53 protein-coding genes (2 of these 53 cut by a window edge) are annotated in these 57671 nt (G+C 51.1%); 25 read left to right on the forward strand and 28 right to left on the reverse strand.

Features of this window, described 5'->3' with window-relative positions; all coding sequences use genetic code 11:
- The 7 genes from SH580_RS03955 to SH580_RS03985 form a co-directional block, all read left to right on the forward strand.
- Window positions 1-419, forward strand: partial view of a hypothetical protein gene (locus SH580_RS03955; protein WP_319833716.1) — the 3' portion only. The gene continues 175 nt to the left of window position 1, outside the view; 419 of the gene's 594 nt are visible here — the last part of the coding sequence; the start codon falls outside the window, past its left edge; the stop codon is at window positions 417-419.
- Between the two features lie 66 nt (window positions 420-485).
- A complete protein-coding gene (locus SH580_RS03960) occupies window positions 486-734 on the forward strand; it encodes a hypothetical protein (RefSeq protein ID WP_319833717.1) in 249 nt (82 codons plus the stop codon).
- A gap of 88 nt (window positions 735-822) precedes the next feature.
- A complete protein-coding gene (locus SH580_RS03965) occupies window positions 823-1101 on the forward strand; it encodes a hypothetical protein (RefSeq protein WP_319833718.1) in 279 nt (92 codons plus the stop codon).
- Between the two features lie 92 nt (window positions 1102-1193).
- Window positions 1194-2267, forward strand: coding sequence for an IS110 family RNA-guided transposase (locus SH580_RS03970; protein WP_319833719.1), 1074 nt, complete (start codon window positions 1194-1196; stop codon window positions 2265-2267).
- Window positions 2268-2868: 601 nt separating this feature from the next.
- Window positions 2869-3906, forward strand: a complete 1038-nt coding sequence (locus tag SH580_RS03975; RefSeq protein ID WP_319833720.1) for a DUF805 domain-containing protein — start codon at window positions 2869-2871, stop codon at window positions 3904-3906.
- Between the two features lie 68 nt (window positions 3907-3974).
- Window positions 3975-4385 (forward strand): hypothetical protein, encoded by a 411-nt coding sequence (locus SH580_RS03980; RefSeq protein WP_319833721.1) that lies wholly within the window; start codon window positions 3975-3977, stop codon window positions 4383-4385.
- Window positions 4386-4421: 36 nt separating this feature from the next.
- Entirely contained in the window at window positions 4422-4841 is a 420-nt protein-coding gene (locus SH580_RS03985) for a hypothetical protein (RefSeq protein ID WP_319833722.1), read from the forward strand.
- A gap of 70 nt (window positions 4842-4911) precedes the next feature.
- Here SH580_RS03985 and ltrA read toward each other — a convergent pair whose 3' ends face one another.
- Window positions 4912-6414 carry a group II intron reverse transcriptase/maturase gene (gene ltrA, locus SH580_RS03990; protein ID WP_319833723.1) on the reverse strand — a complete coding sequence of 501 codons (1503 nt, stop codon included), beginning with the start codon at window positions 6412-6414 and terminating at the stop codon, window positions 4912-4914.
- A 476-nt stretch (window positions 6415-6890) separates the two neighbouring features.
- On the opposite strand from ltrA, the gene SH580_RS21975 reads away from it, so the two are divergent.
- Both SH580_RS21975 and SH580_RS03995 read left to right on the forward strand, forming a co-directional pair.
- The gene (locus SH580_RS21975; RefSeq protein ID WP_345786214.1) at window positions 6891-7067 is read left to right on the forward strand and encodes a DUF4160 domain-containing protein; all 177 of its coding nucleotides are present in this window, start codon (window positions 6891-6893) and stop codon (window positions 7065-7067) included.
- Window positions 7024-7302 carry a DUF2442 domain-containing protein gene (locus tag SH580_RS03995; protein ID WP_319833724.1) on the forward strand — a complete coding sequence of 93 codons (279 nt, stop codon included), beginning with the start codon at window positions 7024-7026 and terminating at the stop codon, window positions 7300-7302. The genes SH580_RS21975 and SH580_RS03995 overlap by 44 nt, the downstream gene beginning before the upstream one ends.
- Before the next feature lie 185 nt (window positions 7303-7487).
- Here SH580_RS03995 and SH580_RS22125 read toward each other — a convergent pair whose 3' ends face one another.
- Complete coding sequence (locus SH580_RS22125; RefSeq protein ID WP_425607123.1) at window positions 7488-7658, reverse strand: group II intron maturase-specific domain-containing protein; 171 nt, start codon at window positions 7656-7658, stop codon at window positions 7488-7490.
- Between the two features lie 509 nt (window positions 7659-8167).
- Between SH580_RS22125 and SH580_RS04000 the strand changes: the two genes are divergently transcribed.
- Complete coding sequence (locus tag SH580_RS04000) at window positions 8168-8878, forward strand: hypothetical protein (protein ID WP_319833725.1); 711 nt, start codon at window positions 8168-8170, stop codon at window positions 8876-8878.
- Between the two features lie 297 nt (window positions 8879-9175).
- Here the strand turns inward: SH580_RS04000 and SH580_RS04005 are convergent, their stop codons facing one another.
- Entirely contained in the window at window positions 9176-9361 is a 186-nt protein-coding gene (locus SH580_RS04005; RefSeq protein ID WP_319833726.1) for a hypothetical protein, read from the reverse strand.
- Between the two features lie 138 nt (window positions 9362-9499).
- Between SH580_RS04005 and SH580_RS04010 the strand changes: the two genes are divergently transcribed.
- The 10 genes from SH580_RS04010 to SH580_RS04055 all read left to right on the forward strand — a co-directional run bounded on the left by SH580_RS04010 (window position 9500) and on the right by SH580_RS04055 (window position 19421).
- On the forward strand, window positions 9500-9823 hold the full coding sequence (locus SH580_RS04010) for a hypothetical protein (protein ID WP_319833727.1): 324 nt from the start codon (window positions 9500-9502) through the stop codon (window positions 9821-9823).
- Window positions 9824-9931: 108 nt separating this feature from the next.
- Window positions 9932-10504, forward strand: coding sequence for a hypothetical protein (locus SH580_RS04015; RefSeq protein ID WP_319833728.1), 573 nt, complete (start codon window positions 9932-9934; stop codon window positions 10502-10504).
- A gap of 63 nt (window positions 10505-10567) precedes the next feature.
- Window positions 10568-11065, forward strand: coding sequence for a hypothetical protein (locus tag SH580_RS04020; protein ID WP_319833729.1), 498 nt, complete (start codon window positions 10568-10570; stop codon window positions 11063-11065).
- Window positions 11066-11106: 41 nt separating this feature from the next.
- The gene (locus SH580_RS04025) at window positions 11107-11604 is read left to right on the forward strand and encodes a hypothetical protein (protein ID WP_319833730.1); all 498 of its coding nucleotides are present in this window, start codon (window positions 11107-11109) and stop codon (window positions 11602-11604) included.
- A 330-nt stretch (window positions 11605-11934) separates the two neighbouring features.
- Window positions 11935-13038, forward strand: a complete 1104-nt coding sequence (locus SH580_RS04030) for a S1C family serine protease (RefSeq protein WP_319833731.1) — start codon at window positions 11935-11937, stop codon at window positions 13036-13038.
- Window positions 12989-13396 carry a PDZ domain-containing protein gene (locus tag SH580_RS04035; protein ID WP_319835036.1) on the forward strand — a complete coding sequence of 136 codons (408 nt, stop codon included), beginning with the start codon at window positions 12989-12991 and terminating at the stop codon, window positions 13394-13396. Before SH580_RS04030 ends, SH580_RS04035 begins: the two co-directional genes overlap by 50 nt.
- A complete protein-coding gene (locus SH580_RS04040; RefSeq protein WP_319833732.1) occupies window positions 13389-14849 on the forward strand; it encodes a PDZ domain-containing protein in 1461 nt (486 codons plus the stop codon). The genes SH580_RS04035 and SH580_RS04040 overlap by 8 nt, the downstream gene beginning before the upstream one ends.
- Before the next feature lie 125 nt (window positions 14850-14974).
- Window positions 14975-16426: an amidohydrolase gene (locus SH580_RS04045; protein WP_319833733.1), complete on the forward strand. Its 1452-nt coding sequence runs from the start codon at window positions 14975-14977 to the stop codon at window positions 16424-16426.
- Between the two features lie 202 nt (window positions 16427-16628).
- Window positions 16629-17375 (forward strand): hypothetical protein, encoded by a 747-nt coding sequence (locus SH580_RS04050; RefSeq protein WP_319833734.1) that lies wholly within the window; start codon window positions 16629-16631, stop codon window positions 17373-17375.
- Window positions 17376-17441: 66 nt separating this feature from the next.
- Complete coding sequence (locus SH580_RS04055; RefSeq protein ID WP_319833735.1) at window positions 17442-19421, forward strand: SGNH/GDSL hydrolase family protein; 1980 nt, start codon at window positions 17442-17444, stop codon at window positions 19419-19421.
- A 36-nt stretch (window positions 19422-19457) separates the two neighbouring features.
- Here the strand turns inward: SH580_RS04055 and SH580_RS04060 are convergent, their stop codons facing one another.
- The 15 genes from SH580_RS04060 to SH580_RS04130 form a co-directional block, all read right to left on the reverse strand.
- On the reverse strand, window positions 19458-20867 hold the full coding sequence (locus SH580_RS04060) for an acetylxylan esterase (RefSeq protein ID WP_319833736.1): 1410 nt from the start codon (window positions 20865-20867) through the stop codon (window positions 19458-19460).
- A gap of 42 nt (window positions 20868-20909) precedes the next feature.
- On the reverse strand, window positions 20910-21992 hold the full coding sequence (locus tag SH580_RS04065; protein WP_319833737.1) for a serine hydrolase domain-containing protein: 1083 nt from the start codon (window positions 21990-21992) through the stop codon (window positions 20910-20912).
- 19 nt (window positions 21993-22011) lie between these two features.
- Window positions 22012-23670, reverse strand: coding sequence for a heparinase II/III family protein (locus SH580_RS04070; RefSeq protein WP_319833738.1), 1659 nt, complete (start codon window positions 23668-23670; stop codon window positions 22012-22014).
- Window positions 23671-23696: 26 nt separating this feature from the next.
- Entirely contained in the window at window positions 23697-24104 is a 408-nt protein-coding gene (locus SH580_RS04075) for a hypothetical protein (protein ID WP_319833739.1), read from the reverse strand.
- A gap of 71 nt (window positions 24105-24175) precedes the next feature.
- Window positions 24176-28225: a sugar-binding protein gene (locus SH580_RS04080; protein WP_319833740.1), complete on the reverse strand. Its 4050-nt coding sequence runs from the start codon at window positions 28223-28225 to the stop codon at window positions 24176-24178.
- Window positions 28226-28869: 644 nt separating this feature from the next.
- Window positions 28870-30252, reverse strand: a complete 1383-nt coding sequence (locus SH580_RS04085; protein WP_319833741.1) for an IS4 family transposase — start codon at window positions 30250-30252, stop codon at window positions 28870-28872.
- Between the two features lie 236 nt (window positions 30253-30488).
- A complete protein-coding gene (locus tag SH580_RS04090) occupies window positions 30489-31424 on the reverse strand; it encodes a PEP-CTERM sorting domain-containing protein (protein WP_319833742.1) in 936 nt (311 codons plus the stop codon).
- A 134-nt stretch (window positions 31425-31558) separates the two neighbouring features.
- Complete coding sequence (locus SH580_RS04095) at window positions 31559-31810, reverse strand: hypothetical protein (RefSeq protein WP_319833743.1); 252 nt, start codon at window positions 31808-31810, stop codon at window positions 31559-31561.
- 32 nt (window positions 31811-31842) lie between these two features.
- Window positions 31843-32835 (reverse strand): L-glyceraldehyde 3-phosphate reductase, encoded by a 993-nt coding sequence (gene mgrA, locus SH580_RS04100; RefSeq protein ID WP_319833744.1) that lies wholly within the window; start codon window positions 32833-32835, stop codon window positions 31843-31845.
- Window positions 32836-32888: 53 nt separating this feature from the next.
- Window positions 32889-33812: a shikimate dehydrogenase family protein gene (locus SH580_RS04105; RefSeq protein WP_319833745.1), complete on the reverse strand. Its 924-nt coding sequence runs from the start codon at window positions 33810-33812 to the stop codon at window positions 32889-32891.
- A 15-nt stretch (window positions 33813-33827) separates the two neighbouring features.
- Window positions 33828-35888 (reverse strand): ATP-dependent zinc metalloprotease FtsH, encoded by a 2061-nt coding sequence (gene ftsH / locus SH580_RS04110; protein ID WP_319833746.1) that lies wholly within the window; start codon window positions 35886-35888, stop codon window positions 33828-33830.
- 7 nt (window positions 35889-35895) lie between these two features.
- Window positions 35896-37350 (reverse strand): tRNA lysidine(34) synthetase TilS, encoded by a 1455-nt coding sequence (gene tilS / locus SH580_RS04115; protein WP_319833747.1) that lies wholly within the window; start codon window positions 37348-37350, stop codon window positions 35896-35898.
- Between the two features lie 15 nt (window positions 37351-37365).
- Window positions 37366-39294: a biosynthetic arginine decarboxylase gene (gene speA, locus SH580_RS04120; protein WP_319833748.1), complete on the reverse strand. Its 1929-nt coding sequence runs from the start codon at window positions 39292-39294 to the stop codon at window positions 37366-37368.
- Between the two features lie 70 nt (window positions 39295-39364).
- A complete protein-coding gene (gene gcvH, locus SH580_RS04125; RefSeq protein WP_319833749.1) occupies window positions 39365-39745 on the reverse strand; it encodes a glycine cleavage system protein GcvH in 381 nt (126 codons plus the stop codon).
- A 72-nt stretch (window positions 39746-39817) separates the two neighbouring features.
- Window positions 39818-40330 (reverse strand): PEGA domain-containing protein, encoded by a 513-nt coding sequence (locus SH580_RS04130; RefSeq protein WP_319833750.1) that lies wholly within the window; start codon window positions 40328-40330, stop codon window positions 39818-39820.
- Window positions 40331-40546: 216 nt separating this feature from the next.
- Here SH580_RS04130 and SH580_RS04135 point away from each other — a divergent pair, with 216 nt between their 5' ends.
- Entirely contained in the window at window positions 40547-41344 is a 798-nt protein-coding gene (locus SH580_RS04135) for a CNNM domain-containing protein (protein WP_319833751.1), read from the forward strand.
- Window positions 41305-41598, forward strand: a complete 294-nt coding sequence (locus SH580_RS04140) for a CBS domain-containing protein (RefSeq protein ID WP_319833752.1) — start codon at window positions 41305-41307, stop codon at window positions 41596-41598. The genes SH580_RS04135 and SH580_RS04140 overlap by 40 nt, the downstream gene beginning before the upstream one ends.
- Window positions 41599-41605: 7 nt before the next feature.
- Here the strand turns inward: SH580_RS04140 and SH580_RS04145 are convergent, their stop codons facing one another.
- From SH580_RS04145 to SH580_RS04165, 5 genes are all read right to left on the reverse strand, one after another.
- The gene (locus SH580_RS04145) at window positions 41606-43939 is read right to left on the reverse strand and encodes an ATP-binding protein (protein ID WP_319833753.1); all 2334 of its coding nucleotides are present in this window, start codon (window positions 43937-43939) and stop codon (window positions 41606-41608) included.
- Window positions 43940-43943: 4 nt separating this feature from the next.
- A complete protein-coding gene (locus tag SH580_RS04150) occupies window positions 43944-45170 on the reverse strand; it encodes an ABC transporter substrate-binding protein (RefSeq protein ID WP_319833754.1) in 1227 nt (408 codons plus the stop codon).
- The gene (locus SH580_RS04155) at window positions 45167-47500 is read right to left on the reverse strand and encodes an FG-GAP repeat domain-containing protein (RefSeq protein WP_319833755.1); all 2334 of its coding nucleotides are present in this window, start codon (window positions 47498-47500) and stop codon (window positions 45167-45169) included. Before SH580_RS04155 ends, SH580_RS04150 begins: the two co-directional genes overlap by 4 nt.
- Entirely contained in the window at window positions 47500-49281 is a 1782-nt protein-coding gene (locus tag SH580_RS04160) for a hypothetical protein (RefSeq protein ID WP_319833756.1), read from the reverse strand. Before SH580_RS04160 ends, SH580_RS04155 begins: the two co-directional genes overlap by 1 nt.
- 70 nt (window positions 49282-49351) lie before the next feature.
- On the reverse strand, window positions 49352-50284 hold the full coding sequence (locus tag SH580_RS04165; RefSeq protein WP_319833757.1) for a S1C family serine protease: 933 nt from the start codon (window positions 50282-50284) through the stop codon (window positions 49352-49354).
- Window positions 50285-50404: 120 nt separating this feature from the next.
- Between SH580_RS04165 and SH580_RS04170 the strand changes: the two genes are divergently transcribed.
- The 3 genes from SH580_RS04170 to cdd all read left to right on the forward strand — a co-directional run bounded on the left by SH580_RS04170 (window position 50405) and on the right by cdd (window position 52379).
- Window positions 50405-51016, forward strand: a complete 612-nt coding sequence (locus SH580_RS04170; RefSeq protein ID WP_319833758.1) for a GyrI-like domain-containing protein — start codon at window positions 50405-50407, stop codon at window positions 51014-51016.
- A gap of 103 nt (window positions 51017-51119) precedes the next feature.
- Window positions 51120-51491 carry a DUF4870 domain-containing protein gene (locus tag SH580_RS04175; RefSeq protein WP_345786245.1) on the forward strand — a complete coding sequence of 124 codons (372 nt, stop codon included), beginning with the start codon at window positions 51120-51122 and terminating at the stop codon, window positions 51489-51491.
- A 27-nt stretch (window positions 51492-51518) separates the two neighbouring features.
- Window positions 51519-52379, forward strand: coding sequence for a cytidine deaminase (gene cdd / locus SH580_RS04180; RefSeq protein WP_319833760.1), 861 nt, complete (start codon window positions 51519-51521; stop codon window positions 52377-52379).
- 26 nt (window positions 52380-52405) lie between these two features.
- Here cdd and SH580_RS04185 read toward each other — a convergent pair whose 3' ends face one another.
- The 5 genes in view from SH580_RS04185 to SH580_RS04205 are tightly spaced (at most 43 nt apart) and all read right to left on the reverse strand, a layout consistent with a single transcriptional unit that may run on beyond the window.
- Complete coding sequence (locus SH580_RS04185; protein ID WP_319833761.1) at window positions 52406-53497, reverse strand: glycosyltransferase family 4 protein; 1092 nt, start codon at window positions 53495-53497, stop codon at window positions 52406-52408.
- A 43-nt stretch (window positions 53498-53540) separates the two neighbouring features.
- A complete protein-coding gene (locus tag SH580_RS04190; RefSeq protein ID WP_319833762.1) occupies window positions 53541-54797 on the reverse strand; it encodes an ABC transporter permease in 1257 nt (418 codons plus the stop codon).
- Window positions 54794-55486: an ABC transporter ATP-binding protein gene (locus SH580_RS04195; protein ID WP_319833763.1), complete on the reverse strand. Its 693-nt coding sequence runs from the start codon at window positions 55484-55486 to the stop codon at window positions 54794-54796. Before SH580_RS04195 ends, SH580_RS04190 begins: the two co-directional genes overlap by 4 nt.
- Window positions 55479-56567 carry an efflux RND transporter periplasmic adaptor subunit gene (locus SH580_RS04200; protein WP_319833764.1) on the reverse strand — a complete coding sequence of 363 codons (1089 nt, stop codon included), beginning with the start codon at window positions 56565-56567 and terminating at the stop codon, window positions 55479-55481. Before SH580_RS04200 ends, SH580_RS04195 begins: the two co-directional genes overlap by 8 nt.
- On the reverse strand, window positions 56564-57671 hold the 3' portion of the coding sequence (locus SH580_RS04205) for a TolC family protein (protein ID WP_319833765.1). It continues 413 nt past the right edge of the window; only the last 1108 of its 1521 coding nucleotides appear in the window; its start codon lies off the right edge, out of view; it ends in the stop codon at window positions 56564-56566. Before SH580_RS04205 ends, SH580_RS04200 begins: the two co-directional genes overlap by 4 nt.

Below are 57671 nucleotides of genomic sequence, written 5' to 3' on the forward strand. Positions count from 1 at the left end.
TGCACGAAACCTCTGAAGGGCGCGATTCCTGGGGGACAGCCTTTAGGTCTCCACAGCCTGGAGGCACTGTAAAGCTTCTTGGAGACCCATACTCCAAATTGTTGACTATCCTTTTAAATGACGGCAGTTCGAGAAAACTTGGTCTCATGGAAAACAAAATGTATGAATGTAATGATGGATGGCCAGTGGGACACATTCAGGTTGGACATTATGTTGTCATATATGCTGATTCGCAGGAAGGGTTATTGGCGGCGCAGCCAAATTTTGCATCATTCTATGATGAAGAGCAGCAAAGAAAAGCTGAAGCTTCCAAATGGTATCGTATTTCTTTTGTTGCTGCATCCGACGTTCCTGAGGATGCCCCAGATTACGTCCATCAAGTAATCCAGCAATTAATCCAGCACTCAAACCAGAACTAGGCAGGATAGGACAATTCCGTTCGTGCCTCACTCCATGCCTACCTTTGACGTTGGGGAAATGAATTAATGAAAGAAATAACTAAAAAAGATAAGCTTATTGCAGCTGAATACGAAAAGGCAGCCCCGAACCAATTCGGAAACCTCCACGAGAGAATGAAATACTTGCTCTCATTGATTGAAAACATTGAAGAGGAAAGTCCTAATGCAGATGTAAAGTGGGCGGCTTACGATTTGGAAACAGAAATAAAGTATCACTCTCCTGCGAATCCACCATTCGGAACACGTGTTGGATACAAAAGCCCAGATATACGCTAAAACCCCAACCAGGCGAGAGTGGACAACTCCGTTACGCGCTTCGCGCTTCACTCCGTGCCACCTCTTCACGTTCCCAGAAAAAATAAAAATGAAAAGAGCATTCAAATTAGCAGGAATCAGCCTATTCGTCTGGGGCGTCACTTTAGTTCCCGTTTACATTGTAGCCACCTTTATAGTGAATTCGATGAACCCTGAGGCAGTCGAATTTCGACAGGGAAAAACCACCAGTATCAGTTCGCCCAGAATGTTGATCTACAGCACGCAGAAAAGTGAATTTATGAAGCTTGCGATGATTACATCTCTAGTAATTTCTCAGACAGCAGTAGTTGCCAGCGTCTTCAGTAAACAAGATGAGAGCAAGTGGTAGCACCTCAATATTCGGTTGGGAACCAGTAGGCATGAGAAGGCGTAGCGCGTAAGCTTCAAAAGTGGAGCTCAATCGCATAGAACTACGCCACTATGAATACAGCAAAAAACACCCATACCATCGGCATCGACCTCGGCGACAAGAGCCACGAAACTTGCACTCTAAACGCAGAGGGCGAGATTATCGAACGAACAACACTGCTCAACAACCAGCCCGAGCTAATCCGTTTCAGCAAAGCCAACCGAGGCGCCACTCTCATCATGGAGGCCGGTTGCCATTCACCATGGATTAGCCGTCTGTTTAACCAGCGCGGCCACGAGGTAGTCGTCGCCAATCCACGCAAGGTCCGGGCGATCTACCAGACCGACAACAAAAACGATGAGCGTGACGCGCTGCTGCTGGCTCGCATTGGACGTTTTGACCGCAACCTACTCTACGGCATCGAACACAAGAGCGAGGCGCACCAAAGAGCGCTGAAGATCATTGAAGCACGCGATGCCCTGGTGACCGCACGCGTCAAACTGGTCAACCATGTGCGCGGCTCTCTCAAAAGCCTAGGCATCTTCCTACCATCCGGTTGCAGCACGGAGGCCTTTGCCCGTAAGGCCACGGAGCATCTTGAAGCCGCGGATTACGCACTCGTTGCACCGGTCATCGAAAGCATCGGCCATCTGAGTGAACTCATTAAAGCCGAAGACAAGCACATCGATACCATGATCGCCGAGGACTACCCTGTGGCCCAGAAGCTATTGACGATCCCCGGAGTCGGCCCAATCACAGCGCTATCCTTTGTCTTAATTATCGGCTCGCCAGACCGCTTTGCGACAGCACGGGATGTCGGCCCGTTTCTTGGACTCGTCCCTGGGCGTGATCAATCCGGCGACGTCGATAAACCCATGCGCATCACCAAGGCAGGCAACCGCATGATGCGACGATTACTCGTTAGCTGTGCTCAATACACGCTCGGACACTTTGGGCCACCCAGCGCGCTCAAAGAAGCCGGAGAGCGCAAAGCGAATAGCGGAGCAAAGATCGCGAAGAAGAAAGCCGTCGTCATGACGGCCCGCAAATTAGCAGTGATGATGCTCGCACTCTGGAAAGATCCGAACTCCGAATACGAACCCTTCCCAACCAAGAGCAGCCAGCAACGAACAATCGCCGCTTAAGATGAATTTTGAGACCATTCCCATGTCCCGTCCGGATGACTGCGGAGCTCCGTCAGCTTCAAGCCAAACCATGGCGATTACAATGAAAGCGAGAACCAGTTAGCAGCTCCGAGACAGGACACCCACAAGCACCGAGCCTGGTAAGCTCACAAAAAAGAGTGCGTATGGAAGTCTGACATAGGGAATCCGTCTCGACATCCTCTCAAACATACATCATCAAAGAGTAACAAAATTGAAATTTTCACATTAAATATAAACCCCTTCTCATGGAAGTCGATACAGCGAATGCGAGTTCACGCGCCAGTGTTAATCTGAATCAGTCGGCTCGCATCCGCTGATCTCTACGATATCCAGAGAAGAAATAAATTTAAATTGAGGGTTTGAATGAAGGCCAATTTGAGGCATCTCAAACGATCCAAAAGAATTGAAAAAAAGAAGAATTGGCGATTGGCGAGTTCGACCCTATCGGTTGGACTGAAAGGGATATCCAGTCAGAGCTGGTCAATCCCATTTACGCCGCCGGGTATTCGACAACCACTTAAACTACTAAATTCACAGGCTGGGATCGCCAGTCTTCTACGTTCTATAAATTAATTAACACATGATCGAATTCTTCATAACTGATTATCGAGCATCCAGATGGGAATTCTGGAGGTTTCATTACAAATTTGCACTATTCGCAGTAATCGGTGAATTCATCGCACTATCCGTGAGAAATAATTACTTATCGTATGCATTTTTCATAATAGTGGGAATATTGTCAATTCGTTCAATAGTTATGCAAGCACAGCGATGGCACGATTTAAACAAATCAGCCTGGTGGGTTTTCATCAATTTAATACCCCTATTGGGAAACATTTGGTCCCTATATCATCTAGGATTCATTTGCGGAACCAAAGGAGAAAACGAATATGGCGATGATCCACGCTATGCCCCGCCCAGATTGTTAAATCCTGACAGCAGAGCTACGCCGCAAGATTTTTGGTTTTACGCAGTCATCCCTATGGTGATTCTCATCGCAATCTCCAGCTTTCCTTTCTATCTCTATCATGTATCTATTGTAGACCACGAATTCATACTAAAGATCTCCTATCTATTACTATTCCCAATTGCGATTGTCACGCAAATCAGAAGATTACATGATCGAGATAAGAGCGGATGGTGGATACTCCTAAATTTAATTCCTCTAGTAGGCCCGATATGGCTAGTTGTAGAATTAGGTTTTTTGAAAGGCACTGAGAATGAGAATCCATATGGAGAAGCTGAGCTCGACTCCAAAGGTATTGGAATCCCTCTAGCAGTTTTAATCGTAATAGGCGTGAGCCTTCCAATTCTTTACATGTTTGGCCATTCTTCTGTGAAGATGAAAAGAATTAAATCTGCAAGAGCGTATGTTGAAAGGGTAATGGCCGATCTTGATGGCATAGCTGAATTTGAACTTATACACGTCGCTACATCTATACGATTGAATGGATCTATCTTTATACGAGGGTCAATTGAAGAACGCTACATGGATAAGCTTAAATCAACAGTCTACACTGATAAAACAACGCCTGAAATATTGTGGGGAGTGGAAGCCATGGACTTAAACGGCTGGAAGAGGCGTAAACAAACAAGAGAACTAATGAAGCAGAACTAGGCGATGGTGGACAATTCCGCTCGTGCCTCACTCCATGCCACATCTTAACGTTCTCAAAAATAAAATCCATGGCATTCTACTTCGTAATAGTTCTGACAGTTGTTGTTGCATGGCTAGCGATCAACAAAATCGAGAATTACACCCAGAGAGCAATAGCCGGGCTGTTTCTGTTCGGCCTAGCATTCTTCGTCTACGATCTAGGCAAGACTGTCTCCCATGGATACGAGATCGGATTCTATCAAAATGGGATCATCAATATAAAAGAAATAATTGAAGAAGAAGCTGCTTTTGCATTGATTAAACCATTGGAGGAGTTTGAAGAAAATACATATTCAGATCACGCTTATGCCTCATATACTTCAGCTTTAGAACTCAGCCAAACCACCTCTGAGATCATTAAAAAAATAAAATCAGACGGAGCTGGTCAACCCATTTTACGCGCCAGATATTCGACAACCCTCACTAATCCAAAACCCTAGGGCTGGGTGCCAGTCCTCACCGTTCAGCAAAAGGAAATGAAACGAACTAACAGAGTTTTTCTGAACGTGGCAGTGCCACCATTTCTAGGGCTGCTCATATTCAGTTTGTCTCTTACTGCGCTGACTCTCGTAAAAGAACCAAAGAATGTTCTCATCGCCTTTTTGGCCACAGCTGTCTACGGGGCATTTATAGCCTTAACGAAGGGAATTTTAGTCTCCATTGGCTATATGGCACTGATGGAGGTTTGGTATTCTTTCGAAGAGAAGAAAAGGAATAGTTTTCCACGGCTTATGACATATGCCTATTCAGGCTTGCTAGGGCTACTATCCGGATTAGCCCTAACTCATATCTCTCCATTCAGTAACATGGGAGATATTCTTGTATTATCTTTAGGGATCATCACTGGCCTTTTGATGCCATCCATCGTTAAACAAACGAAGGCTGAAATCGAGTAGGTGACGCCGCACGGGACGCCACCTCTCACACCACCTGCCGTGCGGGACCGCAGCCAGACTGATCGACGTGCTACGCAGTCTGTTTTAAGGCGGTTATACGCAGGAACTTTACGTTCCACCATTCTTGCTTGATTTCAATCAAGCCCTCGCTTGCTAACCATTTATCCGTCATCCCTGTTTTGCGCCCGAGATGTAAGGCGACACGCCAGTAGCCTTTGGAGGTTCTAGCGAAGCCTCCTGCATTCTTTGCACTCGTGCCAAGTTTTCGTAGGTTTAGATAACGACGACGGGCACGTTTCCACATACGCCAGTAGCACATGCGAAGACGACGGCGCAGCCATTTGTCTATTGGTGGCCAGATCGTATAGATTTCACTCAGTCCGAAGTAGCCCATCCAGCCTTTGATGTATTGGCGGGTTTTATACATGCGATAGTCCATGCTCACGCTCCAGTTGCGATTACTCAACTCTTTGAGTTTGTATTTGAAGTCGGACAATGAGGATTCACTAACCTTGATCTTGCCCGCGTGGAAGCGGAAGCTCAAGTAGTTCAGCTCCTTTACAGGACGCACCGCGCTTTTCTCGCGATTGATCTCTAGCCCCAGTTTGTTCTCGACGAACTCACAGAGGCTAGCGAAGACACGATGTGCGGCACGTTCGCTTTTGAGCAGAACGACGAAGTCGTCCGCATAACGGACGAAACGATGTCCCCTCGCCTCTAGCTCTTTGTCCAGTGCATCGAGCACCAGGTTAGAAAGTAGAGGTGAAAGCGGGCCACCTTGCGGCATCCCCTCAACTGTTGCGTGATAGCTTCCGAGCTCGATGTAGCCCGCTTTCAAGTAGCGCTTAATCAAGCGCACGACAGGGCCATCCCCATCGAGACGCTCACGTAGTGCTTCCAACGCACGCGCTTGCGGGACTTTATCGAAGAACGACTTTAGATCGATATCCACCGACCACTTGAAGCCTTCACGGTTGCATGCTAGGATGCGGCGAACCGCATCATGCCCACGACAGTCCGGGCGGAAGCCGTAGCTGTTAGGGCTAAAGCTACTGTCCAAGATAGGACAGAGCACTTGATGGATCGCTTGTTGCACGATCCGGTCGAAGACAGTCGGAATGCCCAAAGGGCGCTTCTTTCCGTTCTTCTTTTCGATGTGAGTGCGGCGAACCGGACTCGGGCAGTAGTTCCCCAGATGCAGACGGCGCAGCAGGTCTTTGCGCCGTAGTCGATACCACAGCGTAAAATCTTCCAGACTCACTCCATCCACACCAGCGGCTCCGCCGTTGGCTTTGACGCGGCGATACGCCGTTTCGAGGTTCGTGCTACTGAAGATTGCCTCCAGTAGCTCGGGCTGCAACCGGCTGTATTGCCCTGGCTCCCCTTGCCCGCGCGCCGATCGGCGTTTATGGGTGGGTTCCAGAGGCAAGTCCGGCTGCCATACGTATTTCGGGCCTTCACCGCTTCGTGAGTCCGTCCTGCCTTCAGCAAGCTCATCTCCGCGGCTAATATGCCTTCTGCTGACTCCTCCATCGGTGATCACTCCGCCACCACTGGCGGCGCTGCTCGCCATCTCATGAGCAGATTGAAGCTCTGACAAGCCACTGTTGGAGGCCTCCCCGGATAAGTTGATACCCCTTCCCGACACAACTGCGTCATTTACGCTTCTGGTCTGACCTGTTGGGCTTCGCAATCCTGGGCTCACTCGCCCGCCGTTCGCGCCTCCTATGACGTTTTTGTGCATCAGCTCGTCGGTTTGATCCACACTGCTTCCACACGTAACCTCGCGATTACGCACTTGTGCTTCTCTAGTGATTGATTTGTTATTCAGGTCTTTCACAATGGACTTTCACCATATTAGTTTATCAACATGCCAGGCATACCCAGACAGAGCCGGTCAACGGCTAAAGCCGTGCCAGTCTTTTACGATCGACAGAAAAATAGAAATTGCACCTCGGGCATATCTGACTAGCGTGAACGCAGATGAGTCCCACTGTCTTCTATTACAGAAATTACCGTTTTTTCTTCTTCTCTCGCGAGGAGAGCAGGATGCACATACATATCTATTCTCCGTCTGGAGAAGCTAAATTCTGGATCGAGCCACAAATTGAGCTAGCCGTCAGTAAAGGCCTTAATTCGCGGGAACTCAAAGAAGTCGAAACTCAAGTAAAGGAGCATGAAAATGAAATCAGAAGAGAATGGAATAAGCACTTTGGAAACACCTGAGAGTGTTCAAGTTCAGGGCATATCGAGTCACGGGTTTTGGATACTCATTCAGGAGCGTGAATACTTCTTGGACTTTGAGAACTACCCATGGTTCAAGGAAGCCAAGGTGGATCAAATCTTCAATGTGACACTTTTGCATGGACACCACCTTTTTTGGAATGAACTGGATGTCGACTTAGAGCTGACCTCACTCGATGAGCCAGAACGCTTCCCTCTCATATTCAAGGCATCGTAGACCGAAGGTCGAAATCGAGTTGCCTGGGGCACTAAGTCCCCCAGCTTTGCCGACTCACTTCGTGATCAGGGTTGTCGGCTTCGCCTCTAAACACATCCCCCCGACTCGCTACGCTCATTCCCCTTCGCGGGACTGACAGCGGCCGTGCGGGTCCGCAGCCAGACGGATCATCCCGCTAAGCGGGATCACGCAGTCTGTTTTAAGACGATTATACGTAGGATTTTCACATTCCACTCCCGCGGAGCGGGACTGATTGATTGCTTCGACTGACCATGGACTATTCTTGTCTCATGGAAGACGCTACTAACAACACTCAGCCCGAAGTAACCCATCCATCCGCGAATGTATTGTGGCATCTTTAAACATACAGTATTCCATGCTTACGCTCCAGTTACGATCACTCAGATCCTTCAGGCGACACTTGAAGTCTGAGAGTGAGTCGTCGCTCACTACAATTTTCTTTCGATGCAACTGAAGCCTAGATAGCTTAGCTCCTTCACCGCACGCACCCCGCTTTTCTCACGATTCACTTCCAGCCCAAGTCGCTTCTCAACGAAACAGCAGAGGCTTTCAAAAACGCGATCCTTGGCCCGCTCGCCCGCTGTCTGTGCCTCCTATGGCGTTCTTGTACATACGTGTCTTCGCTCTTCGAGCTACGCCGCACACGGTCAGCTCGTCGGTTGTTATTCTGCGCTGCGCTGGTTGAGGTGCCGTCGCGGACTCCTCGGTAGATCCACACTGCTTCCGCACGGAATCTCGCGATTACGCACTTGTGCTTCTCTAGTGATTGATTTGTTATTCAGGTCTTTCACCATGGACTTTAACCATTTTAGTTTATCAACATGCCGGGCATACCCAGGCGATTGTGGACAACGACAAAGCCGCTCTCACTCTTAACGATGAAAGAATGAGAAGAATTCCGATACATCACTTAGGATGGGCAATCACAATGCTCGGCTTTAGTCCTGACGCATTTGCCGATATTTCATTTCAGCTCGGCACGAACTACCTTGAGGCAATATATATAAACGAAGACATTGAATATATCTCAACGACTAATCGTGATGATGCAGGGCTTACGCTCGTCTTCAAAGATGCTTACCTTGCTGACACAAGAGTGAATAAAGCTTCCCCACTATTAGATCCGCAGTTTTCTCTAAACACCAGGGCAACAATAAACGGAAGCATCTCATCGGATCACAGCCACTTTAGAACTTTTACCACTGGGCCTGACACACCTGATCTACCTGCAAACTATGATGTGAACTCAACTGACCTACTCTTGTTCTTTAGTTTCAGTTCTTACGATGTTTTCAATTTACCATGGTCACTCTCCGTTGGCGATACCATCACGATAAAATCAGGTTCCATCTTCGCAATTTCGGAATACGACATTCCAAATCCAGATAACCTGACCTCACAAATCACAACGCAGATCTATTCATCGAATTTCCCAGTCGCATTCACGGAAGAGAAGATTCTAGCCGTAGTTCCAGAAGTAAGAATGATTCCCTTCATCTTCGGAGCAGTCGTGCTCATTTTCACCCTGCATAAAAGAAGGAATCGATCGGGATAGGACTCCCCATCGCTGAGGAGCCCTCCCACACCACCACTCATACAGGTCTGTAAGAGGGCGGTGTTGTCGTTGAGCTAGACTCCCTCGGAACGGCTGATTCAAGGCAGGTTCAAGTCCATGGGATCACCAGTCCGCGTGAGGTAAAGTAATCATTGGGCAAAGCGATCATGACCCATTTCACTTGGCTCCCCGATTCACTCTCGTTGATTACCCCCCTGGCGAGATTCAAAACATGCGCCAAGCTCCTTTTTCTCGCACACCCCGTTCTCAGGGCCGCAGATTCATTAATCCCCGACTTCAGAGGGTGGCCGACGCGGGTACGACGGAACTGTTTCGGTTCGCTACGCGCCCAGTATTGTCGGCGAACGTGCTCAGGCCTTCTTTACCATACGCGTTACCGTGCACAGCTTGCCCTGCGCTATAGCCTTCGCCTCCATCAGGCTGGCTTTGGGACTTGATTACTATGTTTATGTCGTTATTCATGGTATTTCACCCTTTAATCAATGAGCCGATTACCCAGCACACCAATAGGCACAAACACCCCATTAAACCCGCTCTGAGAACTCTAAAAATCAACTGGACGACTAAGCCCACAGGCTGGGTGTCTGGTCTCTACGATCTATGAAAAATATAAGCCTAATCTTATTAATCTTCGCCACATCCATTTCAGTTTATGCGAAAGAATTTGAACCCCTAACTGTCGATCTCCAAAAAGAGACTGTAGCAAAATCGATACTTAACGTTGCAACACTTTTTAATATTGACGTAGTTATTCCTGATTCGTCTATGGACAAATACGTTTCTGTGCTCGTAAAAAAAAAGGATCCTATTGATATACTCAGGGCGATTGCTACAGCTTCCGGCTATGAATTACTCGAAGCGAATGGCATATATATCTTCCAAGACAAACCACTGAATTGCGGCTGTCGAGTAACCGAAAAATAGGATCGATCCAGACACAGCTATCAACTCCTCTCGCGCTCCAGGCTTCGCTCTTCGCGCTACGCCCGGCAAGCCGCGCTTCAGCGATAGTGCTCCACGTTCGATAAGAAAATGAAAGCGCCCCTCTTAATCACCCTAGGCTTGTGCATCGCTGGAGCCCTGTTGAAGGCGACCCCACTCGAGCAATTCGAGAAAATCATTCAGGAGCGTAAGGATAGTTTCGACAACTTGCCTTTATTCCTGGAAACGGTGAAGCAAAGCAATGCGATTGATCTTGTGGAAGGACTACCTCGGCTAGCAAAAAATGTAGAAGAAAAAGAGACGTTCGAAATTCATGGACATGGCTTCTATAAGCGTATTGTTAAGGTCAGCGCGAACGACAAAAACAGAATAAAGGAAATCCTATCAGGTGAAACCAGCTTTAGACCCTACGGAGGACCTAAGCTATGCGGGGGATTTAACCCCGATTTTTGCGTCGGTCTGAAAGGTAAGGAAGGGACCAGTCAGTATTTAATCTCTTTTTGGTGCACTGAAGTGAAAGCCTACAATGGGCAGCTAATGCTCTACGTTGAATTATCCGAGAAGGGGCATATCGCTCTACATGAGATCCTCAGTTCCTATTCAGAAAGACTGCCACCTCTACCACTTTCAATGAAGCTTGAAACTGACAGATCGAACCAGTAGGCATGAGAAGGCGTAGCGAGTAAGCTTCAAAAATGGAGCTCAATCGCATAGAACTACGCCACTATGAATACAGCAAAAAACACCCATACCATCGGCATCGACCTAGGCGACAAAAGTCACCAAAAAGAGTTCGTATGGAAGTCTGACATAGGGAATCCGTCTCGACATCCTCTCAAACATACATCATCAAAGAGCAACAAAATTGAGATTTTCACATTAAACATTAACCCCTTCTCATGGAAGTCTCTGATCGAGAAAAATATAATGAAAAATGAAGCAATCGCAGTAGGAACCTGTATTATAATGTGGATAGCTACGTTAATCCCCGTTCATCTCATTTTGTCAGGTATAGTTCAATCCGAGCATGCCGAAGCTATCGCATTCAAAAAAGCAGTTAAGCAAGGACATACGAACCACAGCATCAACACACAAAAACTGACCGCCTACGAAGAAGATAAAAGCAATTATGTTAAACTAGCGATTTTAACTTCACTGGTCATTTCACAGACAGCGATACTCTCATCAGCTTTAAAAAGAAGAAATTCGAACCAGTCGCACTGAGCAAGGTCGCCCACTCTCCACTGCTAATGCACGTTCGAAAAATGAAAATCCACATTTATATGTTGCTACTTTCTATGGCTTTCATCGGAGCATGCTCGAAAGGCCCATCTAAAGCAGACAATCACCTCTATTCGGATAGCTTCGGAAGCAATTATGACTACCAATATTTCAATGAACCGAAGACCATCGTCTCTGGTTCAGGGGCGGTATTTCAAGTGATTGGATGGGTTGTGTATGAACGAAGCAGTGACCATCAGGAGTCTATGGCTCTTAGATTACTCTGTAATTGGCCGAAAGAAACCATCGAAGAAGAACAGGTCTACACGCCAGCTAAAATCCTAGTTGATGGACACAACTTGCAAGCTAGTGCCTTTAGCTTTCAGCATTCCAATATAAAACCAAATTATGAAGGTCAAGAGGCTGGATTACAGCCATTTGTCTTAACACAAATTAATATGCCCAAAGAATGGAAGTTTGTTGAAATTCATTTTGAAGGCATGACACCAGGAACTCTTGAAATCAAAAATATCGACCCCTGAAGTTATCAATCGCGCGCAGCCGCGTTGATAACTGATTGTTGAACAAGCCCGCTGATCGAAGCAGGTCAGGCCTGATAACGCGTCACTTTGAGAGCTTTCTTTAAAAAGTTCAACGGTCATGATTGAACTTAGAGTAAAGCGAAGCTGAGCGGAGGGCCCCGCGTGCGGGGAGGATTTTGCGCAAGCGCTGCATCGGCTGTTCGCACTGTAGACAACACACCGCCAGACGTCACAGAACCTGTGGCCACAACGCCAATGAAATAAAAAGTGAATTTCAAAACCACGGGACACTCTTGACCACGCTCGTCGGACTGATAACACTGGGCCGACATGATTTTACGCTGCTTCTGCCTGTTACTGATCTTCAGCCCCTTCGCGCTACATGCCGCCGCCCCAGAGCAAGCGGTGGTGCAGATTATCAACTTCGCACAACAACCCAATTGGGTGGAACCTTGGCGTTCCTCACGCGTGGCTCAATACACGGGAAGTGGATTTGTAATCGAAGGTGAGCGCATCATGACCAACGCGCACGTGGTCAGCTGGTCGAAGCAGATCTTAGTGCGACGCTACCAAGACCCGAAACTCTACCCCGCGGAAATCGAATATATTGGCCATGATTGCGATTTGGCGGTGCTCAAAGTGCCCGACCCTGCATTCTATCAAGGTCTGGAGCCACTAACGATCGGCACCCTACCGAAAGTACGCACATCCGTAACGACCTATGGCTACCCTGCCGGCGGACAGCAAATCTCTTACACTCAAGGGGTCATCTCGCGGATCGAAGTACAGCGCTACGCCCACATATATAATCGCTCGCTACTTACGGTGCAGACCGATGCCGCAATCAACCCGGGCAATAGCGGGGGCCCGGCACTACAAGGGGACTTAGTGGTGGGTGTCTCTTTTCAGGGCAATCCGAACCTAGAAAATGCAGGTTTTTTCATTCCGCCCAACATTATTCGCCACTTTCTAAAGGACATCGAAGACGGTAGCTATGATGGTTTTCCTGACGCAGGCATTAGCACCGCGAGCTTACATAACCCCGCCTTCCGCAAAGCCCTGCAATTACCCGACAACAACATCGGCGCGCGGATCGACATGCTCTTACAGCCCTTTCCCCAAACACACGAACGACTGCGTGAGAACGACGTGATACTCGAAGTCGAAGGCTACCAAGTCGGCAGCGATAGCATGATTCAATACGAAGGCAATCGTATGCATGTCTCCATTCTGTTCGATGCTGTGCAAGACGGCGAGTCTCTGGACTTGGTAATCTGGCGCGATGGTCAGCGCCTCGAGATCGACCTGCCCGTTTATAAGAACAAGGCCGACCGCATCTCGGGCAGTCAATACGACACCTCCCCCCTACCTCATTGTCGGTGGGATTGTTTTCACCGAGCTCAGCAACAACTACTGCAATGCACTCGGGAATAATTGGTTAAAAAACTTCAGCACCGCTGCCCTCTACCAACTACTCTATCGCGCTTTTCAGGATGAAGCGGGGGCACGCGCCACACCGATTGTGCTCTCCAAGGTGCTCAAACACCCCAGCAATATCGATTTTGGGGTCCACACAAAATCCATTCTCACCAAAGTAAATGGCCAGGAAATACATTCAATGCAGGACTTACTTAAGGCCGTAAACGCCCCGCTGGATGACTACCACCGCTTCGAATTTTTATCCGGCCGGGTCGAAGCACTCCGCCGCGACGCTGCCGAACGAGCCAACGCCGAGCTGCTGCAAACCTACCAGATCCCACAAGCCTATAGAATCGAGGCACACAATGATTAAGCATTTCGCCCTGACACTCCTTTGCTGCCTGTTCACACTTCAGATCGCTCAGGCTGACAAACGAACCCGCAGCCAGCAATCCGCAGCATTTGATAGCGACGCCGCATTGGTAGAGATTGAAATCACCAAGACCGGCTACAACTACCAGATACCATGGAACACCAGCACCCAGCAGAGTCGTAAAAACGGCATTGTGATCGCCGACCATCAGATCCTCACAACTGCCGACGGATTCTCCGGGCACACTCTCTGCCGCGTTCGCAAAGGTGGCATCCCCCATCAGTATACTGCCACGCTCAAGTGGATCGATTATTACGCCAACATCGCGATACTCGACATCGAAGATCCAATCTTCTGGGAAGGGATGCGCCCGACTCGTCTCTGCCAGCAGATCCCCCAATCCGGCGAACTGCAAATCATCCGCTGGCGCAATGGGCGCATCGAAGAACGCGCAGCCGAAATCGTGCGCCTGTTCGTAGGCAAAAGTAAAATGAGCTACGTACATCACTTAACACTCTCTGCCTCCACGGAGATGGATAGCACGGGCTGGGCCGAGGTCGTCCTGTCCGGCAACCAAATCGTCGGGCTCACCACATCCTATGCCGACGACAAGCTCAGCATACTGCCCGCCCCCTTCATCACCTCCGTGCTGGAGCAAAAAGCCAAAGGTCAGGATGTCGGCATCGGCCATTTCGACTTCAGCATCATGAGTGGCAAAAACCCCGCCCTGCTCGCCTCAAAAGGAATGCCCCACACCGACATCGGAGTGGTGGTGACTCAAGTAGGCTCCCGCAGGCTCGCAGCCAACACCTTGCAAGTGGGCGACGTCCTACTCGCCATCAACGGATTCGAAATCGACAACGATGGCAAATACATCGACCCCACTTACGGCCGTCTTTCACTCTACGGACTGGCCACGCGTGACAATCATGCCGGCGACGCGCTTCCCATGCGCATCTGGCGCGAGCAACAAGAGCTCACCGTGGACTACATTCTACCACGTGCGGATTTCACAAAAGACCTCGTGCCTGAGCGCCTCTACGACCAAGCGCCCGAATACTTGATCGCAGGCGGTCTGCTCTTCCAGCCCATCACAGGCCCCTACCTGAACACCTACGGCAAAAACAGGCCACTGCTGTTGGAATATTACAGCCACCATGCAGAGCTCCCCGAGCGCAATGGCCTGGTAATAGTATCCTCCGTCATACCTGATCCCTACAACCGTGGCTACGAAAGTGTGCGGCAACTTATCGTGGATCGCATCAATGGGCAGATCATCCACTCGATCGCTGATATCAGCGAGGCACTTGCTCATCCCCAGGGCGAATTTCACCGCCTCGAATTTATGCCCGACCAAGGGCTGAAGCACATCGTCCTCGACGCTGCCAGCATGGAGGCCGCCACACAGCGCATCTTGAAACATTATAACATTCCCAGCGCCCGCTCGGAGTAAAAGAACAACTGAGCCCGTAAGCCCAGTCCATGTAGATTGAGTTGCAGGAAAACGCGTCTAAAAGCTGATCGGCATGGCGCATGCTAGCTCCGTGCACTTTCGTTCAAGCTACATCTCTATTAAAAATGACACATATTCCGGGTTCCTCCCTCAAATTTCATGCTTTAATCGCTGCACTAAGCGTGGGCGCACTCAGTGCAATTCAGGCAGACACAATCAAAGACCAGCTACAAGCAGCCATCGATCGCGATGCCGATGACACAATAGAGATCGCGCAAGAGATCTGGAACTTGGCCGAATTAGGCTACCAAGAGTTTGAAAGTTCCAAGCTATTACAAGCGAAAGCACGAGAGGCTGGCTTTACAGTCGAATCAGAGGTCGCCGACATTCCCACTGCATTTGTTGCCAGCTATGGCTCAGGTAAGCCAATCATCGGCATCATGGGCGAGTTTGATGCCCTACCAGGGCTCTCCCAGACAGTTTCACACCAGCGCGAAGCGCTCGTCGAAGGAGCCGCGGGCCATGCCTGTGGCCATAACCTCTTTGCTGCGGGCTCTTGGGCTGCAGCCAAAGCCATACAGGAACAAATGAAACAGGGCACACTACCGGGCACGATTCGCTTCTACGGCACGCCCGCAGAAGAAGGTGGTGCGGGTAAGGTATACATGGCACGCGCCGGAGCATTCGATGACGTGGATGTAATGCTGCACTGGCACCCGGCTGGATTTAATGATGCATCTCCCCGCTCAACCAATGCCAACAAAGGAGCCAAGTTTCGCTTCTACGGTATGCCCGCGCACGCAGCCCTATCGCCGGAGAAAGGTCGCTCCGCTTTAGACGCAGTAGAAGCCATGAACTTCATGGCCAACTTGATGCGAGAGCACGTGCCGGAAGCGACGCGTATCCACTACGTAATTACCGAGGGAGGCGAAGCTCCGAACGTCGTACCCGAATTTGCAGAAGTATTTTACTACATCCGCCACCCAGACTTCAAAACGGTCCGCGATCTATTTGACCGACTCGTATTAACCGCCGAAGCCGCGGCAATGGGCACAGAGACCCAGATGAAATATGAAGTCATCAATGGCTCCTACAATATACTACCGAATACAGCTCTAGCGCGCATCACCTACAACAACTTAGTCGAAGTCGGCGGCGTTTCCTACGATGCCGAAGAGCAAAAATTTGCTGAAGAATTGTATGCCACGCTCTTTAAGCCCAGTAAAACATTAGGCTCTCAAGAGAACATCGAGCCCTTCGTTCCATCCGCTGGACGCGCATCCAGTGATGTAGGTGATGTCTCTTGGTTGGTGCCGACCGCGGGACTCACCACCGCCTGCCTGGTGCCGGGATCTTATCTCCACACCTGGCAAGCCGTCGCAGCCGGAGGCTCCAGTATCGCCCATAAAGGCATGCTGAATGCGGCCAAAGTGCTCGCAATGACAGCTTCAGAGCTGCTGCAAGACCCGGAGCTCATAGCCGATGCACGCAAAGAGTGGGAAAGTTCCAGAGGGGAAGACTTTGAGTATTATCCTCTGCTTGGAGAGCGGGAGCCGCCACTAGACTACCGAAAATAAAGATTCTATAACGCTCGCGGCAATCGGGCAATCGGGCAATTGCCCGATTGGAGGGCATAATTTTTTCAACACAATCACCCGCAAGGAAGAAAACGAATTTGACAAATAATTCAACGTCGTATTACCGTATCATGGTTTCCTGGTTAGGAGACTCACACCACACGTTTTCACGAACCTACTCTTACTTAAACATATTGATATCATGAAAAAATGCTCTAACTTCAGCGAATCTCAATTAGCCTCCAAAAAACAATCAGCTCCTAGCAGTACTCGGATTCTTTGCGCTGCCGCATTATTAGGTGGGCTCCTCTCAGCCAGCACAGCGTCTGCCGCAACTGCATACATCGGAGACGCACATGCCATGGGGCAAAGCATCACCTCTGTAGACCCATCACATGTCTATGGGATCTCCGAACTAACGATCATCATGCCTGGCAATGTCAGCGGCATCCACTACACGGCCGCCGAGGACCAGCAAATCAAATTGACTGAAGTCAATTTTCTTTCGGTACAGGCAGGTAACCTCACGCCCTTTGTCGCGCTATGGGATGGCGTGAGCACTTCCGCAGCCGACAGTTACACCTTTCTAGCAATCGGTGACACCATCGCCAGTCCTGCCTCCACACTTGTCAACGCAAGTTTTGAGGTCGCTGGCGAAAACCCCACCCTCGATTTGAGCGCAGGGCAAACCATCGTGGCTGGTTTTCATCAAGTCGGCGGCAAAGTCGTCAATGTGATCGAATCCGGCCACGCCAATACGGACTATATTTATAACGGCAACTCCATAAGTGCTGTCGACGGAGAGCCGACAGCAGATTCCGTATATAACTACGACTCGTTCGTCAGCTTCAATATTGGGTATACTGTCATTCCCGAACCCAATGCATATGCATTACTCGCTGGTATCACGGGCTTAGCAGTGGTCATTGTTCGTCGACGCAAAGCCTAGAAAGCCTTGTCGAAAATTGCCTGAGTCTGAGACATCTTTGCGAGGTTGATGGCAGGAATATAGCAAATGAAAATACAGTTCTTTAAAAGCTTGGCGACCTCGATCGCCAGGCTTGCTTTCTTATTGGCGCTTGCTTCAAGGCTTCAAGCGGCGCCTGAAACCAATCTCTACATCGGAGACGCACATGCCATGGGGCAGAGCATCACCTCTGTTGACTCATCACATGTCTATGGGATCTCCGAACTAACGATCATCATGCCTGGCGATGCGAGCGGCATCCACTACACGGCTGAAAGCGACCAGCAAATCACGCTGACTGAAGTCAACTTTCTTTCAGTGCAATCAGGTAATCTCACGCCCTTTGTCGCGCTATGGGATGGCGTGAGCACTTCCGCAGCCGACAGTTACACCTTTCTAGCCATCGGAGACACCATCGCCAGCCCGGCTTCCACAGTCGTCAACGCAAGTTTTGAGGTCGATGGAGAAAACCCCACCCTTGATTTGAGCGCGGGCCAAACCATCGTGGCTGGCTTTTATCAAGTCGGCGGCAAAGTCGTCAATGTGATCGAATCCGGCCACGCCAATACGGACTATGTCTATGGCGGCAACTCCATAGCTGCTGTCAATGGGGAGCCGTCCGCAAATTCCGTATATAACTACGATTCGTTCGTCAGCTTTAATATTGGCATCAACATCCCTCCCACTCCCGAGCCTACAGTCACAATTAGCAGCCCGACGCCTGGATCCATCTTCGAAGTCTGCGACTCCATTCAATTTGCGGCGACTGTCAGCGATGACGAAGACGATGATAGCGCATTAGAGGCATCACTGGTATGGACCTCGGATCTTGAAGATGAGCCGCTAGGCACCGGTGCCAGTTTTTCAACCAATCGACTGCGGGTGGGTACACATACTATCAGCGCGAGCTCTACCGACAGCGACCTAGACGTTGGGACCGACACAATTAGCCTAACCATCGCCCAATGGAACCTCGGCGCCATATGGTTCATAGGAGATTCCATCACACAGAGTAACGCCGACGGTGATGCCAACGGTTCGCCGCGCAAATCACTCTACGATCTGCTCATCGCCAACAATGTCGCCTTCAGCTTTACCGGACACAGTACAGCAAATATCGATGGCCTCCCCAGCACTGGCACCACAATCGCAAGCAATCTGTACCAATACCACTCCGGCATCTCAGGCTCAGTCATTGGCGACAACTTGCCAGGCCGCGCAGGTATGACTGAACGCACACCGGGCTTCTGGACCACAGGACGCTTGGCCACCGTGAAGCCCAATGTCGTGCTCATAATGCTCGGCACGAATGACATCGACAATCTCGTCGACATAGAAAACGCCCCCAATCGTATCAAGATACTCGTCGATACAATCCTGGCCCAAGTCGAAGAGGGAGATCCCAGCCCAGCCATCTTCGTCGCACAAATCCCCCCAAACAGAAACTCGAGCAAACAGCAACTCGTCATCGATTTTAACACTGCCCTAACCGACATCGTCGCCACACTTCAAACAGAAGGCAAAGACGTCACACTGGTCGATCAGTTCTCGCGGATTCAAGAAAATGCCTCGGAGCTCATGCGTGACAACTTACACACGAATGCGGCTGGAAACGATGTTTTGGCCGAGCAATGGTATGAGGCACTGGTGTCCCGCTTCGGCCCAGCGACGACGGGACTTCGCAGCTGGCAAATCAAACACTTTGGAACCCCTTGTGGCCTCACTGCCGATCCAAGCCAAGACCCGGATCATGACGGACAGAGCAATTTACTAGAGTACGCACTGGGCAATAACCCTCACACGCCAGACCTGGCATCACATGATCTCACGGGCGGCGTAATCTCCTTCCCCAAAGGTGCCGATGTCCATACAGATATTCGCTATGCCATCGAAGAATCGACAGATCTTGGAATAAAGGACCCGTGGGATGAAGTCACTCCCAGTGTAAACAATGACGAGGAAATCTCCTATACGATGACGAGCGAAACAACTGATTTCTTTCGGCTCAAAGTGACTCAAGCTCAGTGATTCATACAATTGCTGAAACACTAACAGCATCAGCTGCTATTCCAAAGTCTGCGAATCAGAGCTGACTTTTTCACTGCCCAGGAACAGCGCAGTGTGTGCCACTTCGCCTTCCTCGTAACGTCGACGGCCATGCCCTGCGATGGGATCAAAGAGAATCGATTTGTTCTCGTGCGGGATAGAGTTATAGGCGGCAAACACGCTACTAGGGGGACAGGTGCCATCCACCCCACCGGTGTAGAGCACTGCTTGAGCGCGCATACGATGGGCAAAATTCGCAGCGTCAAAATAGCCGAGATGTTGAACCTCCTCTTCGCTGACTAATTTATTCTCTTTATAATCGCGACTGGTTTTCAACCAGATCTTTCCATCATTCTTTAGTTCATAGAGTTTCGGCCAACCAGAAGCCCTTCCCACGAAGGTGCCTCCATAATCACACATCGCAGGTACATCCGCATGCACAAACGTTACGTCAGGATCGATTCCTCCAGCAATGAGTGCCTGCGCCCCTCCCTGACTGGTACCACCAACAACGATGTCGCGCCCGTTCCATTCTGGCTGGGCTTTCAAATATTCTAAAGCGCGGATCAGGCGTAGAATCATCCCTTTCATATAGTATTTTTCAGGATCGTCGCTGTGCTGGTATTGATAGCCGTCCAACTCGCCCGCAGCGAGTGCTTGGTAATATTCCTTGGGCTGATCGGTAGGAATGCCATGAGCATTCAAATTCATAAATAACACGGGGCGCTTTAACCCCGCCTCCTGCGGCAACCAAGGTGCCCAAGCCGGATTGAGTGGCCCATGGACGCCAGCTCCGTGCACAAAAAGATGGATCGGCAACGACTTGGCCGCGGCATCGACGGGCTTGCGAACGATACCATTTACAGGACGATAGCCACTACCAACAGGCACTTCCACATACTCTACTTTAAAATGTTCCGGGATATCCTCAGTCACCGGTGTGCGCTTCACTTCCATCGGAATTGCTTGTAGCTTCTCCTTTTCTTTCGCCCAGAATGCATCGAAGTCGGCTGGTTCAGGTGCACCAGCTTGAACTGCCAATGGATCAACCAACGCGCCCATATAAGCACGAGCCGCCTTAACCGTCCCACGAACTTCGTGCTCGAGTCTATTGCCTTCCGCATCGACCCCTTCGACTGCAAATTGGCACCAACCAGGAGCGTCCAAGCTCGTCTCCATGCTCACAAACTCGCCGAGAGCAAATAACTTTCGACTCACTTCGCGACCATTGTGATAAAGCATCGCACGCATTGCTTTATCGCGGGCCACTTCGCCTTGTTCCAATATACGAGCGGTAAATCTAATAGACTCACCGACTTGATACACACCGTCAGCATGACTTTGTTGAACATCGAAGGTATACGTCTGCGCCAATGCCTTAACCGCAAATAGCCAGAAAAAGAAAGTAAGCTGTATTCTAAGTGTCATAGTAGGAAGCGTCTTTGTTGTGTACACAAAAAAATGGACGAATTAAATGCCCTTCGGGATCTCGGCAGTATCTGGCCAATCACGATTCTTGAATCCGATCGCAGCGTAAAAGTCTCCCATCACGTTGGGATTCGCATATAGATTACGGGTAATTGCCATCGCATAGTGTTTGTCCGTATCCAAGAGCCCTTCGGAGCCGCCCACTCCACCATGTCCGAACACACTGCCAATTTTCTCCAAGCGCCCGGAAAGCACATAGCCAAGCCCAAACAAAACCCAGCGACCGCCCGCGATACGATTGCGATAATCATCCTCGCACCAAGGCTTCAATGCATAATCCAACGTCTCTGGAGTCAGTAGCCTACCCGAGTCAATCGCGGCATAGTGCTTCGCAATAGAGAGCGCGTTAGACATGGTGCAATAGGCGGGATTACAAGACTTACGGAAGATCGGATTATTCATGCGGTCAATCACTCCCTGTCCATAATTACTACCATCGCGTGCACTCACCAGCTTGGCCGCATTTTCCAACGCCGCATCATCCGCACCATAATAAAAACGATCCATACCTGCGAGCTCGCCCACTTGCTCGCGAAAGATTTTAAAATAATCCATCTCATCCAGCAGATGACAGGCAATCCCCCCTGCTAACCAACCATAAGTGGCTGGATGATATTCTTGATGCGCACCTGCTGCATGCGCGGGCTTGGCCTGAGCCATTCGGCCTAGCATATACTCCCAATCGGCGGCTTGCTCCGGAAAGTCCAGCTCTGGCATCTCATACAATCCCGCACGATAAGAGAGCACATGCCAGACCTGTAAGGCCTCTTTACCATGGCAGCCAAACCCGGGCCAAATATCAGCAATATAGGTATCATAGTCCACTAAGCCCTGCTCCACCAAACGGTGCAACACAGTCGAGGAGGGAGCCTTTCCCGTGGAGTAAACAGGAAAAATCGTATTCGCGTCGATCTCGCGACTCTGCGTCCAATCGGTATGGCCGGCATAAGCGTTCACTGCCAGCTCCCCATTAATATAGAGCGCTGCTTGACAACCGCACTCCGTCCCACGCTCAACCGCGGCATCAAGCACGGATTGTACTTTCTCCTGTAAATTATGATTCATCTGTTAATTGATAATTAAATTAAGCTTTTAGCTCCCAATGGCCACTTTGCTCATCAATGGAAACAGTCTGCATTTGCCCATTGATTTGTAAGACCACTTCACAGGCATCCAAGGAGCGGTCTGCTATCGATACGACACGTATCTCATCTCCACTAGCCTCGACGCTCGTTGGAATAAATACAGTCGTCATCGCGACATCCTTACCACGCGCCGACAAATGCAGGCGGTTGAGCACTTGACTCACGAAGCGCTCCCCTGTCTCTGATGTGCTCACACAATCATAGCGAGATAGTGTTTGTGTATGTCCAATCGAACGGGGCAGATCTGCACCGAAGAGCGACCAAGCGATCTGCAGATTCGCTCGACCCCCCACACAATTCAAACTCGAGCCTGCTATATCGTAACGAGCCCCTTCGAAAGTCTGCTGCGATAAGCCTTCAGAATAAAAGCGTTTCTTCGGCATATAATGATAGAGCTTCCTCTGCGCGTCGCCAGAAAATTGCGGCTGATTAAAGGTATGCCACAACCATTCGTAATCATGCTCCGCATCATCCAACGAAAAGAGCGTATCACGAATAATGTACACACTATTTAGAACTTGCGCCACAGTGCGACGCATCCGCGCTTTTCCAGGGAAACACTCGTCGTGAGTTGGGCACCAATAATTAATCTCTGCCCGTGGGTCATCTAAAAACTTCCGATTGGGCCACTCTCCGAAACCACCCACTGCGGACACGCATTGCACCGCACTGTTATCCTCCAAATGCTCATAGAGCAATTTGCCGGAGCACTGTTCCTGGCACTCGCCGTCGACGATCACGACGTTCTTATCGTAACTCCGCTCACTAACGATTGGATCGACAATCAAAGTTTCATCTCCACGCGTGATTTCGACATTTAATTTGTCGAGGCCCCCTCCATGGGAACTGCCTTGAAAACCGTATCGGAAATGAAGCGACGTAGCCCCATTCTCCCAAGAGCCTCGAAGAAAGGCCATTCCGGTCGTTTTGAAAATATTGTTGCAACGCGCGGGCGGGTGAACGTCGACAGGTTCCTTGTAAGTATAGAACTCAAAGCCCTGTGGCCAGTGGAGAAACATCGGAACGGAGTTGCGCTCATGGAGTCGTGACAAGGCCCATCCCAGCTCTGGCACATCATACTCTAGATACCCTGCACCGAGTGACTCCCAGTGGCTGATGCGATCGCGGTAGCTATACAAGCGCAGGCTCGTTTCACCAGGCACCCAGCAGTATGGAATCGCGCGGTAGAATTCTTCAAAGCCCACGCCATCGACTTTTTCCTTAAAGTAATCAATCCCCTCTGCGCCACGAATGACACGGGCAAAAATTTGCATACAGGCCACGGTGCCAGGTCCATAGCCGCCAATTTCATAATGGAGACCGTCTTCATGAATCGTGTCGAGGAAGCGCGGCATCATGTCGCGCAATCGCTCACGGGTGGAATCAGCCATCCCGCGATTACGATCAAACATCGCGGATACATAACCACCTGCGCACAGCCAGACAGAGCGATTGTTGTCCATCTTATGCATCTCTTCATGCAAACAGGACAACTGATAGAACAGTGCCATCATCGCTTCAAAGTCGGCCTCATCTTCGGCAGACATAAAGCCTTTGCCATAAATCACATCATAGAGGTGTGCGGTACTGAGCCACATCTGCGGATCGACAATATGATTATTCGTTAATCCCCCCAGTGAGTGCCCGTTCCATAGCCCATGCCCGAAGTCGTCATGATCTGCCTCCAATCCGGACTGCGTCGATAGAGTGCGACGACCTCCGAAAGAAAACTACCGATCAAACGACCGTAATGTGCCTTATCATCCACCACATAACAGAGCGCTGCTTTCAGTGCACTCGTATTGTCTCCTTTGTGGAAATCGACACTATTCCCCGAGATGGTCAGGTGCTCACAAGCGTCCAACTCGGCACGCCATGCTTCAAACTTGGGCTTCCAGAAAGGCAAAGTCGCATTGTGTTTTAAACGCGGCAAATCCGCTTCCGTCACCCACATGAATGGGTGGCTAATTTCTTGCCAAAACGAAGTCGCGGCTTCACGTCGCACTGGTTTTAAATCAAGTACATTGATCATGGTAATTCTACGTTGGGTATTGTTAACTTTTTTCAGGGAAAATAAGGCAGTCTAAAATAACACCATCCCGCTTATTCGGCTAAGATCATAAACGGCCATAAGTGTGGATTCGTATCACAATGCGCACCGTCCTCACCCGCGAGGCTGAGCCCCTTATTACCTATGGTTCCATCGTCCATACGATCATGTAGGTAGAGAGCAAATCCAGCCACTTGACCAGCCTGCAACTTAAGCGGTGCGATGTATTTTTGCGCGAAGGTAATCGTATAAGCATAACGCGTATCAGAAAGTCGCGTATACTGCGCATCAATCCCAGCCGCGGCTTCCTCTTTGGTCGGAAACTCGACGCCGCCCGCATACTCTTGAAAGACTTCTCTCAGACGATAGACCAATGCCTCACCACTCTCCGCTTCAGGATTATTCGGTGCAAAATCATAACGATAATCATCTAAGTCATACCCTTCACTGCCAAAACGTCCATTCGCACCACAGTCGAAATAAACTTCCAAAGAGCCGTCGAGCAAGTAGAGCTGCGACACCTGCGCCAGCGGCGATGACCAGAATTTCTCGAGATCAGCCTGCAAGCGATCATCTTCAGCTTCCACTCGCAGGTAGAGGTTATCCTCATCCCAAGCGAGTTGATACTGCGCTGCGATATCCCCCTCATGACCGCCTGGCGTGCGCTTCATATTCACAACTGGCCGGAACATATTCGTGATGGGAATGGCTGGAATCTGCTCCCAATCAGGAGCCCCCTCCACTCTCGGCACATAAAAATAATCCATATTCCATTGTTGGATATGAGGCTCTCCTTCAGATTCCTGCAGCGAGTATTCTTGATTCCATCTGTAGAGAACACCCGTGTCCGTGCCCTCACCTTTTGAGACTTCAAGCACAACACTTTGACTCGGTGCGACTTGATAAGGCACCGTATTATCTTCAAAAACAAGCTCACCACTTTGCTCGCGACCAGTCAGGTTTTTAACCTCTGCATAAATCGCTCCCGTAGGGCTAGGCTCGTAGGCGACTTTAACCTGCGCGCCAGAGCCAGTGATCTCTGCATCCTGCAATGCTGCAACCAGTGCCTTGGTATTCTCGCCGGTCAAAAAGAGCGGCGCAGGCGTCAATTGTATTTCAACAGTACCATCCGCATTGCGCTGTAAATCATAGCGACGTCCCATCAGATCAACCAGTTCGGGCAACTCCTCCTCAAACTGCACACGCATGACCGGGCCACGGATAAAGCCGCGCTCGACATCATCAATCGTGCACCAAATCGCGGCGACACCGCCATTGACTTCATCTTCAAACGCATAGCCACGCACTCCCTCAGCGGGTCGAATATCTGAAACAAAGCTCGGATTGCCCAACATGTGACCCAGGGTATTGATACCAAGAAAGGCACTACTTGGACTCAAGTTGTAGTCAACAATCGTGATCCAACCGATCTGCCAAGTATTGAAATGCTGCAACTGTGGCCAATACTTCAAGGCGATCAGATACATACGAGCGAGCTTCGAAGCGTGCAGGAATTCAAACAACCCTTGGTCGTAAGAAGGTTGCCCCCCCTTATAAGACCAGGAGGGTCCGTCTCCCCAGAAATTAGGTGCGCCTCCCCCACCTTCATTCAAATAGATGGGCGTTTCATCACCGTATCCATATTCGGCCATGCTGTCTTTTAGCATCTGGATTCCCTCGTCCAAATCTTCAGCCCCCAAGGTGCCATCGATCGAACCATACGGGTGGACCGCAATCGCGTCCCATTTGACCTTACCCGCGGTCGCTTTTAAATAACCATCGATGTCATCCTTGCCCCGCAACCTACCATAGCCCGACGTGCCGCCCGATGGCAGAACCAGAGCATCGGGGTTGCCTTTCTTAATCCCGCGGTAGAAGGCTTCCTGCAACTTGGCAAACTCCTCGAAATTATGATCTTTGCTGAGTGAAGGAAAGGTGCCCTCCTCTTCGGTTGCAATGTGCCAAACGCGCACTTCTTCGCACAGACGAGCCGCTTTCTCACTAATACTCTCCACTCTGGCCAAAACTTCTGGCGAGTAAGTCCGCAGCGTTTCAATGTCCCGCTCATCCTCACGGCGCCAGATGCGAGAATTGAGAGTCATGCCAAACTTGTAATCGGGATGACGGTTAAACTTCTCCTCGGCCGTCAAGTAAGGAAACCCACCGAAAAGCCCATGTCCGTAACCAGTGATGTTAAACTTCTCACGCAATTCATAATGCATGGGGTCTGCCATTCTCCCAGGTCCATAACTCGTGGAACCGCCAAAACCGAGTCGCTGCATCAGCGCGATACGCTCTTCCGATCGATTGTCCGTCACATTAACCAAGGCACCATACATATCCTTCGTCGCATGTGTGCCATCCAAAGAATCAATCAGTGTGAAGCGATAGTAGTCATCATACAAAACCTCTCCGCCGAGACTATAGCGTGCTTGCAAGAAGTAACCGCCTGTCGCCAGATTCAGTGAATCGAAGGGTAAAGTCAGCACCTGCCCCCCTTTTGCCGCAACTGCCTCCGTCCACAGCACCTGCTCAAAGAAATCCCGCAGAGTGAAGGCCACCTCGACCGCTTGCTCCGATGAGCCATACAGCGGGAACTGCGCTTCAATCAGATCCCCATACTCCACATTGTTTTGATGGTGCGAGGTGATCAACTGACCCTCAATCGCTGGTGCGACAAACTCGGTCGCCTCTTCGCCGGCTTCAAATTGGATACCATCCACCCAAATACGCCCGTTAGCACTGGCGCCGTTTAATATAAATGCCAAGGGAGATCCATCGGCCGTCAATTGATAGCTATAACGCTTCCACTCAGACTGAAGCTTAAAGGTCTCTGCCCGATGTACAGATGCGCGATCAAACTTGCCCCCCGCTTTATTACTAAAGGGTGCGAAACGTAAAGTGGCCCCTTTGTCTGCTTCTGCCTTAGCGTAGAAACTGACGGTGTAGATCTGATCCCTACGATTGGGCAATGAGAAGCTCCGCAATGATTGACTGCGGGTTTGCACTGGATGAATCACGAGCGAACTATCACCAAAGAGGGCCGTCTCCCGATCTACCTGATAGCGCAAAATGTCGGATCGATCATAATAACCACCCCCAAACCACCAACGCCAATAGCGCATGCCCTGCTCTAGGCTCGGGTTAGGAAACAGATTCCGTGTCGGAGAATCAGGCAAATGGAGAGCATCCTGCGCCCACATATCCACACCTTCAACCGGTGCGGGAGCATCTTTTTTAGCCACGCTCACTGTACCGAAATCAATGATCAGCGAATCCTGCGGACGATCCAACTTAAACATGAATCCAAGATCAACGCGTCGCCACCAAAAGATTTCGCGTAACACGCCCTCCATTCCTGTTTCCGAATGAATCGACACTTGATACAAGGGATCCTGTGCCGACGCGTAGGTAAGGTCCTGCATCTCTCCCTGCCAGACAGTTTGATGCTTCTTCTCATTCGCCTTCAATAAATCCAAAGGCAAGGGCTCGACGGGCTCGCCATTCAAACTCAGCCCATCTTTGTGGTAATCACCTGCGATACCGAGATAGAGCAAGTAGTTGCCAATATCGCTGCCCTGCGCTTGAAACTGTGCAATCTGCTCGGCGGTGCAGCCAATATCCCAAGAAAGTTTCACTCGGCTCTCGCCCAAGGACCTTAAGGTATAACTGAAGGCCGTTTTCGTACCATCCGGTAAGGGGTAGTAACAGGTCCAATGCACCGCGTTGTGATCTGCACTGGTAATGAACTGCACCTGATCCGGGCTCCGCTTGTCCGCATAAGGAATGTGCTGTCCTGCCGAATCACGATACCCGCCACGAAGTGCCAGATTCATGACTGGTTCCTCATTAACAAACAGTGTCATCTGATTATCCCGACCAGTGACCATCTTCTTATTATCAAACTCACGGACAGCCACCCGCTTGTTACCAAAAATCAAACTAGCCGACTCCACAGGAACATCTCCATTCTCAGTATCGAGAAAAGATACCGTGCGCAATTCCCCCTCCACACGAGCCGCCTGACGCATATCAAAGGGCGGCGCATAATCGGGACCGTTGACAACTGCGTGCCCCTGCGAGATCGCAATGCATGGAAGCATAGAAAGAAGACATTGTTTAAGTAACCGCATCATAGAATTTAGGGTATTGAATAAAAACTCTTTGAACCATCGACCAAGTGCAGCCATCACATGAGCTCAGCCTTTGCGCGCTACAAATTGCATAAAGCAAACTGTATCCAAGCGAGGAGAAGCTAAACTAAGATTGAGGCCAAACAAGCCGCTGGTCTGCTGGGGGAAACACATGAATGGCTGTGAAGTATTGAACTCCACCGACTTTATTCAACGTTGTATTTAATTATTTTGAGTGATACCTATTCACAAAAACCTGGAACCGAATAGAAACGTTTCTCGTAGCCTCGGCTCTCGGAAGCTCGGAGATCCCCATCGCCCCCAAAACTAAGTTTCGAGGCTCCCCTCCAGACGAGCTAGTTGACCATGAATTCTTAAATTTGGCATGAGTCATGATGCCAGCCAAACATTCAACCTAAATAAATGAGCTGAAACGTTAATTACGTAAATTTTCGTTAATTACAAAGACACAAAACACTGCTAGTTATGCGCTTAAGAAACAAGAGGTATTTTAATTAATTCCAATTTTAATTCGCCATTTTGGCGACTGACCATATTGACGTAAATTAATGTAAATTAAAGGATTTAAGAATCCGAGCCTTAGCCCAATGTCTTTAAGGATTGGTGACTTCTATAGTTTTAACAACTCGTTTTGACTGGGCAACTTTAGTTTTTGGCCAGTCTTTTGTGGGTTGTCGTAGGGTTCTGGGGCAAGTTCTAGGTCTTCGTTTTTTAATAACGGCATCACAGATAAGATCATCTAAGAGTCGCTGGATCCACTGCGCCAGCGCTTGCGGGGTAATCAAGTCTGCACCGACTTGCAGTAGCTCGCACAGTGCGGCTGTCTTGTGCAAAACCTTGGCAAAGCTAATGCGCAAGGGCTCAACGCCTGCGGCAGAAGCGACGCTTTGGCGCTGCTTGGCGATCAGGGCGGCGGCTAGGAGCATAGCGAGCACTTCCTGTGCGGCGGTTTGCGGAGTGAGTGCGTCAAGAAGTTCTCCGCGGGCGTGCAGGTGGCTTTTCAGTTCTCGGAAGAACAACTCTTCCTCCCAGCGTGCGGCGTAAAGGGCGATCAGTTCTGTGGCTGGGCAGGTGGTGTCATCGAGCAGACTCGTCCACAAGCGTATTTGAAGACACGAACGGTGACCACTCTGGTCTTCATAGCAGACTCGACCATAGATCTCACGTAGTTCGAGTACACCCATCTTCTTGCGTGTGGTGGATGGATCAACCGCTTTGACTTCGACTAGCCATGAACCATCCGCGAGTTGCCGCGTGCGCTTGGCTTTGAGATTAGACTTTATCCGAACCAGAACGTAACTGTGTGTGCGCCGGAGCATTGACCAGAGTCCCCAGATCAGCGAAGGATAACCGAACAGTCGGTCGGCTAAAAGCAGACTGCGCTCGGGCAGATCCTGAGCCGCAAACAGTTGCCGCGCGAGTGTCAACTCGCCCTCGCCTTGCCAGCCTAAACGGGTGCCCAAAGGTTGGTGCATACCCAATTCCACGAGGACAACTGCCAGCAAATGCGCGAAAGCAGGTTCACCGCTACCGCGGTTGCAAGCCACTTTTGAAGCCTGTTCATTAATGGTTCCGGTATTACGTAAATTGAAACGAGTCCCGTCGATGGCCACCAACCGATATGCATTATAAAAGGCCTGCGCGTCTCGCTCACGCTCGGCTAACGGACGCAGCGCGATAGGCAGTATCTCTTCGATCATCTTCTCGCCAATTGACAAGGCCCGCTGGCTGAGCGCGCTGTCCGAGATGCGCACTCCGGATACCGCCTTGGTATTAGACGAGAAAGTACCCGAACGTGCCAACTCATGGTAGACCCTGGACATCAACCATTCCCAGCCATTTAACTTGGCTTGGCCACCACCGCGAGGACCGTGCTGCGCGAAAATCAGAGCGCAGCTCTCACGGCTAAATAGCTCCTCAAAGGCAGCTGGAAAATTAGAAAACAACGGTAAACACAAAGAGGTGGATGCGCTCATTCATACAAAAGAAGCAATCGTCCTAAAAGTACGAGTCTTAAATGATTACGCTAACTAAAATCCAATCCTTAAAGGCATTGAGCCTTAGCCGACTGCCGAAATTAGGTTCAAGTATTGAAGGCAGCATACCTGCCCATCGTTACACCAGCGACGGCGCGGAGAAAGACACTCCAGCAAGAAAAAGGCAGGCCAACCACAAGGTTCGACCTGCCCGCATAAAACTATCTATTGCCCGCCTATCCGCGGCGACGCACACAGAGCCCCGCGATCGCCACAAGCCCCATCAAGAGTGCCGCACTAGAAGGCTCAGGAATCGTTGTTAGCCCTAAATCAGCCAAGCTCGTGCCGACACGGATTTCGTCTTGCAAATATTCGGTATTTTCCCCGCCCGAACCATTAAACTCAAGACCTACGGTCACTTGTCCCCAATCACCATATATGATCGAATGTTCTTGGCTCTGCAATGTGCCTTGCGCACTCGATATCATGGTCTCTACAGTTGAGAAGTTGCTGGGGTTAATCCAGAAATCAAGGATCTCCTTACCATTTTCTGTCCCACTAGATGCAAGCTCGTCGACTACGGTCATACGCCCCACGACAAGAACTGTAGAACCTCCAACATACTGCGTTCCAACATAACCAGCCCCACTCATATTAGAGTTGAAATTGGATTTAGTTCCATAAACGAAGGAATAACCATCTGATGTCCCAACGCCACCAGCACCGGAAGACTCTAAACCAAACGCGATATTCGAGCTTGAGCCAGAGTCAAAATTTAGCGTAACAACATTTCTTTCAGCTGAATTTCCATTTCCAGTAAGACTAAGAAGCGCAGAAAACCAATATTGAGTCCCCGTGCCCAAGTTCGAATCAACTCCCACTGATGTATGGGTGAGAATTCCCTCATCACCATCCGTGAAAACTGGATCATTAATGCCTCGAATCGATCCGCCACTAGCATTACTCACAGCGGAGTGACTCAAACCAGTCGCATCAACGACGATATTGTTATCAATATAGCCGGATACTCCTGACCACCCCTGCTGTCCATCTAAATCATCACCAGCCGAATAAGGTGGAGTGTCAAAAGATTCACTATAAATCAGCGCTCCAGAAACATAAGCAGTGGTCAACAGGTAGGTGGCAGTCAGTGCAAGGGTAGTTGCTTTCATAATTATGATAGAAGTGGGAAAAGTAGCATGTTATTACATATTATTCACGTCCAGAAACCACCTTCAAGCTTAGACTTATCTATTTCGCATACAATTGCGTCAATCATAGCGAACAACCGTAACACTCTCTCCCCCTATTCTAACGTCTCTAATCCAGAGATCGCCTGAAATACAAATGCTGGCAATCTTTCTTTGTTATAAAGATTAGCGCCAACTGGATTTGCCGACCATACAGAGCGCAGCTCTATAGGGGCGGCAATCTCGCTATACCAGACTTCGATTGTATCCTGACTAATGATACGCGCCTGCGCCCATTTCCAGTCTGCATCCGCACCCACAATTTGAAAGTACTTCAGCGATTCTTCCACGGCAACAGTGGGATCCATCAAGTGCTGGTGTCCCACCTCACTTGCATTCTCTACAATTCGCAAGCTTTGTCGATCGCCTCGAGTTCAGCCTGCGAAAAGGGAGCGGCAGCGAGTGCAGCGACATTATCCAAAATCTGCTGCGGACGGCTGGCACCGATCAGAGCGGAAGTCACGACCTCATCACGCAGCACCCATGCCAGTGCCATTTGCGCCAAGCTCTGGCCGCGTGCTTGAGCAATCGTGTTTAGAGCTTGAATCTTGGATAAATTCTTTTGCACCCCCTCGGCGTTGAGAAATGGGGAATGCTCGTCGGCCGCACGGGAATCGGCAGGCACCGCATTTAGGTATTTATTTGTCAACTGGCCCTGAGCCAGCGGACAGAACACAATCGAGCCGATCCCCTCCTCACGCAGTGCATCGGTGAGCCCCTCCTCGATCCAGCGATCCAACAGGTTATAGCTGGGCTGATGAATGATGCACGGGGTGCCAAGTTGACGTAAAATTCGGGCGGCCTCTCGGGTTTGCTCCGCGGGATAGGAAGAAATACCCGCATACAAGGCCCGTCCAGAACGCACTGCAGTATCCAGTGCCCCCATCGTTTCTTCCAGCGGGGTGTCGGGATCGTAACGATGGCTATAGAAAATATCGACGTAATCCACGCCCATGCGCCCCAGGCTTTGGTCAAGACTGGCCAGCATGTATTTTCGCGAGCCCCATTCACCGTAGGGGCCTTGCCACATATGGTAGCCAGCCTTCGTCGAAATAATGAGTTCGTCGCGATAGGGCCGGAAATCCTGCGCCAGAATTTTGCCAAAGTTGGACTCCGCGGAGCCCGCTGAGGGGCCATAGTTATTGGCCAAATCAAAATGTGTAATGCCGTGATCGAAGGCCGTGTGCAACATGGCACGGGCATTCTCGAAATCATCTACATCACCAAAATTATGCCAGAGTCCGAGCGAAATTTTGGGAAGTTTGAGCCCGCTGCGACCGCTGCGGGCATATTGCATGGAATCGTATCGTGTAGGGGCGGCGGAGTAAGACATAGATCAGAAAGGAGAAGACTGGAAACTTTGAGTGAGAGCTAAAAATGAAGCGTTCAATCGCTGCGCGGTGGCAGGTCAAGGGCATGGCAAGCGGCCCGCATCATGGTGTGGGCATCCACCTCCGCATGCGACCAGATTTCGAGCGAACGGACGCCTTGGTGCACCAACATGGAGAGGCCGTTGGCAGCGCGTAGGCCACGTGCTCGCGCCTCTTGCAAGAGACGAGTGGCATCGGGATTATAGATCATATCGTAAACCACCCAATCAGCAGGCAGCTTGGCGACGTCAAAAGGAGCAGGATCGGTCCCTTTGAGGCCTAGTGAAGTGGCATTAATCAGGATACCTCGTTCGGGCAGTCCAGCTGGAGGCTCAGCCAAAGCAAAGGCCTCGGCACACTCCCCACCGGGCATCGCCCGCACAACTTGCATTAATTGGTCGAGACGCTCGACACTGCGATTTCCGATATACAACTTGGCGCAGCCATCGAGAATACATTGCACAGCCGCCGCACGGGCAGCTCCACCGGAACCGAGTAAAATCACCGTAGCGGCTTTAAGATCGACACCGAGGTCCGCTTTAACGGCGTTCTTAATACCGTATCCGTCCGTATTAAAACCGCTATAACCGTGCTCGCCCCAGACTAAGGTGTTGACCGCGCCCATACGCTCGCCGTCAGGCGAAACGCCGGAAATCAAATCCATCGCTTGCACCTTGTGCGGAATAGTCAGGTTGAGTCCAAGGAAGTTATGCTTAAAAAACAGCGGAATGGCTGCGGCAAAATCTTCTGGCGCAACATCGAAGCGGTAGTAGGCCCAATCATTAAAACGCGAGTGAGTCTGGCGCATTTTAGCAATCGCCGCATTATGCATGGCGGGACTGACCGAGTGAGCAATCGGATGCCCGATCACAGCAAGAGGTGTGCCCTCAAACTGAAGCTTACCGAGGTCTTCGATGGTGTAGGTGAATTCGGTATTCATGGCATCGACGATAGTCTATGCAGGTGCGGGTGCTTCATCGCCAGCGAGGCCGCTTTTACCGTCGTCCTCTTTATTGACTTTCTTTGGTTCGCCACCGTCAGCCTCTTCGTCGTCATCGGGCTCGTCCGCGCTAATAATCCGCTTCACGATGGGCGAACGCATTTCGCCAAACTCGATGATCTCTAAGACGTGCTTGCCGTCGATCGTCTCGTGTTCGAGCAAAGACTCTGCAATCACATCGAGCGCATGGCGATGATCGTTCAAAATCTTAAGCGCACGTTGGTATTGACCTTGAATGAGGTCACGCACGATTTCGTCGATTTTCTGAGCGGTCTCTTCGCTATAATTCTTAGTGCTCACGCCACTTTGACCGAGGTATCCGCCGCCTTGGCTTTCTCCCAGAGCGACCATACCGAGCTCCGACATGCCCCAATCACAGACCATGTGACGCGCGGTGCGACTGGCCATGCTGATATCGCCCGAGGCACCACTGGTGATATCCCCCAGCACGATCTCTTCCGCAGCACGTCCACCAAGGGTGCAACAAATATCATCGATCAATCGGCGCTTGGAATGGTTGAGCGTATCCTTCTTCGGCATGAACATGGTGGAGCCGAGGCTTTGGCCACGTGGAATGATCGTCACCTTGTGCACGGGCATGTGCCCATCGTCGAGCACACCTTTAATCAATGCGTGCCCAGCTTCGTGGAAGGCAATAATCTTACGATCTTCATCATCCATTAAACGGCGACGCTCACGACCGAAGGAGATCTTGTCGCGGGCTTCATCGATATCATTCATCTCGACCGCTTTCTTGTTATAGCGGGCCGCGATCAATGCGCCTTCATTTAAGAGATTGGCCAGATCGGCACCAGAAAAGCCGGGAGTATTACGCGCCACATGCTCGAGGTTGACCTCATCAGAAAGTGCGATCTTTTTGGCATGCACCAACAAGATTTCGTGACGACCATTGAGGTCGGGCAAGTCGATGGTGACTTGGCGGTCAAAACGCCCCGGGCGCAAGAGTGCATTATCCAAGACGTCCGGACGATTGGTCGCAGCGATGATGATCACACCTTCGTGGCCGTCAAAGCCGTCCATTTCGACCAGCAGAGAATTCAGCGTTTGCTCGCGCTCGTCATTGCCTCCACCGACACCGGAACCACGCTGGCGCCCGACGGCATCAATTTCGTCGATAAATACGATACAAGGCGCATTTTTGCGGCCTTGCTCGAACATATCCCGCACGCGGGCGGCACCGACACCGACAAACATTTCGACGAAGTCGGAACCACTGATCGAGAAAAAGGGCACTTCCGCCTCACCGGCGACGGCCTTGGCCAAAAGTGTTTTACCCGTGCCCGGAGGGCCGACCATCAGCACGCCTTTAGGGATGCGACCACCGATGCGTTGAAACTTCTTGGGGTCTTTGAGGAAATCGACGACTTCGGAGACTTCCTCCTTCGCTTCGTCACAACCAGCGACATCCTTGAAATTAATCGAACCTTTCTCGCGCGTGAGCATTTTGGCCTTACTTTTACCAAAGCTCATGGCCCCCTTCCCTGCACTTTTAAGCTGACGCACAAAGAGGAAGTAGAGCAGACCGATAATCAGCAGGAATGGCAGAAAACTAATCAAAACATCCTGCAAGCCAGTGGTCGCACGCTTCTCTGTGAGCACTTCACGCACCAGCAAAAAGTCATCCTCCGTCAAGCGACCACGAGCAGAGAACTGTAGCTTGGAAGGTAGGTCTGCGGCAGCTTCGCCCCCCTCGACCTGCTCCGCCAATGCAGGATTTGTCATCTCTCCGCTGATAACATAACCATCGCGGCCATAGGAGGGCTCTGGCTCCATGACGCCATCGCCTTCGGCGATGAGCCCCGCTTTGACAGCTTGCACGAGCTCGCTGATAGTGAGTTGTTTGACGTTGGTTCCTGCGCTGGGATTGGCGAACCAAATCGTTAAAATAGCAGCAACGATGACCAGATAGACGAGCAACACCTTAGGCTGGAAGCGCTGTGGTGAGCCGTTATTTCCGGGTTCGTTCTTTTTTGGCTTGTTGTTCTCTGATGGCATGAGTGGGTCAAAGTGGTTTTCTTGTTTGGTAAGTCAACCTAAGAGCCTTCTTCGTTGAAGGACAAATTTTGCAGCTTTCTGCGGGGGGAAATCCTGGCACCCAGATAATTTCCTGCAATGCGTTGAGGACAAGGGGTAGAGTTTTTCGTTCCGCCTGCGGGATACGACGGTCAATAAAGCAATCCTTAAGCTTTTTTCCACCAGGAGCACCCAGCGGATGAAAACGATCGCCCGGCTGCCATCCACGTATTCGATAAGACTGCTCACCACCATAATGAATTACGGCTTGAGTGCGAGGGTCCATAGCGCCGGACTCAACTTGCTGGCGCAAAGAATCGCTGAGCTCCACCACCTCTGCTTCGATGAGTGCACCTGTCGATAAAAACGCGGGCTCACCGAGCCCCAACAGCGTAGGCCGCAGCGGCTCTTGCAGCGCAGCGGCATCTTCATGTTCCCAGCTAAGCGACTGCGCATCGATTATCAGATAATGCGAACCGGCGCTCATACGATAGCGTTCGCGATCACTACGCAGAACTTCGATTAAAATATCCATCGCCGGTGCCCCCACCGAACTAATCAGCCCATGGCCATTCAACCACTCAGCAAGCGCACGGCGTAATAACGCAGTAGGCACCTCTCGCAGGGCAGCACGCGCCAAGCTGAGTGCATGCGCATAAGCCTGAGGTAAATACTGACGAGCGAGCAGATCCAGCGCCGCGGCATCTTCTTCCAATAAACGGCGAGTACGGGCCGCACCCACCGAGGGATCACGTCCCAGTGCCTCCGCCAGATCCGGAATAATCTGCTGTCGCAAGGCATTCCGCGCAATGCTAACGTCATCGTTCGAACTGTCTTCACGCCAAATAGCAGACGTCACGTGCAGCGCCATGCGCACATCACCGGCACGCAAATGCAACAAAGGGCGCAAGTGAGTGGGATGCCCCTCGAAACTAGAAACCGGCCTCGGTGCGGCCAAACCATCCGATGCACACCCACGCACAATCCGCTGCAATTGTGTTTCTAGAATATCGTCCAACTGATGCCCAAAGGCAATGTCCTGGCAATCCCGCTCTTTCGCGACCTTGCGCAGAAACTCCAAGCGTAAGGCACGTGCGGTCGTTTCAGTAAAGGCGGCCTCGTAGTCAGGACGAAAATCACTAAAAAATGGAAGTTCCAAGGCATCGGCCAGCGACTCGACAAACGCAGCATCGGCATCAGAATCTTCGTCGCGCCAGCGGTGATTATAATGCGCCACATTGACTTGAATCCCCAACTCCTTTGCACGTGCGACCAAAATACAAAGCATGAAGACCGAGTCCGCACCGCCCGAGCAAGCCACTAAAACGGGCCCGGCGTCCTGCAAGCGCACCCGCACCGCCGGCTCAATCGACGTGTGCCCCATTCGCTGCTGTAAAGCCTGAGCGAGCGATGGCCAATCAATCAGTTGCGGTGGGTATTGCATGTAGGAACCAAATATCTACGTCGCGAGATAGGTGTGCCCACGCAATAATTCGGCATACTCGTCGAGCATGCGTGTGCCCTCTCGTGGCTTAATTTCGTCGGCCTTGGTCGCGCGATCAATCTGTTTTTTCATCAAACGCGTGAGTATATGACCGTCGTATTGAGTAAAACCGATCACATCATTCACGGTGAAACCTTTAATGCTGTCCTCAATGTAAAAGCCATCCTCCTCATCGTCTTCGAGGAATACGTGCACTTCATTCACACGACCAAAGAGATTATGCAAATCTCCCATGATGTCTTGGTAGGCCCCCACCAAGAACACTCCGAGGTAGTATGGCTCCTTAGGCTTAAGCTCGTGCAAGCGCAAGGTGTGTCGTATATCTTCAACATCGGTAAAAGACGAAACCTTCCCCTCACTATCGCAAGTGATATCAACCAGAGTGGCATCGACATCCGGCGACTCATTGAGACGATGCAAGGGTGCGACCGGGAATAGCTGCTTACAAGCCCAGTGATCAATCAGTGATTGAAAGACCGAAAAATTACAAACATACTGCTCCGCCATCATTTGAGGCAGGCTCTCCAACTCCTCTGGCGTATAGCGGCTATGCTTGGCTTGTTCGCACAATTCCTGGCAAATCGCCCAATAGGTCGAATCGGCCTGTGCCCGCTCAGCCAGATCCAAATAACCGAGACTGAATAAATGATTGGCCTCTTCCTTCTTCTGCAGCGCATCGTGGTAACGCTCCAATGGGGTAGAACCGTGCTCATTATCCAGATTTGCCTGCAAATCTCGCAGCACAGGATTGATCTTTTTACGCTTAGAGGCCGGCCGTGGTGGCACTGCAGTTTTGGAAATTCGGTCGCAAACCTCGGTAATTAAAATCGAGTGCGGCGCCACAATAGCACGACCACTTTCAGTCACAATATCCGGCACATCGATGCCCGCATCCTGGCACACCGACTTAATATTATAAACCACATCGCGAGCGTACTCACGCATGGTATAGTTCATGGAACTTTCGTAGTTACTACGAGAGCCGTCATAGTCGATCCCCAGACCACCACCGACATCCATTAACTCCATGGGAAATCCCATTTTTTTCAGTTCACAATAAAAACGGGCCGCCTCAACAGTCGCCTTTTTAATCGTCTGAATATTCGGCACCTGTGAGCCGATATGGAAATGAATCAGCCGCAAGCTTTCAACCAAGCCAGCGCGCTTGAGACGTCGCGCACCGTCGATGATCTCTGGACTCGTCAGGCCAAACTTCGCATCCTCACCGGATGAGCTGGCCCACTTCCCTTCGCCAACCGTGGACAACTTGATGCGAAAGCCAATCCGCGGAGTGACGCCCAACTTTTTAGATATCTGAATGATGCGGGGCACCTCGCTGAGTTGCTCCACGACCAAATAAATCTCCTTGCCCAATCGTAAGCCCTGCAATGCCAAGCGAATGAATTCATCATCCTTATAACCGTTACAAATGATCAAAGACTTCGGATCCTTATGCATCGCGATGGCGATCATCAGCTCAGGCTTGCTACCACATTCCAGCCCATAGTTAAAGGGCTTCCCCGCATCTTGAATCTCCTCAACGACTTCACGCAGCTGGTTGACCTTAATAGGAAAGACGCCTCGGTAGCGGCCATCGTATTTCTCATCCTTGATCGCATCACGAAAGAGCTGATTCAGCTGAATCACACGTGTATGCAAAAGATCCTGAATGCGCACCGTCAGGGGTGGCTTCAGCCCCTTTTGCGCCGCCTCTTTGACGATATCGTGGATACGGATACTACGCTGGTCACACAGGGGATGTACCTGCATAAAGCCTTCATCGTCCACTGAAAAGTGTCCGCCTCCCCAACGCTTGAGGCCGTAATAGTTTTCAGAATCTGCAACCGTCCAGGACGGGGTGGTATCTTTGTGCGAAGCTGTCATAATATTTTCCGCTGACCGCGCGGATGCATCGCACCTATAAAAATCAGTACGAATCCCCAAAAATTGAGCGTTAGATCAGCTCAGAGTAGGCATCAGCCTTGAGCAGAGTTTGAGTCTGTGAAACGTCATTAAGGCGGATCTTCAGCAACCAACCTTTTTCGTATGGATCACTATTGAGCAACTCCGGCTCCGAATCCACATCCTCATTAATCTCGATCACCTCAGCATCCACTGGCATAAAAAGATCAGAGGCTGCTTTAACCGATTCAACGACCCCGAACGTTTCCCCCGCAGAGAATGATTCCCCGACAGAGGGAAACTCAACAAAAGTGATATCGCCAAGACTCTCTTGTGCGTAATCAGTGATTCCAACCGTGGCAGTGCCGTCTGCGTGAACCTGGATCCACTCATGATCTTTAGTATATAGTAGGGCTTCGAGGACTTGACTCATGCAGTCTATGAAAATACGGCGAACACGAAAAGCGAGTCAGAAAAACAAATTCAGCCAGCAGAAGTCGCTCGACTAAGATTGCGCCTCGAAAAACTCTAGGATCTGCTCGATAATATACTTGTGTTCCAGCGGCGTAATTTCCCCAGCCTCAAGCTGACGATCGGCTGCCAGCGCTTGTTGCGCCATGCGCTCAAAAGGATCCCCTCCGGTGGAATGCGGTACCAAACCACTCTTCAACTCAGCTTTCATCGTGCCGGGCTCAAGATCTACGTAGTAACCGAGGTCCTCCTGTAAGCCGAAACGAATGAAGTTTTCTGCCTTCTCATTCGGAACTGGCGTGAAATATTTAACAGCGGGGTTATACCCTGCTTTTTCCAAGCGAATCTCGTGGGTCAACTTGCGCGGAAGCGCAATTTCCATCGGAGTAATGCCAGTCGCCTCGCCGTTAATATAAACACTCGCTTCCGTAGGAAAGGAAAGAATGACCACATCCTGAGGCACGCCGCGTTCAAATGAAGCACAGCCCGTGAAAATCAACGAAGCGAATGCAATGGAAATAGAGGTGAAAAATGGGGTAACTTTCATGCCAGTAAACTTGATATCATAATGTGAATAGAGCCAGTATCACCTAGGCGAAAAGGCGGTCAAGTCTTTAGCAGAGCGAGTGACGAGAATGTCACAGTGCAGTTTCTATGAATTAATACTTGAAACTCAGTGCGAGAGCGCCATCAAGGCTAGTCATCCGTGCGCTTGTAACCTATACGCATGTCAAAATGACATGACTCAAGATGCACCCTGCCAATGATTTTCGCATTTATCCTAGCCATCGCCTTCACTATCGGCATTTCCGCCCTCTGCTCCGTGCTGGAAGCTATGATCCTGAGCACGACGACTGCTGAGATTGAAGGCTTAAAAAAATCTCATCCGAAACGAGGTCAGAAGCTGGAAAAGCATAAACTCGGCCTTGAAGAGACCAGTTCGGCCATATTGAGCCTCAATACCATCGCCAACACCTTGGGCGCCACCATGGTGGGCGGACTGGCCGTCCAAATGTGGCCGGAAGACAGCAATATACTGCTCAAGATATCGACGGTAATGGCGCTCGCGATTCTCTTTTTCTCAGAAATCATCCCCAAAAACGTAGGTGTGCTGTATCGGCCGACACTGCAACCGGTCCTCATTTTTCCACTTGTATGGCTCTGCGCGGTGATGGCCCCCCTATCCAGCGTGGTCGGCTTCATTGTGCGCTTCACTCTACGCCCCCCTCAAAGCACCACCGATAGCGACGAAGAAATTTTACTATTGGCCGAGAAAAGCGCGAAGGAAGGCACGCTCACCGCCAATGAGCGCGACATGATCAACAACGCACTCAGCCTCGACGAATTACTGGTCAACCAAATCATGACTCCACGCACCGTGGCCTATGTCATCGATGGGCACGAAACAATTGCCTCACTGCTCAAAAAAGTAAGGACATCCCCTTCGCACGCATTCCCATCTATGAAGAGCAGACAGACAACATCACCGGAGTCGTACGCCGACGGGATATTCTCGGTGCCATGGCTGCGGGCAAGCAAAGCAAGCAAATCAAGGAACTAGCCAACGATGCGATCTTTGTGCCGGATAATGCGGCGGCCTCCGATGCCCTACAAACTTTCCTTAAAAACCACCAGCAGCTAGCGATCGCAGTCGATGAGTTTGGCTCTATGTCAGGCGTGATCACCATGGAAGATGTGATTGAACAAATCATCGGCCAGGAAATCTTTGAAGACGATGATCCTGCAGTCGACATGCGCGAACTGGCGCGCCGACGCCAATTTGCCGAGAAACGGAAACAACGCCGAGAAAACTAATAAGCGGCTAAGCGCGCCTGCTATAACGGAGTAAGGCGACTTTCAGGTCTTCCATCGTGACGGGTTTGGTCACAAAATCATCCATTCCCGCATCCCGACACGCCTCTCGTGTCTCACCTAAGGCATTTGCAGTCAAGGCCACGATATAGGGCTGCTCGACGACAGGTAACTGCTCCCGGATCTCATAAGTCGCTCCGATCCCATCGAGCTCAGGCATCTGTAAATCCATAAAGATGAGATCAAAGCCCTCCTCAGTAATCATCTCGACCGCTTCGCGCCCATTCTTCGCCCACTTTGTCGTCAGGCCAAAACGCTCAAGAATTTTAGTCGTCAACTTGTAATTAGTGGGATCGTCTTCGGTTACCAGAATCCGTGGCAAGGACTTAAAGTTCAACTCGTCATCTTCTGTCAATTCGAGCGCCTCGCCGAGTGTATCCTCCTCAGACGTGTCCGCGTCCTCGATGAAGACTGTAAAAGTGCTCCCCTTACCGAGCTCACTCTGCACTGAAATCTCCCCACCTAGCATCTCCACAATACGGCGACTGATGGCTAAGCCCAGGCCAGTGCCCCCATACTTGCGCGTCGTAGAGGAGTCGGCCTGAGTAAACGCAAGGAAGACCTCCTCAATCTTATCCTCAGGTATCCCAATTCCGGTGTCTTGCACAGAAATGTAGTGCCGCCTGCGGCTAGGAGCCAGGCCCTCCGTGGTGGTCCACACTTTGACAGAAATCATGCCGCTGGCAGTGAATTTGACCGCATTGCTGATCAGGTTGTTCAGCACTTGCTGAATACGCGTGCGATCCGAATGGATCGTAGCAGGCACCGAATCGGCCACTTCCACCTGCATCGTCACCCCACATCGTTCAGCGCTGAGTTTAAATAAACTAATCACTTCGTTCACCATTTCATCCAAGCAGACAGGGCCAAGCTCCAGGCTGACCTTGCCGGCCTCGATCTTTGAAAGATCCAGAATGTCGTTAATCAGCTCCAATAAAATATTCCCGGAGCTACGAATCGAACTGAGATCACTGCGTTGATCCTCGTCCAGATCCGTATCCTGCAGCATTTCACTAAAGCCAATAATCGAATTGAGCGGAGTGCGAATTTCATGGCTCATGGTCGCCAAAAAGGCACTTTTCGCCATATTGGCTTCCTGCGCAGCGTCTGCCAACTTGCGGGAACGCACCGTCGCCATTTGCAACTCCTTGGTGCGTTTACGCACCTTCTCCTCGACCTCCGCGTAGCTGCGCCGCAGCTTCTCGGTCATATCATTAAAGGCACGCGCGAGATCATCCAGCTCACTTTTACCCGTCGCGGGCACTTGTAGATTAAAATTACCACTCGCGACCGCATTAAAACTCTTTCGAAGCTGGCTGATCGGACGACTGATACTCATAGAAAACCAGATAGAAAGCCCCACGGCACTGCCGAGTAAAATAATGGCCGAACACCAGTAAATTAGCACCAAACGTTCACTCTGCCGCTGACTCAGTTGCTGCCCACGCTCAATCAGACGACTCACCATATCACGCAAGCGCGCTCCGTGGTTTTCCAGCAGCTCCACGGCCTCCGTCTCCGACTTCGCAGCCACCGCGAATTCGATCGAAACGGCACTCAAGCCCTGTCTGAGATCATGCAACAAGTCCTGATACCCATCGACGCCCCCCAGATCTGCTTGATCCAACAATACCAACAACTCATCGATCGCCTGCTCATAGGCAATTTGAGCGGTGCGAAAATTTGCCTGAAAGCGGCTTAAGTCATTCTGTAACAATAAATCACGATCGATCACACTCACCGCCCGATTCAGCCAGCCCCATAATTGTCCATTTGTATACAATAAGCGTTCCAGTAGTTTATACGCCTGCTGAGCTGCATTCTCCTCTCGCAACTGATCGTGTCGCTCCAGCAATACATCCTGCATCTCCACATTGATCTCACCAAACCTGATCACATCCTCGCGCACGCGTTGATCCAGTTCCGAGAGAAAATCTTTACTCTGAACGAGGCCTGAAAAGACTTCGATAAACTCATCCACTCGCTCCAACATGCCATTGACAAAAATCGACTCCACCTGGTCTCCCTCGGCCAACACTTGACTAAGGGCACGCTTAGTGGCCGCCAGAGAATCCTGCACATAAGAAGCACCCGTTAAACGTTCCTGATAGATACGATTCCCGATCACGACATTCGAAATTTCGCGTGAAACCACATGCAATAAATTCAGACGACGTTCCTGATGCTGCACCTCATCCATCACGTAGCGACTCAAGCCCAAAAAAACAGCAAAGAGCAATATAGCTCCAGCCAGGGCGATCGCAATCTTGGTGGAAATCCTCATAATATTAGGGGCGCACGCGCTTCGCCTCCTCGACGACGATCGCCTGCCCACCCGACATTCTGGAGATACGAATCGGAATTTGCAACTGAAGTGGCACCCCCTCGTCCTGCCCCCCAAGCAACGAGACCTGCTGAGGTTCCCGATAAAATGGGTCTTCGAAACTAAATTCGGGAAGCACGCGGTACATGACCGAAGTCTCCTCTAAAGCGTCCAAACCTGCAACACGAATACAGGCTAAAATAAACTCCAATGCATATAATTTGGTATTCGCTTCTTCATCCCACTCATCAGCAAGATCCAGATATCGGTCGCGTAGAGACTCAAAATAGTCACTGCGCAATGCATCAGGCGGTGCCCCTCCCACATAGTAGACATCCTCACTTGCCTCCCCTAGTCTCGCCAGATATTCGGGGTCCTGCGTGTTTTGCGTACCAATAATCCCAGCATAGCCCCCACTGCGTAAGCGGTCGACCAAAACAATAAATGCCTCCGGAGGACAGCCCACTACGATCAACGCCTCCGGCGCCGCATCTGCCACACGCCGCACTTTGCGCTGAATGCGCCCGGGATCCAGGCTCACATCGAAAGTCTCTTCGGAGACATCATAACGAGCCAACTGAACAAGTTGAAGTCCCTCATTGATCGCGACTTGCTCGGCAATCCCTTTCTGGCGGACACCTTCTTCCGTTCCATATGCCATGACCAACACTCGCTCGACTCCTTGCTGATCTCTCAAGTGCCGCAACATAACCGGTAAACTCTGCTCCGGAAGCGGCATCCCCAAAACGCCTAAGCTGCTGGTGCTCTGAACCTCTCGATGAAAGCCGTAGTGCACATAAAAAGCACCACTCCCATCCAAGACTCGCCCCGCCGCAGCGAGTGTCGAATCGCCAAGCGGCCCGATGATATAGCGAATCCCGTCCGACACCATACTATGTGCCACTCTTGCCGCCTGAACGGAATCGAACGCATCATCGACCACGACCAACTCGATTTTCACTTTCTCACCGTCCAAATCGAAACCGCCGCGCTCATTATAATACTGGGCGGCCACTTGCGCACTTCGCATCGTGACCAGCCCCCAATAACGAGCGGGCCCGGTCAAAGAAACGATGAGCCCCACACGCAGCACATGCTCGTCCTCGGTGGATCGCTCACGACATGCGCTAAGCCCTCCCAACAAACTGAGTGCCCCCAGCACGAAGCAAATGAAATGTAATTTTCGGGTCATTCTTGCAGGTAGAAAATGATCCGATCATGTATCAAAAAAGCAAAGTCCTGTCGACCATCACCATTCAAATCAGCGACCACGGTCTGGCGCGGCTCTAGCTTAGCGCCTGTGCGCCCTTGGTAATGCATGTTTTGCTCAAAAATCTCCCAATACATTTGGCTACGCACGCCGGCGGAGCCACCACGCAAGATTTCAACGACATGCTCATTTCCATCCACTGCCACAAGGTCGGTATAGCCATCGGCATCAAAGTCGGCCTCGGCAACATGACTAAAATACACATCTTCCAACTCAGTCTCAAAGCCAGTGCCCACTTCTATATTCCAAGTCTCCGCTTGTTCGGCAAAATACCAAAAACGATCATCCCCATAGAGCAAGTAAGCCTCTGTGCCTCCCTTGCGACTTGTTAATTTGGACCAGCCGGAAAGGTTAATCGATCCCGCCGCTTCAGTATGCTGATAACGCAGCACACCATCGTCATCGCGACTCAAAAATTGGAATTCCCCCTCCTTGGGCACATAGAACACCAGCCCCTGCAACAGACCTTTCGAATCTACGGAAGGAATCACTGTCGTCACAACATCCCCACTGCGGCGGGCATTAAATTGGTCCACCATTTCCAAACTGCCCTCGTGATAACGTATCGCACGCGCAAACCCCGTGCGTGCGGCTACCAGTTCATTCAAACCATCGCCGTCCACATCCACCACAGATATCTGAGCCGGCGAAATATCTTTGAGTAAACTCTCGCGCACACTGGAACCTTCACCCACAAACTCCAGCTCATACGCCGCTCCGTCCAGCTTGGGCGCGAGTAAAATCGGCGCCTCACGTGGCACACAAAGCATCAGTCCGGGGCCCCGCTCGCCAAAGATATCGAGCGCCCGAATACTGCTGGGCTTACGGCGCGCATCCCGCAAGTCCATCTGCAAGACAATCTCCCACTCGGAAGTCAATTTGCGGCGATGCACCGGCTGGGCGATGACTAGCTGCATGCCCGCTTTCGATTCGTTCACAATCGCCAGCTCGGCATGACCATCTCCATCTAAGTCGACTGCCTCACAGACCAGGGGCTCGCCTTCTCCAATTTCAATTAAATGGGGGAATGATAGACGCCCACTCGAATCATACTGACTCACTCCGAGATGCTTCTCCTCGCGACTCAAAGCAACGACGGCATCCTGTTTGGAGTCGAAAAATCGCCCCGCGGTCAGCGAGGAGATCGCCGAGAATGAGGGGAAACTTTTCGAAGCTAGATATCGGCCCTCCTCTTTCAAAAAAATCATCAGCTCTGAACCGGCTGGATTGGCCACTTGAAGATCTGGCTCCCCATCGCCATTTAAATCACCCAGGGCGTAGCGTGCGCCTTCCTGCACTTTCTTGAAGACCGGATATATCTGTGGCTGAACTCCCTGTAAGGGAAGTGCTCCAGCCGCGTCCTTCGCGGACAAAATCTCAAAAAATTCCAACGCGCCACTACGTGAGTCGACCGAGGCAAACTGTAGAGACTGCTTTTTACCTGCCAGCAGCGGCGTATACATACGCACGGGGCGTTCTAAAATAAAACGACGCTCCTCACCAAATCCACCATCGCGGACTTGCTCACGCACCACCAAGGACTGTTTTCCTTCCGTGCTAATGTAGCAAATCTCCGCCAAGCCGTCGCCCGTCACATCCACCAGCTCCAAGTTAAACGGGTTTTCCCCCGTAATGAAATACACGTCCGGCTCCTGTAGTCCGCCGGAGTCATCACGCTCGAACACTCGCACGGCATCGGAGCTCAACACGACCAGCTCGACCTGACCATCCCCATCCAGATCGACAACTTTTACAGTGCTCTGCCACCCCAAGGCATCAAAACCATCAAACTCCTGCGAATTCAACCACTGCCCGTGCTCTCCCTGCAAGCGAATCGTCAGCGGCACATCACGCGCGGTATACGCCAGGTCGACTCTGCCATCACCATTTAAGTCGCCCACACCCAAATCAAACATTGGAAATCCGACTGTAATCTTCTCAACATCAAAGCCCGCATCCGAGAGCGTCGGCTCCCATCGGTCACGCTGAAAACGACGCTTGGACTCAGTCCGCGACTCCTCGTCATGACGCTGATAGAGTAACTCAATTTGAGCGGAATCATTATTAATCAACGCCAGATCCAGACGACCATCTCCATCCAAATCATTGACCTGCAACGCGCGCGTTGACCAGTCGAGCTTAATCACCTGTGGTTCACCAAACCCCAAAGGGAGGGCCGCAGTCTCAGCAGCCAATGCGTTGCCCACACAGCTGCCCCATAACAGTGCGCATATCGTATGACACTTCCTCATTATTTCGAATCCTCTCGTGGTAGTATATATGAGCGATTAAAGATGCCGTCCGCAGCCTGATTGGTTTCTGAAATCATATAAAACGGCAACGGCAGCTCCGATGGCAGGCGCTGCACATCCAAGGCGGAATCGCCCGCAGCCATTTGACTCGCTTGCACGATCGATTGAAAAATCGGCAAGACCATCTTTTCTATATCCACAAAAGATCGAGCCACCGCACGCGGCCGGGCGATCGATTCAAACAGGGCCTCAGTTTCCGCCAATTGCCAAAAGCCATCGTCGCCGGATTCCAGTTGTGTGAGCACTTCTTGCAGCAGTCCCATTTGACCGATGCTGACGATCAGTTGCGAGCGGGTAATCACATAACTTACACCTGAACCCGCGGCTGCTGGCGCTTGAAAACTATAGATTGTTTGTCCCGCAAAGTTCTGTGTCAAAATTTGCTCTCGAAATCCGGGCACTAAATCTTTCAAGGCTTCCAAGGCATCAGACAGCGCCGTCGCATTCTGGAGCCCGAGCACAAAAACCTGTTCCGTCTCCGCGATCGCTCCTGCCGCCTGTCCCGACTCGGGCATCAACGAAAGAGAGACAACGCCCCCCTCAAAGTTCTCCAATAGTGCAGAACGAAAATCCACACCGGTGTTTGTTTGCATCACTTGTAATTGCGAGTCGAACTGAGCCCGCAAATTGGGGCTTGCTGTAGTCAACAAGGTTTCGAATCGCGTCAACATCTCCCCCACATCGAGATTGGTGATCGAAGTGGAAAAGACCCCAGCGGGCACATAACGCGCCTCGGGCATCGGCTCATCCGTATAGGCGAGCAAACGAAGTAAGCCAGCTTGCTCGCGATAGACCATCCCACTGTGCATCTGCAAGCCGGTCTCGACCAAATCGATGTCCACAAACGCCCCTTGCATCGCTTCCAAAGAGAGCATCTGGTCGATGCTCTCGGCATTCAAGCCCAGCATAAACGCGCCCCCGAGCATAAACTTATCAATCAATGCCTCGTTCAAGAGAGGCATGACAGCTTCCAAATTCAAGTATAACTCCAAATCTCCGCGGCCCCCCTCCTCGCGCGCACGCAAATACGCCGCGTTGTCAACTAGCGAGCGATCAGGCCCCTCCTTAATCGCCTCCACTGCGGAACGCAAACGATCCTCCGGCGTGGCCAAAATAAAAATCCCATCCACCAGCGCATACCCATCTTCGATATAGGTTTTCTCACCATCAAATGTCTCGTCGAAGTATAAAGTTTCCCCCATGAAGCTCTCTTCGATCATGGTATGCTCCACGGCGGGGTTGATCTCCTGTTGACTCTTGGCATTGCGCTCAAATTGCACATGCATGAGCGCATCCAATTGCTCAAAATCGCCCGCGTATTCGGCCATTACCAGCACATCCGACCGCTCGGCCCGCTTCAGCAATAACTCTGGCACATTAAACCAAGCCATCGAGATCTGCCCGGGAAACAAGTCGAACAGCTCATCCCAAGTCACACCAAACTCATCTTCCAAGACTGCGGTCAGGCTCTCCTCGGTATCGGTTTCCTCGCTCGAATACAGCTCCACCCAAGGCTCAAAAAGAGTCTGTAGACGGGGATCTTCAATCACTCTGGAAAATGGGTGCGAGTCCCACAGCGTGCGCACATCCGCTACGCTACGCATCGAAAGATAGACATCGACATCGTCTTCAGTCAGCGAAGTCAAGCGCGCGGCCGAGAGCGAGAGTGTCGCCATGCACGTGCCTACAAGAAAAGTCGTCCAATATAATTTGCTACACATAGTTTAATTCAAAAATTCCAGAGTGCTAAAAGTGTGAGTCGGTTCCGTGCAATCTCGCTCAGAGGCTTCGCTATTTGACTTTAGGCGGACTTAGATAGCGAAAACCTGCATTCGGATTGCGAGGATCGAACGCATAGGCGTCGCGATTATCGATAAAAGATTTCAGTATACTGGAGGAAATCGAAAAGCCCAAGCCTTCGGCCCCCACCGCAGCGATCTTCATATTATTCACGCCCACCACTTCACCCTTCAAATTAAACAAAGGCCCGCCAGAGTTGCCAGGGTTGATCTGCGTAGTGGTTTGTAAATACAGACGCCCGTTAATCACTCGATTGGCCACACTAATGATACCTTCTGATACAGTACGATCCAGCCCCAGTGGACTGCCGATGGCAAATACTGTTTGGCCTTCCCGCAAGCCCTCATCGACCGCAGCCAACGGCACAGTAACAAAAGGCTCCGCAGACTCGGTTTCAATTTTAAGCAAGGCCAGATCCAACTCCGAGCTAGTCGCCACGATGCGCACATTATCGTAGGTCACCTTAGACATCTCATGACTGCCCTCTTTAAACACTGTAATTGAAATGCGATGTTCCCCCGCGATCACATGATCGTTGGTCACCACATACCCATCTTGGTGGATCACAAAGCCCGAGCCCAGGCCAGTCGGCGTCTGCACCAGCGCCACCGCTTCCCCCAATTCATCGACCCAGTCGCGGATCGTCTGATCCCCTCGATGATCCGAAACTTGATAGAGCGTATCCGCCCCACTCTTTATGGTGGGCAGCTCCCCCGTTTCTGCATCCCTCGCCTTGACCTGCGAAATTGCCGCTCTGGGAATCGCCAACACGTCGAATCCAAGGTCAACATAAACTGAATCGGCTCGCTCCAACACAAGTTCCCCTTGCACAGACGAGCCATTTTTTAATTCAAGCGAATGAAAGGCATGTGCCAGCGTCCCACACCCGAAGATAAAAACCGAAAAACTCAGAAATCGAAGCATGCCTGACACAAAAGCAAAATAAGCGCTACACGCCAACAAATTCACCTAAAGCATTGGCTTTTATGCCGTATTCGTTTTTCCTGCGCTTCAAAGCAGCCATCACCACACACCACACATTCGATGCTCCCCAAAGTAGATTATAAATCCGAGCTGAAAGCACTGTATAAACCCTCCGCCAAACGGATTGACGCGGTCGACGTGCCGACGATGCACTACCTGATGGTCGATGGTGCTGGCGAACCGGAGTCTGAATCCTATATCGCCGCGATTCAGGCCTTATTTACCGTCTCATACACCATGAAATTCATGGTCAAGCGCGAGCTTCAGCGGATGGACTACGGGGTCATGCCCCTGGAGGGACTCTGGTGGGCAGAAGATATGTCCGACTTCATTACCCGGCGCAAGGATCGCTGGCTGTGGACGATGATGATCCTGCAGCCCGATTGTGTGGATGCCGATTTGTTTGAAGAAGCCTTGAAGCGTGTGCGTGCAAAGAAAAAGCTGCCTGCATTGGACGCTCTGCGCTATCAGCCATTTACCGAAGGCCTGGTCGCACAGACCCTACACATCGGCCCCTTCGACGAGGAAGGCCCCACAGTCGAGCGTCTGCACCAGTTCATCGCAGACTCCGGGCATACACTCCGCGGTAAACATCACGAAATCTACCTAAGCGACATTCGACGCGCCGCCCCCAAGAACTGGAAAACCATTATACGTCAGCCGATGGGGTGATTTCGGATTGCACCTGAGGCGAGTCTTTCTAGCTTACGTGATTATGAGCACTGAAAACAACCACGAGTCCGACCACGAAACTCCGATTGAGATTGTCGATGAGATGCAAAGCGGTCCCCAGACAAGTTCTGGTGCCCCCAACGGTGATCGGTCCATGGCGATGCTCTGCCACTTACTTAGCCTCATCGGCTTGCTGGGTGTTCCACTGGGTAACATACTAGGCCCTCTTATCATTTGGATCACCAAAAAAGATCAAGATGCCTTCGTCGACGAAACGGGCAAGGAGGTGCTCAATTTTCAAATATCTGCCACGATCTACGGGATCCTCTGCGGCCTACTGGTCTTTATCGTCATAGGACTCTTCTTACTGCCACTTCTGATCATTGCCGTGGTCATCTACACGATTATCGGCGCACTCAAAGCAAACGAAGGCGTGCTCTACCGCTACCCTTGCACCATTCGCTTTCTCAAATAAGCAAACGACTCGAAAATTCGCATGGCCTTGACTGATTCAACCATCGACCGTGCCCTCACAGGCTTAGACAGCGCCACCGCCGCCAGGATACGCCAAGCGATCACCGCCCCGGGCTTTAGTGGTCAGCTGACAGAAATGCCCTCCACCGCTGCGGCACAATTACTGCCGCTGGCGGCCGCATTTTCGGTGCACCCGATCTCAGGCTTTGCAGTAGGCGCGATTGCCGTAGCGGCGTCGGGCAATCTCTATCTGGGCGCAAATCTGGAATTTCAAGGCATGCCACTGCACGCAACCTTACACGCGGAGCAATCGGCCATACTCAATGCATGGATGCATAACGAGCATGAAGTGCAGGCACTGCACGTATCCGAAACACCCTGCGGCCACTGCCGCCAGTTCCTGCGCGAGCTATCCAATAGTGAAACTGTCGGCATCCATGTCGGTGCCCACATCTACACACTCAGTGAACTATTGCCATACGCGTTTGGGGAGACTCGCAGTAAAGGTAACGGACTCTTGGACAGCACCCCGGTGGCATTGGAAGCGGTCAAACCCAATCCAAACACCTCGCAACAGCGCGCAATCAACGCAGCACAACGCAGTTATGCCCCCTACAGTCGCTCACCTGAGGGCTTTGTGCTCGAATGCCTGAATGGCCAGTTCTTCTCAGGTCGAGCCGCCGAATCAACGGCTTTCAATCCCAGTGTGCCCAGCGCACTGGTAGCCCTGAATCAACGCAACCTTTCCAGCAGCCGCACTGTTGCCATCGCCACAGCAACCGCCGCGAAACTGGCGACCGCCATCAACAACCCTCTGCCCTTTGCCAGCACCCTGATCAGCTCCACCTCTAATGCTGAAATCAAAGTGGTGCAAATGGATGCCCGCTGAACCTTGGCTAACTCCTAACTCCTGAATTAAGATTTCACTGGGCCATCAACGGCGACCATCAGATCGTGCAGCCACTGCATCATGGTTTGTTCATCTAGCGTGGATTCAGCTTTTGCACGCGCATGCTCTGCGTGGGAGCGCAGCAATTCAAAGTTATCCAGATATTGGCCCAATGCCTTCAAAAGATCATCCGATGTCGGATTTTCTTTCAAAATAAATCCATTCTGCTGATCGTCAATCAGGCCTGAAATGCCTCCCACATTTGTGGCAATCGCAGGTAGACCACAGGCAAAGCCTTCGATGATCACGATACCAAGTGCATCCGCGCGAGTCGGTAAAACCAAGACATCTGCATCTCGAAAAATCTGAAGATGCTGTTCGTCCCCCACATCCACCTGACGGTGATGATAGATGTTTTCTGCAGAATCATCGATAGGATGAGACGTCATAAAGTGCCACTCATAGTCCGAGCGGCTAGCCTTAGCCGCAGCCTCTAAGATAAGGTCGCCCCCTTTGCGTCGAAAATCTGCGCCCACAAACAGCACTTTTAAAGGTTTGCTGTATGTTTTCTCGGGAGACGGCTTCCATTTCTCAGTATCCACCAAGGGTGGAAAATAAAATACAGATTGCGCATCGATCCCATAGCCCGACGTCAAACCCTCACAATTCCATTGCGAAAAACATAAAAACTGCGCCCCCGCCTTGGCCTTGCGCTTGATAAAATATTCATACAGGTCGTGAATGGCATTTAACTTTACTTCACTTTTATTCTCGTAGTTGAGCCGAGTTAATTGCTGCGGCGTACAATCACTGTAAATATAGTAGCGCACCCCCTTCCGCATGGGCATTAACATCGCGTCGTGCAGGGTCGTAAAAAAGATTACGTCTGGCTGATTCTTCAGCGCACGATTGACCGCGGCGCGCCCCGCCAAAACAAAGCCCAGTGTTTGCAGCTTGTTTTTCTTCTTTAACCAAGCTCTCAGCTTGGGGAAATAATCTTCCAAATGATAGGTTTCGACTTCGAAATCCGGACTATTTTTAAAAAATGCTTCCACACGATATCGTATCGTTTTCCATCCAGCCTTCTGAGAAGTTATAATCGCTAGTTTTGTTTTCATGTGGTTGATTAATTATAAATGAAGAGCGATTTGTCAGCTTCCCCTACTCATATCGCAACGCATCGATCGGGTCGAGTCGCGATGCTCTAAGCGCAGGATAAATTCCTGATGCGAGACCGATCAAACTACTGAAAAGGAAGCCATAAAACATCGCAGTCACGGGCATATTACTAATGTTTTGACCCTCAGGTATAAAATCACGCGCGATCGAAAGCAAGCCTACGCTGGCAATCAATCCGAACAAGCCCCCCAGCACGGAAATGACGACGGCTTCCGCAAGAAACTGAATAAAGATATCATGACTGCGCGCGCCGATAGCCTTACGCACACCGATCTCCCGAATGCGCTCACTCACGGAAGCGAGCATCACATTCATAATACCGATGCCTCCCACCAAAAGTGAAATGCCGGCAATCCCTCCCAGCGAATAGGTGAAAGAATTTTCCAATTTCTTAAGCTCAGCCATCTGCTCATCCTGTGTGCGAATTTCAAAGTCCAAAATCCCGCGGTGCGTCTGTGTCAGCGTGTTCTCGATCTGCTCCATTAAGTCAGGCATGTCCCCAACTTCGTGCGCGAGAATTTCGATGCGGTTGACCTCATCGTCTCCTTTGTAGCGAGACATTGCAGTCGTCGCTGGAATATAGTTTAAACGCTCTTCATAATTAAAGCGTCGCCCCTTACTTCGGCCTGGTGCCACAGCATCTTCGACAGGTTTGATCTGCCCCACGATAGTGTATACTTGACCACTCACACGCACTTGCTGACCGACCACGTTCGACTGACCGCGAAACAGGCTCTTGGCTATGTGCGCTCCGACAACGATGACGGGACTCTTCGAGTCGACATCATAATCAGAAATAAAGCGTCCATGCTGCAATTCGTTCTTTTTAATGCCTGCGTAATCTGGCGTCACCCCGTGTAGAATCGCATGCTCGCGACGGCCATTGGCAATAAAACGCTCCCAATTCATGTCCACCACGGGAGAAACATAAGCGGCCAGTGGAATCGCTTTTTCAATCGCACCAATGTCACGCCAAGTCATGCCGGGGGAAATCCCTGCGATGTGCTGTTGCCACTCCGGAGCTTGTTGCGAGTGTACTTCAAGCTTTAACACACCTCCGCTACGCTCAAAGGATGCCCGCATATTGCCCAACATACCTTGCACGATACCGACCATCGCAACCAGCGCAGCCACGCCGAGAATGATGCCGCTCATCGACAGCAAGGAACGCACCTTATTCGACCAAACCTCCCGCAGTCCGTTGGCCGCACCTGTGTAAATATCGCCGACAGGGTTCATGAGCGGCTATCCTCCACAATATTGCCATCTTGCATCCGAATACGACGCTTGGCATAGGCGGCCACCTCGTCGTCGTGCGTGACTAGAGCCAGTGTAATGCCTTCATCCATGAGCGAGGCAAAGAGTTCCATAATACGAGCACGATTCTTGGTATCCAGATTGCCCGTAGGCTCGTCGGCAAGGATCAGACGGGGACGATTAATCAAAGAACGGGCAATCGCCACCCGCTGACGCTCACCACCGGAAAGTTGACTGGGCCGATGACTGGCGCGGTGCTGCATGCCCACACGCTCCAAGACCGACATCCCGAGCTCCTTTTTATTACTCACGCGCTGGCGCCCATAAACCAATGGTAGTAGCACATTATCCAAGACCGTGAGCTTGGGCAGCAAATTAAAAGACTGAAACACAAAACCGATACGGGTCGCACGCAATTGCGAACGCTCGCCACGACTGATCGCGGAGACATCGCGCCCCTCAAAAGCCATTTGCCCGGAAGTGGGACTATCCATAAAACCGAGCGTATGCATCAATGTGGACTTTCCCGAGCCGGAGGTACCGATGACTGCAATAAACTCACGGTCGCGAATGGTCAAATCAACACCATCCAGCGCATGCACCAGCTCGCTGCCGACCTTGTAGGTGCGCCGGATAGAACTGAGCTCGAAAACTAGATCGGAATCAATCATCGGATTTGCGGAATTCAGGCGGGCGGCTCAACGCAACAGTTTCGCCCGCTTCCAAACCGGTACGAATCTCCACATGTTGTAGATTGTTGATGCCAGTCGTCACTTCACGTCGTTCCCAGCCAGTCGCATTCTTTACGAATACGATGCTGCCACCACTCTCACCATCGTTAAACACGGCAGACAACAAAACGCTCACAACATTCTCGGCCGACTCAATCGGCACCTCAACCGTGGCGCTGATCCCCGGACGCACGCGATTATCTGCAACTTCAAACACCACTTCGATCGGAAAAACCCGCACATTCCCATCCTTGCGCGCCGAGGGGGCGATCACGCTGATCTTGCCCTCAACTTCAAAGTCGGGAATCGCATCAAAACGTAAAAATGCTGGCTGCCCGATGTAGAGCTTCTCCACATCGACTTCGTTGATATTGGCCTCCATGTAGAGTTCATTTAGCTGCGCAATGGTTAGCAAATCGGTGCCGTTCGAGACGGAGCTCGCTCCGGAAATGACCTGCCCCTCCAGGACTCCCATTAATGTGACCACTCCATCGTGTGGCGCCAGTATAGTCGTCTTGGATAAATCTTCCGCCGCGTCTTCCAACCTGGCTTGAGAAATCTCAATATTGAGTTTGGCCAATTTAAGCTCGGTTTGAGCGTCGAGATACTCCTGCTCACCGACAAACTTTCTGGCAAAGAGCTCTTCCAAACGCTTAAAATTACGCTCCGATTTTTCCAAACGCAGCTTTTCAGCTTCAAGACTGCGCTGCGCCTCGCGTAGACGTGTTTCCAGACTGGTGCGATCCAGCTCGAGCAATTCTTGATCGCGCACCACCGAATCGCCCTCCTCGATCTTAATGACTGTAATACGACCACTGATCTCGGATTTCACACTACTACTGAGCAAGGGCAGCACCTCACCAGTGGCGGGCACCACAGATTTCAAGTCACGACGCTCCGCAGTATCCGTACGGATTTGATTCGCGGGCCCACCGTCCCCCTGAGGCACGACTTGTAAGAGCCCATAAATTCCGCCAGCGATGAGCGCTAAAATAAAGAATGTAATGAGAGCACGTTTCATGGAGTATTGTTTAAGAGGGATGCATCGAGCTCGACAGTCGGCGAGTTCAATTGGGTGTAAGGCTCGACCGCATCCCAATCGAGACCATTGCGCTGCAATAGCGTGCCATCCACCCGACTGAGTCGAACACTGGCACGTAAGGTTTCAATAAGAGAGCCTAGGTAATTGCTCTTGGCGCGATCGTAGTCCCGCTGCGCTTCAAGCACGCTGCGATAAGCGACCAAGCCAGATCCGTAGCGCGCACGCTCCTGCTCAAAGGCCTCTTCATTCAAAATCATCGCGGCGCGCGTAACTTCGATCCGCTTGAGTCCGGTACTGGCGGAGCGCCAGGCGTTGCGCGCTGCCAGTGCTTTTTCCTGTTTAATATCATACAACTGCCAAGTCGCCTGCTCGACACTGCGCTCGGCCTGCCGTGCTCGGGCACGCGCCTCACGAAAGCCCCATGGCACGCTCACTTCTAGCCCAAGCGACCAAGCGTAACCATCCGCATCAGACACTCCACGGTAAGCTCGACTGCCAGTCTCCTCACGCCCCAGATAACTCAAGCCACCGGTCAAATCCAAATCCGGCCGCGTGTCCTCTTGCGCAAGCATATGATTAATCCGTTGCACCTCAATCAATCGCTCCTGCACTTTGGCATCTATATCATTGAGCACGGTATCTTTCACCACGACGTCAATAGGCCGCAAGGGCTCCATTTGCTCGGGCAAAGCACTCACGATGACATCGTCCGTGATCGTCTCAAGGAAATCGCTCAGCCCCATCACTCGGCGCAATGTATCCTCCGCATCTGCAATCACATTATCGGCCTGAATCACGGATTCTTGCTGATTTAAAACTTCGGCTTCGGCTTGCAACACCTCCAGCGGCGTCACCAAGCCCAAACGCTCCCGCTCTACATTTTCTTCGCGCAAGTTCTCAGCCAATGCGAGACTGGACGCGATCAATGCACGATCCGCACGTGCATAGGCGAGGTTCCAATACGCAATCTCGGTTGCCAACACCAGATCCAGCACATCCGAACGCAACTCATACAGTGAACGCTCGGCATTCACCTTGGCTCGTGCCAAAGGCGCGAGATTTACTGTCGCCCCTGCATCTTTT

The organism is Coraliomargarita algicola (assembly GCF_033878955.1).
GTDB classification, from domain to species: Bacteria; Verrucomicrobiota; Verrucomicrobiia; order Opitutales; family Coraliomargaritaceae; genus Thalassobacterium; species Thalassobacterium algicola.

Bases quoted from the DNA above. Each gene is read 5' to 3' on its own strand.
- ftsH (WP_319833746.1), bottom strand. From the start codon at position 35,888: ATGCCATCAGAGAACAACAAGCCAAAAAAGAACGAACCCGGAAATAAC.
- SH580_RS04175 (WP_345786245.1), top strand. From the start codon at position 51,120: ATGCAAAGCGGTCCCCAGACAAGTTCTGGTGCCCCCAACGGTGATCGG.
- SH580_RS04145 (WP_319833753.1), bottom strand. From the start codon at position 43,939: ATGAGGATTTCCACCAAGATTGCGATCGCCCTGGCTGGAGCTATATTG.
- SH580_RS04045 (WP_319833733.1), top strand. From the start codon at position 14,975: ATGACACATATTCCGGGTTCCTCCCTCAAATTTCATGCTTTAATCGCT.
- gcvH (WP_319833749.1), bottom strand. From the start codon at position 39,745: ATGAGTCAAGTCCTCGAAGCCCTACTATATACTAAAGATCATGAGTGG.
- SH580_RS04190 (WP_319833762.1), bottom strand. From the start codon at position 54,797: ATGAACCCTGTCGGCGATATTTACACAGGTGCGGCCAACGGACTGCGG.
- speA (WP_319833748.1), bottom strand. From the start codon at position 39,294: ATGACAGCTTCGCACAAAGATACCACCCCGTCCTGGACGGTTGCAGAT.
- SH580_RS04020 (WP_319833729.1), top strand. From the start codon at position 10,568: ATGAATACAGCAAAAAACACCCATACCATCGGCATCGACCTAGGCGAC.
- SH580_RS04050 (WP_319833734.1), top strand. From the start codon at position 16,629: ATGAAAAAATGCTCTAACTTCAGCGAATCTCAATTAGCCTCCAAAAAA.
- SH580_RS21975 (WP_345786214.1), top strand. From the start codon at position 6,891: ATGCACATACATATCTATTCTCCGTCTGGAGAAGCTAAATTCTGGATC.
- SH580_RS04025 (WP_319833730.1), top strand. From the start codon at position 11,107: ATGAAAATCCACATTTATATGTTGCTACTTTCTATGGCTTTCATCGGA.
- SH580_RS04070 (WP_319833738.1), bottom strand. From the start codon at position 23,670: ATGTGGCTCAGTACCGCACACCTCTATGATGTGATTTATGGCAAAGGC.
- SH580_RS04030 (WP_319833731.1), top strand. From the start codon at position 11,935: ATGATTTTACGCTGCTTCTGCCTGTTACTGATCTTCAGCCCCTTCGCG.
- SH580_RS04105 (WP_319833745.1), bottom strand. From the start codon at position 33,812: ATGAATACCGAATTCACCTACACCATCGAAGACCTCGGTAAGCTTCAG.
- SH580_RS03975 (WP_319833720.1), top strand. From the start codon at position 2,869: ATGATCGAATTCTTCATAACTGATTATCGAGCATCCAGATGGGAATTC.
- SH580_RS04075 (WP_319833739.1), bottom strand. From the start codon at position 24,104: ATGATCAATGTACTTGATTTAAAACCAGTGCGACGTGAAGCCGCGACT.
- SH580_RS04040 (WP_319833732.1), top strand. From the start codon at position 13,389: ATGATTAAGCATTTCGCCCTGACACTCCTTTGCTGCCTGTTCACACTT.
- SH580_RS03985 (WP_319833722.1), top strand. From the start codon at position 4,422: ATGAAACGAACTAACAGAGTTTTTCTGAACGTGGCAGTGCCACCATTT.
- SH580_RS04200 (WP_319833764.1), bottom strand. From the start codon at position 56,567: ATGAAACGTGCTCTCATTACATTCTTTATTTTAGCGCTCATCGCTGGC.
- mgrA (WP_319833744.1), bottom strand. From the start codon at position 32,835: ATGTCTTACTCCGCCGCCCCTACACGATACGATTCCATGCAATATGCC.
- SH580_RS04060 (WP_319833736.1), bottom strand. From the start codon at position 20,867: ATGACACTTAGAATACAGCTTACTTTCTTTTTCTGGCTATTTGCGGTT.
- SH580_RS04080 (WP_319833740.1), bottom strand. From the start codon at position 28,225: ATGCTTCCATGCATTGCGATCTCGCAGGGGCACGCAGTTGTCAACGGT.
- SH580_RS03980 (WP_319833721.1), top strand. From the start codon at position 3,975: ATGGCATTCTACTTCGTAATAGTTCTGACAGTTGTTGTTGCATGGCTA.
- SH580_RS04195 (WP_319833763.1), bottom strand. From the start codon at position 55,486: ATGATTGATTCCGATCTAGTTTTCGAGCTCAGTTCTATCCGGCGCACC.
- ltrA (WP_319833723.1), bottom strand. From the start codon at position 6,414: ATGGCGAGCAGCGCCGCCAGTGGTGGCGGAGTGATCACCGATGGAGGA.
- SH580_RS04165 (WP_319833757.1), bottom strand. From the start codon at position 50,284: ATGCTTCGATTTCTGAGTTTTTCGGTTTTTATCTTCGGGTGTGGGACG.
- SH580_RS04155 (WP_319833755.1), bottom strand. From the start codon at position 47,500: ATGAGGAAGTGTCATACGATATGCGCACTGTTATGGGGCAGCTGTGTG.
- SH580_RS03995 (WP_319833724.1), top strand. From the start codon at position 7,024: ATGAAATCAGAAGAGAATGGAATAAGCACTTTGGAAACACCTGAGAGT.
- SH580_RS04095 (WP_319833743.1), bottom strand. From the start codon at position 31,810: ATGGATCCCACTGTTGCCGTGGAAGAATCGCTGAAGTACTTTCAAATT.
- SH580_RS04185 (WP_319833761.1), bottom strand. From the start codon at position 53,497: ATGAAAACAAAACTAGCGATTATAACTTCTCAGAAGGCTGGATGGAAA.
- SH580_RS04055 (WP_319833735.1), top strand. From the start codon at position 17,442: ATGAAAATACAGTTCTTTAAAAGCTTGGCGACCTCGATCGCCAGGCTT.
- SH580_RS04010 (WP_319833727.1), top strand. From the start codon at position 9,500: ATGAAAAATATAAGCCTAATCTTATTAATCTTCGCCACATCCATTTCA.
- SH580_RS04135 (WP_319833751.1), top strand. From the start codon at position 40,547: ATGATTTTCGCATTTATCCTAGCCATCGCCTTCACTATCGGCATTTCC.
- SH580_RS04130 (WP_319833750.1), bottom strand. From the start codon at position 40,330: ATGAAAGTTACCCCATTTTTCACCTCTATTTCCATTGCATTCGCTTCG.
- SH580_RS04170 (WP_319833758.1), top strand. From the start codon at position 50,405: ATGCTCCCCAAAGTAGATTATAAATCCGAGCTGAAAGCACTGTATAAA.
- SH580_RS04065 (WP_319833737.1), bottom strand. From the start codon at position 21,992: ATGAATCATAATTTACAGGAGAAAGTACAATCCGTGCTTGATGCCGCG.
- SH580_RS03960 (WP_319833717.1), top strand. From the start codon at position 486: ATGAAAGAAATAACTAAAAAAGATAAGCTTATTGCAGCTGAATACGAA.
- SH580_RS22125 (WP_425607123.1), bottom strand. From the start codon at position 7,658: ATGCCACAATACATTCGCGGATGGATGGGTTACTTCGGGCTGAGTGTT.
- SH580_RS04150 (WP_319833754.1), bottom strand. From the start codon at position 45,170: ATGACCCGAAAATTACATTTCATTTGCTTCGTGCTGGGGGCACTCAGT.
- SH580_RS04140 (WP_319833752.1), top strand. From the start codon at position 41,305: ATGGCTGCGGGCAAGCAAAGCAAGCAAATCAAGGAACTAGCCAACGAT.
- SH580_RS03965 (WP_319833718.1), top strand. From the start codon at position 823: ATGAAAAGAGCATTCAAATTAGCAGGAATCAGCCTATTCGTCTGGGGC.
- SH580_RS04015 (WP_319833728.1), top strand. From the start codon at position 9,932: ATGAAAGCGCCCCTCTTAATCACCCTAGGCTTGTGCATCGCTGGAGCC.
- SH580_RS04090 (WP_319833742.1), bottom strand. From the start codon at position 31,424: ATGAAAGCAACTACCCTTGCACTGACTGCCACCTACCTGTTGACCACT.
- SH580_RS04005 (WP_319833726.1), bottom strand. From the start codon at position 9,361: ATGAATAACGACATAAACATAGTAATCAAGTCCCAAAGCCAGCCTGAT.
- tilS (WP_319833747.1), bottom strand. From the start codon at position 37,350: ATGCAATACCCACCGCAACTGATTGATTGGCCATCGCTCGCTCAGGCT.
- SH580_RS04085 (WP_319833741.1), bottom strand. From the start codon at position 30,252: ATGAGCGCATCCACCTCTTTGTGTTTACCGTTGTTTTCTAATTTTCCA.
- SH580_RS03970 (WP_319833719.1), top strand. From the start codon at position 1,194: ATGAATACAGCAAAAAACACCCATACCATCGGCATCGACCTCGGCGAC.
- SH580_RS04160 (WP_319833756.1), bottom strand. From the start codon at position 49,281: ATGTGTAGCAAATTATATTGGACGACTTTTCTTGTAGGCACGTGCATG.